This is a genomic window from Acidimangrovimonas pyrenivorans (assembly GCF_042643245.1).
GTDB lineage: Bacteria > Pseudomonadota > Alphaproteobacteria > Rhodobacterales > Rhodobacteraceae > Acidimangrovimonas > Acidimangrovimonas pyrenivorans.
Map to the genome: position 1 here is coordinate 56,813 of NZ_JBHRSK010000014.1, position 56,244 is coordinate 113,056.

The 56,244-nt window shown below is 68.3% G+C and carries 53 protein-coding genes (2 of these 53 only partly in view); 19 read left to right on the forward strand and 34 right to left on the reverse strand.

All coding sequences use genetic code 11. From position 1 onward, the window contains the following. The 6 genes in view from mmsA to ACFOES_RS16005 are tightly spaced (at most 25 nt apart) and all read left to right on the forward strand, a layout consistent with a single transcriptional unit that may run on beyond the window. Positions 1–524: the 3' portion of a multiple monosaccharide ABC transporter ATP-binding protein gene (gene mmsA / locus ACFOES_RS15980; RefSeq protein WP_377834341.1), read on the forward strand. Its footprint begins 1,015 nt before the window's first position; only the last 524 of its 1,539 coding nucleotides appear in the window; its start codon lies off the left edge, out of view; it ends in the stop codon at positions 522–524. Positions 525–526: 2 nt separating this feature from the next. After that, a complete protein-coding gene (gene mmsB / locus ACFOES_RS15985) occupies positions 527–1,768 on the forward strand; it encodes a multiple monosaccharide ABC transporter permease (protein ID WP_377834343.1) in 1,242 nt (413 codons plus the stop codon). Positions 1,769–1,776: 8 nt separating this feature from the next. Beyond that, positions 1,777–2,739, forward strand: coding sequence for an AraD1 family protein (araD1, locus tag ACFOES_RS15990; RefSeq protein WP_377834345.1), 963 nt, complete (start codon positions 1,777–1,779; stop codon positions 2,737–2,739). An 11-nt stretch (positions 2,740–2,750) separates the two neighbouring features. Then, complete coding sequence (araD, locus tag ACFOES_RS15995; protein ID WP_377834347.1) at positions 2,751–4,493, forward strand: L-arabinonate dehydratase; 1,743 nt, start codon at positions 2,751–2,753, stop codon at positions 4,491–4,493. A gap of 7 nt (positions 4,494–4,500) precedes the next feature. Beyond that, positions 4,501–5,421: a Gfo/Idh/MocA family protein gene (locus ACFOES_RS16000; RefSeq protein WP_377834349.1), complete on the forward strand. Its 921-nt coding sequence runs from the start codon at positions 4,501–4,503 to the stop codon at positions 5,419–5,421. A 25-nt stretch (positions 5,422–5,446) separates the two neighbouring features. Further along, a complete protein-coding gene (locus ACFOES_RS16005; protein ID WP_377834351.1) occupies positions 5,447–6,967 on the forward strand; it encodes an aldehyde dehydrogenase (NADP(+)) in 1,521 nt (506 codons plus the stop codon). 48 nt (positions 6,968–7,015) lie between these two features. Here the strand turns inward: ACFOES_RS16005 and yghU are convergent, their stop codons facing one another. Continuing rightward, entirely contained in the window at positions 7,016–7,885 is an 870-nt protein-coding gene (yghU, locus tag ACFOES_RS16010; protein WP_377834353.1) for a glutathione-dependent disulfide-bond oxidoreductase, read from the reverse strand. Between the two features lie 550 nt (positions 7,886–8,435). On the opposite strand from yghU, the gene ACFOES_RS16015 reads away from it, so the two are divergent. The 5 genes from ACFOES_RS16015 to ACFOES_RS16035 all read left to right on the forward strand — a co-directional run bounded on the left by ACFOES_RS16015 (position 8,436) and on the right by ACFOES_RS16035 (position 13,704). Further along, positions 8,436–9,782, forward strand: a complete 1,347-nt coding sequence (locus ACFOES_RS16015; RefSeq protein WP_377834355.1) for a substrate-binding protein — start codon at positions 8,436–8,438, stop codon at positions 9,780–9,782. A 99-nt stretch (positions 9,783–9,881) separates the two neighbouring features. After that, positions 9,882–10,913: a branched-chain amino acid ABC transporter permease gene (locus ACFOES_RS16020; RefSeq protein ID WP_377834357.1), complete on the forward strand. Its 1,032-nt coding sequence runs from the start codon at positions 9,882–9,884 to the stop codon at positions 10,911–10,913. Between the two features lies 1 nt (position 10,914). Further along, positions 10,915–12,129, forward strand: coding sequence for a branched-chain amino acid ABC transporter permease (locus ACFOES_RS16025; protein ID WP_377834359.1), 1,215 nt, complete (start codon positions 10,915–10,917; stop codon positions 12,127–12,129). A gap of 13 nt (positions 12,130–12,142) precedes the next feature. Next, positions 12,143–12,901 (forward strand): ABC transporter ATP-binding protein, encoded by a 759-nt coding sequence (locus tag ACFOES_RS16030; RefSeq protein ID WP_377834361.1) that lies wholly within the window; start codon positions 12,143–12,145, stop codon positions 12,899–12,901. Between the two features lie 11 nt (positions 12,902–12,912). Continuing rightward, positions 12,913–13,704, forward strand: coding sequence for an ABC transporter ATP-binding protein (locus tag ACFOES_RS16035; protein WP_377834363.1), 792 nt, complete (start codon positions 12,913–12,915; stop codon positions 13,702–13,704). Between the two features lie 130 nt (positions 13,705–13,834). Here ACFOES_RS16035 and ppsA read toward each other — a convergent pair whose 3' ends face one another. The 33 genes from ppsA to ACFOES_RS16200 all read right to left on the reverse strand — a co-directional run bounded on the left by ppsA (position 13,835) and on the right by ACFOES_RS16200 (position 48,164). Continuing rightward, the gene (gene ppsA, locus ACFOES_RS16040; RefSeq protein ID WP_377834365.1) at positions 13,835–16,210 is read right to left on the reverse strand and encodes a phosphoenolpyruvate synthase; all 2,376 of its coding nucleotides are present in this window, start codon (positions 16,208–16,210) and stop codon (positions 13,835–13,837) included. Positions 16,211–16,301: 91 nt separating this feature from the next. Further along, positions 16,302–18,164: a CAP domain-containing protein gene (locus tag ACFOES_RS16045; protein WP_377834367.1), complete on the reverse strand. Its 1,863-nt coding sequence runs from the start codon at positions 18,162–18,164 to the stop codon at positions 16,302–16,304. A 174-nt stretch (positions 18,165–18,338) separates the two neighbouring features. Next, the gene (locus ACFOES_RS16050) at positions 18,339–21,683 is read right to left on the reverse strand and encodes an error-prone DNA polymerase (RefSeq protein WP_377834369.1); all 3,345 of its coding nucleotides are present in this window, start codon (positions 21,681–21,683) and stop codon (positions 18,339–18,341) included. After that, positions 21,680–23,158, reverse strand: a complete 1,479-nt coding sequence (locus ACFOES_RS16055) for a Y-family DNA polymerase (RefSeq protein ID WP_377834371.1) — start codon at positions 23,156–23,158, stop codon at positions 21,680–21,682. Before ACFOES_RS16055 ends, ACFOES_RS16050 begins: the two co-directional genes overlap by 4 nt. Next, positions 23,094–23,699: an ImuA family protein gene (locus tag ACFOES_RS16060; protein WP_377834373.1), complete on the reverse strand. Its 606-nt coding sequence runs from the start codon at positions 23,697–23,699 to the stop codon at positions 23,094–23,096. The genes ACFOES_RS16055 and ACFOES_RS16060 overlap by 65 nt, the downstream gene beginning before the upstream one ends. A 308-nt stretch (positions 23,700–24,007) precedes the next feature. Beyond that, the gene (gene hypE, locus ACFOES_RS16065; RefSeq protein WP_377834375.1) at positions 24,008–25,042 is read right to left on the reverse strand and encodes a hydrogenase expression/formation protein HypE; all 1,035 of its coding nucleotides are present in this window, start codon (positions 25,040–25,042) and stop codon (positions 24,008–24,010) included. A 67-nt stretch (positions 25,043–25,109) separates the two neighbouring features. Continuing rightward, positions 25,110–26,246: a hydrogenase formation protein HypD gene (gene hypD / locus ACFOES_RS16070; RefSeq protein ID WP_377834377.1), complete on the reverse strand. Its 1,137-nt coding sequence runs from the start codon at positions 26,244–26,246 to the stop codon at positions 25,110–25,112. Beyond that, on the reverse strand, positions 26,243–26,542 hold the full coding sequence (locus tag ACFOES_RS16075; RefSeq protein ID WP_377834379.1) for a HypC/HybG/HupF family hydrogenase formation chaperone: 300 nt from the start codon (positions 26,540–26,542) through the stop codon (positions 26,243–26,245). Before ACFOES_RS16075 ends, hypD begins: the two co-directional genes overlap by 4 nt. A 3-nt stretch (positions 26,543–26,545) precedes the next feature. Continuing rightward, complete coding sequence (gene hypB, locus ACFOES_RS16080; RefSeq protein ID WP_377834381.1) at positions 26,546–27,418, reverse strand: hydrogenase nickel incorporation protein HypB; 873 nt, start codon at positions 27,416–27,418, stop codon at positions 26,546–26,548. Continuing rightward, a complete protein-coding gene (gene hypA, locus ACFOES_RS16085) occupies positions 27,418–27,759 on the reverse strand; it encodes a hydrogenase maturation nickel metallochaperone HypA (RefSeq protein WP_377834383.1) in 342 nt (113 codons plus the stop codon). The genes hypB and hypA overlap by 1 nt, the downstream gene beginning before the upstream one ends. Further along, positions 27,752–28,654 (reverse strand): hydrogenase expression/formation protein HupK, encoded by a 903-nt coding sequence (locus ACFOES_RS16090; protein WP_377834385.1) that lies wholly within the window; start codon positions 28,652–28,654, stop codon positions 27,752–27,754. Before ACFOES_RS16090 ends, hypA begins: the two co-directional genes overlap by 8 nt. A 77-nt stretch (positions 28,655–28,731) precedes the next feature. Further along, entirely contained in the window at positions 28,732–31,038 is a 2,307-nt protein-coding gene (gene hypF, locus ACFOES_RS16095; RefSeq protein ID WP_377834387.1) for a carbamoyltransferase HypF, read from the reverse strand. A 420-nt stretch (positions 31,039–31,458) separates the two neighbouring features. Then, positions 31,459–31,686, reverse strand: coding sequence for a sulfurtransferase TusA family protein (locus tag ACFOES_RS16100; protein ID WP_377834389.1), 228 nt, complete (start codon positions 31,684–31,686; stop codon positions 31,459–31,461). Between the two features lie 20 nt (positions 31,687–31,706). Continuing rightward, on the reverse strand, positions 31,707–32,201 hold the full coding sequence (dsrE2, locus tag ACFOES_RS16105; RefSeq protein WP_377834390.1) for a sulfur carrier protein DsrE2: 495 nt from the start codon (positions 32,199–32,201) through the stop codon (positions 31,707–31,709). Between the two features lie 80 nt (positions 32,202–32,281). Continuing rightward, positions 32,282–32,719, reverse strand: coding sequence for a glycine cleavage system protein H (locus ACFOES_RS16110; RefSeq protein WP_377834391.1), 438 nt, complete (start codon positions 32,717–32,719; stop codon positions 32,282–32,284). Positions 32,720–32,731: 12 nt separating this feature from the next. Then, on the reverse strand, positions 32,732–33,205 hold the full coding sequence (locus ACFOES_RS16115; protein WP_377834392.1) for a hypothetical protein: 474 nt from the start codon (positions 33,203–33,205) through the stop codon (positions 32,732–32,734). Then, entirely contained in the window at positions 33,202–34,125 is a 924-nt protein-coding gene (locus ACFOES_RS16120; RefSeq protein ID WP_377834393.1) for a CoB--CoM heterodisulfide reductase iron-sulfur subunit B family protein, read from the reverse strand. The genes ACFOES_RS16115 and ACFOES_RS16120 overlap by 4 nt, the downstream gene beginning before the upstream one ends. Then, positions 34,125–34,871, reverse strand: a complete 747-nt coding sequence (locus tag ACFOES_RS16125; RefSeq protein WP_377834394.1) for a 4Fe-4S dicluster domain-containing protein — start codon at positions 34,869–34,871, stop codon at positions 34,125–34,127. Before ACFOES_RS16125 ends, ACFOES_RS16120 begins: the two co-directional genes overlap by 1 nt. Continuing rightward, positions 34,871–35,746, reverse strand: coding sequence for a hypothetical protein (locus ACFOES_RS16130; RefSeq protein WP_377834395.1), 876 nt, complete (start codon positions 35,744–35,746; stop codon positions 34,871–34,873). The genes ACFOES_RS16125 and ACFOES_RS16130 overlap by 1 nt, the downstream gene beginning before the upstream one ends. Beyond that, entirely contained in the window at positions 35,746–36,798 is a 1,053-nt protein-coding gene (locus tag ACFOES_RS16135) for a CoB--CoM heterodisulfide reductase iron-sulfur subunit A family protein (RefSeq protein WP_377834396.1), read from the reverse strand. The genes ACFOES_RS16130 and ACFOES_RS16135 overlap by 1 nt, the downstream gene beginning before the upstream one ends. Next, complete coding sequence (locus ACFOES_RS16140; protein ID WP_377834397.1) at positions 36,795–38,165, reverse strand: heterodisulfide reductase-related iron-sulfur binding cluster; 1,371 nt, start codon at positions 38,163–38,165, stop codon at positions 36,795–36,797. Before ACFOES_RS16140 ends, ACFOES_RS16135 begins: the two co-directional genes overlap by 4 nt. Positions 38,166–38,230: 65 nt before the next feature. Beyond that, positions 38,231–38,989 carry a 4Fe-4S dicluster domain-containing protein gene (locus ACFOES_RS16145; RefSeq protein WP_377834398.1) on the reverse strand — a complete coding sequence of 253 codons (759 nt, stop codon included), beginning with the start codon at positions 38,987–38,989 and terminating at the stop codon, positions 38,231–38,233. Between the two features lie 37 nt (positions 38,990–39,026). Then, entirely contained in the window at positions 39,027–39,407 is a 381-nt protein-coding gene (locus tag ACFOES_RS16150; RefSeq protein WP_377834399.1) for a DsrE/DsrF/DrsH-like family protein, read from the reverse strand. 147 nt (positions 39,408–39,554) lie between these two features. Then, positions 39,555–40,244: a hypothetical protein gene (locus tag ACFOES_RS16155; RefSeq protein ID WP_377834400.1), complete on the reverse strand. Its 690-nt coding sequence runs from the start codon at positions 40,242–40,244 to the stop codon at positions 39,555–39,557. Positions 40,245–40,270: 26 nt separating this feature from the next. Next, complete coding sequence (locus ACFOES_RS16160; RefSeq protein ID WP_377834401.1) at positions 40,271–41,347, reverse strand: lipoate--protein ligase; 1,077 nt, start codon at positions 41,345–41,347, stop codon at positions 40,271–40,273. Positions 41,348–41,449: 102 nt separating this feature from the next. Beyond that, on the reverse strand, positions 41,450–41,671 hold the full coding sequence (locus ACFOES_RS16165; RefSeq protein WP_377834402.1) for a hypothetical protein: 222 nt from the start codon (positions 41,669–41,671) through the stop codon (positions 41,450–41,452). Positions 41,672–42,082: 411 nt separating this feature from the next. Further along, positions 42,083–42,463, reverse strand: a complete 381-nt coding sequence (locus tag ACFOES_RS16170) for a DsrE/DsrF/DrsH-like family protein (RefSeq protein ID WP_377834403.1) — start codon at positions 42,461–42,463, stop codon at positions 42,083–42,085. A gap of 6 nt (positions 42,464–42,469) precedes the next feature. Then, positions 42,470–43,726 (reverse strand): (Fe-S)-binding protein, encoded by a 1,257-nt coding sequence (locus ACFOES_RS16175; protein WP_377834404.1) that lies wholly within the window; start codon positions 43,724–43,726, stop codon positions 42,470–42,472. A gap of 9 nt (positions 43,727–43,735) precedes the next feature. Beyond that, complete coding sequence (locus ACFOES_RS16180; RefSeq protein ID WP_377834405.1) at positions 43,736–45,475, reverse strand: nickel-dependent hydrogenase large subunit; 1,740 nt, start codon at positions 45,473–45,475, stop codon at positions 43,736–43,738. A gap of 30 nt (positions 45,476–45,505) precedes the next feature. Then, entirely contained in the window at positions 45,506–46,165 is a 660-nt protein-coding gene (locus ACFOES_RS16185; protein ID WP_377834406.1) for a nitrate reductase, read from the reverse strand. Beyond that, positions 46,165–47,262, reverse strand: a complete 1,098-nt coding sequence (locus ACFOES_RS16190) for a hydrogenase small subunit (RefSeq protein WP_377834407.1) — start codon at positions 47,260–47,262, stop codon at positions 46,165–46,167. Before ACFOES_RS16190 ends, ACFOES_RS16185 begins: the two co-directional genes overlap by 1 nt. After that, positions 47,255–47,683 carry a hydrogenase expression/formation C-terminal domain-containing protein gene (locus ACFOES_RS16195; RefSeq protein WP_377834408.1) on the reverse strand — a complete coding sequence of 143 codons (429 nt, stop codon included), beginning with the start codon at positions 47,681–47,683 and terminating at the stop codon, positions 47,255–47,257. Before ACFOES_RS16195 ends, ACFOES_RS16190 begins: the two co-directional genes overlap by 8 nt. Further along, positions 47,673–48,164 carry a hydrogenase maturation protease gene (locus ACFOES_RS16200; RefSeq protein WP_377834409.1) on the reverse strand — a complete coding sequence of 164 codons (492 nt, stop codon included), beginning with the start codon at positions 48,162–48,164 and terminating at the stop codon, positions 47,673–47,675. The genes ACFOES_RS16195 and ACFOES_RS16200 overlap by 11 nt, the downstream gene beginning before the upstream one ends. 161 nt (positions 48,165–48,325) lie before the next feature. On the opposite strand from ACFOES_RS16200, the gene ACFOES_RS16205 reads away from it, so the two are divergent. The 8 genes from ACFOES_RS16205 to ACFOES_RS16240 form a co-directional block, all read left to right on the forward strand. After that, a complete protein-coding gene (locus tag ACFOES_RS16205) occupies positions 48,326–48,595 on the forward strand; it encodes a HypC/HybG/HupF family hydrogenase formation chaperone (protein ID WP_377834410.1) in 270 nt (89 codons plus the stop codon). A gap of 195 nt (positions 48,596–48,790) precedes the next feature. Next, positions 48,791–49,912: an acetoin utilization protein AcuC gene (locus ACFOES_RS16210; RefSeq protein WP_377834411.1), complete on the forward strand. Its 1,122-nt coding sequence runs from the start codon at positions 48,791–48,793 to the stop codon at positions 49,910–49,912. Positions 49,913–49,936: 24 nt separating this feature from the next. Next, positions 49,937–50,986 (forward strand): radical SAM protein, encoded by a 1,050-nt coding sequence (locus ACFOES_RS16215; RefSeq protein WP_377834412.1) that lies wholly within the window; start codon positions 49,937–49,939, stop codon positions 50,984–50,986. Further along, positions 50,983–52,125 carry a geranylgeranyl reductase family protein gene (locus ACFOES_RS16220; RefSeq protein ID WP_377834413.1) on the forward strand — a complete coding sequence of 381 codons (1,143 nt, stop codon included), beginning with the start codon at positions 50,983–50,985 and terminating at the stop codon, positions 52,123–52,125. The genes ACFOES_RS16215 and ACFOES_RS16220 overlap by 4 nt, the downstream gene beginning before the upstream one ends. Next, positions 52,122–53,411 (forward strand): radical SAM protein, encoded by a 1,290-nt coding sequence (locus ACFOES_RS16225; protein WP_377834414.1) that lies wholly within the window; start codon positions 52,122–52,124, stop codon positions 53,409–53,411. The genes ACFOES_RS16220 and ACFOES_RS16225 overlap by 4 nt, the downstream gene beginning before the upstream one ends. A gap of 85 nt (positions 53,412–53,496) precedes the next feature. Then, complete coding sequence (locus ACFOES_RS16230; RefSeq protein WP_377834415.1) at positions 53,497–54,585, forward strand: lipoate--protein ligase family protein; 1,089 nt, start codon at positions 53,497–53,499, stop codon at positions 54,583–54,585. A gap of 136 nt (positions 54,586–54,721) precedes the next feature. Continuing rightward, positions 54,722–55,414, forward strand: coding sequence for a CerR family C-terminal domain-containing protein (locus tag ACFOES_RS16235; RefSeq protein WP_377834416.1), 693 nt, complete (start codon positions 54,722–54,724; stop codon positions 55,412–55,414). Then, a protein-coding gene (locus ACFOES_RS16240; protein ID WP_377834417.1) for an HlyD family secretion protein crosses the window boundary here: on the forward strand, positions 55,411–56,244 show its 5' portion. It continues 123 nt past the right edge of the window; only the first 834 of its 957 coding nucleotides appear in the window; the start codon lies at positions 55,411–55,413; its stop codon lies off the right edge, out of view. The genes ACFOES_RS16235 and ACFOES_RS16240 overlap by 4 nt, the downstream gene beginning before the upstream one ends.

Here is a 56,244-nt window from a genome sequence, read left to right on the forward strand (position 1 = left end):
GGCTGGCCTATGTCACCGAGGACCGCAAGGAACTGGGGCTGGTGCTGGACGAGACCATCCTGCGCAACACCACGCTGGCCAACCTGCCCGCGGTCTCGACCCGCGGCGTGATCGACGCCAACCGCGAGCGCAAGGTGGCCGAGGACTATCGCAAGGCGCTGGGCACCCGGACGCCCTCGGTCTTCCAGAAGGTGGTCAACCTGTCGGGGGGCAACCAGCAGAAGGTGGTGCTGGCCAAGTGGCTGTTCACCGATCCGCAGGTGCTGATCCTCGACGAGCCGACGCGCGGCATCGATGTCGGCGCGAAATACGAAATCTACGCGATCATCAACCAGCTGGCCGAGCAGGGCCGCGGGGTGATCGTGATCTCGTCGGAGATGCCCGAGCTGCTGGGCATGTGCGACCGGATCTACGTGATGAACAAGGGAACCTTCGTCGGGGAACTGACGCGGGAGGAGGCCAGCCAGGAGCGGATCATGGAGAAGATCATGGCCGCCGAAGCTGCGATGACGGAGAGCGTGTGACAATGGACGAACAACCTGCGATCGCCGAAGCGGCGGGGCTGGCCGCGCCGGACCGGGGCCGGGGCACGGTCGGCGCCTATCTGAAGAACAACATGCGCCAATACGGCATGCTGCTGGCGCTGGTCGCGATCATGGTCTTCTTCCAGATCATGACCGACGGCACCCTGATGAAGCCGGTCAACCTGACCAACCTGTTCCTGCAGAACAGCTATATCGTCATCATGGCGCTGGGCATGCTGCTGGTCATCGTCTCGGGCCATATCGACCTGTCGGTCGGCTCGGTCGTCGGCTTCATCGGCGGTCTGGCGGCGGTGATGATCGTGCAATGGCACTGGCCGGTGATCCTGGCGCTGCCGGTCTGCCTGATCATCGGCACGCTGGTCGGCGCGGCCCAGGGCTACTGGATCGCCTATTGGCGCATCCCCTCCTTCATCGTCACCCTGGCCGGGATGTTGGTCTTCCGCGGCGCGACGCTGTGGCTGCTCAACGGCCAGTCGGTCGGGCCGTTCCCGCGCGGCTTCCAGGCGCTGTCGACCGGCTTCGTGCCCGACATCTTCCCCTGGGTCGCGCCGATGCTCGGCCTCGCCCGGCTCAACGCGCTCGCCTTCCTGCTGGGCCTGATCACCGCCGGGGCGATCCTGATGCTGGCCTGGCGCAACCGGGCGCGCGCCGCCGCCCATGGCATGGCCGACGAGCCCTTCGGCGTCTTCCTCGGCAAGAACGTCCTGATCGCCGTCGCCATCGCCTATATCGCCTGGCTGCTGGCCACCTATCGCGGCTTGCCCAATGTGCTGATAACCATGGCGGTGCTGATCGTCGCCTACATGTTCGTCACCAACTCGACCACCACCGGCCGCCGCATCTACGCCATCGGCGGCAACGAGAAGGCGGCCAAGCTGTCGGGCATCAATACCGAGCGGCTGGTCTTTCTCGGCTTCGCCAACATGGGCTTCCTCGCCGCGCTGGCCGGGCTGATCTTCGCCGCCCGGCTCAACACCGCGACGCCCAAGGCCGGGTTCTCGTTCGAGCTCGACGTCATCGCGGCGGTGTTCATAGGCGGCGCCTCGATGTCCGGCGGGGTCGGCACCATCGTCGGGGCGGTGGTCGGCGCCTTCATCATGGGGGTGATGAACAACGGCATGTCGATCCTCGGCATCGGCATCGACTACCAGCAGATGATCAAGGGGCTGGTGCTGCTCGCTGCCGTGATCTTCGACGTCTACAACAAATCCAAATCGCACTGAGGCCGCCCATGCATCTTTCCCAGCTCAAACAGGGCGGCGTCGTGCGCCGCATTGGCGAGGACGCCCGCATGGTGCCCGGAGCGACCACCATCCTCGCCCTGGCGCAGGAGGCGATTGCGCAGGGCAGGGGGCTGGCCGATCTGGTCGCGTCGAAGGGCGCGGGCGAAGCGGTCGACCTGCCGGCGCTGCTCGCCGCCGGCAAGCTCGACACGCCGGTCCGACATCCCGACCCGGCCCATCTGCACCTCACCGGCACCGGCCTGACCCATACCGGCTCGGCCTCGGCCCGCGACGCGATGCACGCGGTCGAGGGCGAGATGACCGACAGCATGAAGATGTTCCGCATGGGGATCGAGGGCGGCAAGCCGGAAAGCGGCGAGGGCGTCCAGCCCGAGTGGTTCTACAAGGGCAACGGCGACGCGCTGGTCGGGCCGGGCGCGGCGCTGCTGTCGCCCGCCTTCGCGCAGGACGCCGGCGAGGAGCCCGAGATCGCCGGCCTCTACCTGATCGGCCCGGACGGCACGCCCTGGCGGCTGGGCTTCGCGCTCGCCAACGAGTTCTCGGACCACGTCACCGAGAAGGGCAACTACCTCTGGCTCGCCCATTCCAAGCTGCGCCCGGCCGCCATCGGCCCGGAGCTGCTGGTCGGCGATCTGCCGACCGATATTCGCGGCACCGCCCGCATCCGGCGCGGTGGCGCGACGATCTGGGAAAGGCCCTTCCTCTCGGGCGAGGCGAACATGTCGCACTGGATCTCGAACCTGGAACATCACCACTTCAAATACGGGTTGTTCCGCCGCCCGGGCGACATCCACGTCCACATGTTCGGCACCGCGACGCTGTCCTTCAGCGACGGCATCCGCACCGAACCGGGCGACGTCTTCGAGATCGCGGCGCCGGAGTTCGGCCTGCCGCTGACCAATCCCCTGGCTGAAGAGCCCGCCCGCGACGTCGCGGTGCAGGCGCTCTGAAAGGACCCGAGATGAGCTTCACCCCCGCCCCCTGGCCGCGCCGCCTGCGTTCGCAGGAATGGTATGAAGGCACCTCGAAAGACGCGATCTACCACCGCAGCTGGATGAAGAACCAGGGCCTGCCGGCGGACCTGTTCGACGGCCGGCCGGTGATCGGCATCTGCAATACCTGGAGCCAGCTGACGCCCTGCAACGCCCATCTGCGCGACCTGGCTGACCGGGTGCGCCACGGCATCTACGAGGCCGGCGGCCTGCCGGTCGAGTTCCCGGTCTTCTCGCCCGGCGAAAGCTCCTTGCGGCCGACGGCGATGATGTATCGCAACCTCGCCGCGATGGATGTCGAGGAGGCGCTGCGGGCCAACCCGATCGACGGCGTCGTGCTGCTGGCGGGCTGCGACAAGACCACGCCGGCGCTTCTGATGGGGGCGGCCAGCGTCGACATCCCGGCGATCGTGGTCTCGGGCGGGCCGATGCTGAACGGCTGGTTCCGGGGCGAGCGCGTCGGCTCGGGCACCGCGCTGTGGCAGATGAGCGAGGCGATCAAGGCCGGCACCATGACCGAGGCCGATTTCCTCGAGGCCGAGCAGGCGATGAGCCGCTCGGCGGGCTCGTGCAACACGATGGGCACCGCCAGCAGCATGGCCAGCATGGCCGAGGCGCTGGGCATGGCGCTGTCGGGCAATGCCGCGATCCCGGCGGTCGACAGCCGCCGCCGGGTCATGGCCCATCTGACCGGCCGCCGCATCGTCGACATGGTCAAGGACGACCTCAAGCCCTCGGACATCCTCACCCGTCCGGCCTTCGAGAACGCGATCCGGGTCAACGGCGCCATCGGCGGCTCGACCAACGCCGTCATCCACCTGCTGGCCATCGCCGGCCGGGTCGGGCTCGACCTGACGCTTGACGACTGGGACAGGCAGGGCCGCGACATCCCGACCATCGTCAACCTGATGCCGTCGGGCAAATACCTGATGGAGGAGTTCTTCTATGCCGGCGGCCTGCCGGTGGTGATCAAGGCGCTGGGCGAGGCCGGGCGCCTGCATCGCGACGCGCTGACCGTCTCGGGCGGCGGCATCTGGGACGAGGTCAAGGACGTCCGCAACTGGAACGACGACGTCATCCGCCCCTTCGACAAGGCGCTGACCGCGCAGGGCGGCATCGCGGTGGTGCGCGGCAATCTCGCCCCCGGCGGCGCGGTGCTGAAACCCTCGGCCGCCAGCCCGCATCTGCTGACCCATCGCGGCCGCGCGGTCGTCTTCGAGAGCATCGAGGACTACAAGGCCAGGATCGCCGACGAGGACCTGGATATCGACGAGAGCTGCGTCATGGTGCTGAAGAATTGCGGCCCGCGCGGCTATCCCGGCATGGCCGAGGTCGGCAATATGGGCCTGCCGCCCAAGGTGCTGCGCAGGGGGATCACCGACATGGTGCGGATCTCGGACGCGCGGATGTCGGGCACCGCCTACGGCACCGTGGTGCTGCACACCAGCCCCGAGGCCGCGCGCGGCGGGCCGCTGGCGGTGGTGCGCGACGGCGACATGATCACGCTCGACGTGCCGAACCGCAAGCTCGAGCTGGAAATCTCGGACGCCGAACTGGCCGAGCGGCTCGAGGCCTGGCGCGCGCCGGTCGAGCGGCCCCCGGGCGGCTGGGCCCAGCTTTACCACGACCATGTCGAGGGCGCCGATACCGGGGCCGACATGGATTTCCTCAAGGGCTGCCGCGGCAACGCGGTCGGCCGCGAAAGTCACTGAGGCAGAGATGAGCATTCCCGTTACCGTCGTCGGCATCGGCAAGATCGCCCGCGACCAGCACCTGCCGGCCATCGCCGGCAACCCCGATTTCCACCTCGCCGCTGCCGTCTCGCGCCACGGCACGGTCGAGGGCGTGCCCAACTTCACCGATTTCGACCGCTTCCTCGCCGAGGGGCCGGCGGGGCCGGTGGCGCTCTGCACCCCGCCTTCGGTGCGGCTGGAGATGGCGCTGAAGACCATCGCGGCGGGGCGCGACCTGTTGATCGAGAAGCCGCCGGCGGCGACCCTGGGCGAGATCGAGACCATATCTGCGGCGGCGCGCGACGCAGGCGTCGTGCTCTTCGCCACCTGGCATTCGCGCTTCGCCCCCGCCGTCGCCCCGGCCCGGGCCTGGATCGCCGAGCGCAAGGTCGAGCGGGTGACGATCACCTGGAAGGAGGACGTCCGCCGCTGGCATCCGGGCCAGGCCTGGATCTGGCAGCCCGGCGGCTTCGGCGTCTTCGATCCCGGCATCAACGCGCTGTCGATCCTGACCGAGATCCTGCCCGGGGCGATCCATGTCGGCGCCGCGACGCTGGAAGTGCCGCAGAACTGCGCCACCCCGATTGCGGCGCAACTGGCGATGACGGCGCGCGGCACGGTTCCCGTGGCGGCCGCGTTCGACTGGCGCCACGAGGGAGTGCAGACCTGGGATATCGAGGTCGAGGCCTCGGGCCAGCGCCTGACCCTGGGCATGGGCGGGGCGCAGATGGCCATCGACGGCACGCCGGTGGACCTGCCGGCCGAGGCCGAGTATCCCGAGATCTATCGCCATTTCGCCCGGCTGGTCGCCGCGCGCGAGAGCGATGCCGATTTCGCGCCGCTGCGGCTCTGTGCCGACGCCTTCCTCGTCGGCCGCCAGGTTGCCGTGGCGCCCTTCACCGAGTGACGTCCGCACGAGAAAGGACACGGATATGACCAAGCAATTCCACGGCGATCACCTGATCGCCGGGCGCCGCGTTCCCGGCCCCGCCCGCTTCGCCTCCGCCCCGGTCAGCGGCGCGCCGCTGCAGGTCTCGGAAGGCACCGGGGCCGAGGTCGCGCAGGCGGTCGAGGCCGCCGAGGCCGCCTTCGCCAGCTTCGGCTGGACCAGCCGGGCCGAGCGCGCGGCGCTGCTCGAGGCCATCGCCGACGCCATCGAGGCGCGCGCGGCCGAGATCACCGCCATCGGCGTCGCCGAGACCGGCCTGCCCGAGGCCCGGCTGGAGGGCGAGCGCGGCCGCACCACCGGTCAGCTGCGCCTCTTCGCCAGCCATATCCGCGAGGGCACCTATCTCGACCGCCGGGTCGACGCCGCGCTGCCCGACCGCCAGCCGCTGCCGCGGCCCGAGATCCGGATGATCCAGCGCCCGCTCGGCCCGGTCGCCGTCTTCGGCGCCTCGAACTTCCCGCTCGCCTTCTCGACCGCCGGCGGCGATACCGCCTCGGCGCTGGCGGCCGGTTGCCCCGTCGTCGTCAAGGGCCACCCGGCCCATCCCGGCACCGGCGAGATCGTCGCCGAGGCCATCGCCGAGGCCATCGCGCGGCAGGGCATGGAGCCGGGCGTGTTCTCGCTCGTCCAGGGCAGCACCCGCGAGGTCGGCGCCGCGCTGGTCACCCATCCGCTGATCCGCGCCGTCGGCTTCACCGGCAGCCTCGGCGGCGGCAAGGCGCTGTTCGACCTCTGCGCCGGGCGGCCCGAGCCGATCCCGTTCTTCGGCGAGCTCGGCAGCGTCAACCCTATGTTCCTGCTGCCCGGCGCCCTTGCCGCGCGCGGGGATCAGATCGGCCAGGGCTGGGCCGGCTCGCTGACCATGGGCGCGGGCCAGTTCTGCACCAATCCGGGCGTCGTCGTCGTCACCGACAGCCCCGAGGCCGACGCCTTCGTCGCGGCCGCCAAGGCGGCGCTGGCGGCGGTGCCGGAACAGGTGATGCTGACCGAGGGCATCGCCAGCGCCTACCGCGCGGGCCGTGACCGGGTGGCGGCGACGGCGGGCGTGCAGCAGGTGCTGACCAGCACCTGCGACCTGCGCAACGCCACGCCCTATCTCTACGAGACCACCGGCTCCGAGTGGCTGGCCAATGCCGCGCTGGGCGAGGAGGTCTTCGGTCCGCTGGGCCTGATCGTCCGGGTCGCGGATGCCGCGGAGATGCGGCAGGTGGCCGAGAGCCTGCAGGGCCAGCTCACCTGTGCGCTCCACATGGAGCCGGGCGACACGGTGCAGGCGCGTGGCCTGATGCCGGTGCTGGAGCGCAAGGCGGGGCGGGTGCTGGCCAACGGTTTCCCGACCGGGGTCGAGGTCTGCGACGCCATGGTCCATGGCGGGCCCTATCCGGCCAGCACCAATTTCGGCGCCACCTCGGTCGGCACGCTGGCGATCCGGCGCTTCCTGCGCCCGGTCTGCTACCAGAACATCCCGGCCGAGCTGCTGCCCGAGGACCTGCGCGACCAGTGACCGGCGCGGCCCCGCCCGGCGTTCGGGCGGGGCGGCAGGGTGGGGCGGTTACTCCGCCGCCACCTTGTCCTGGGTCTTGGTGTCGAAATCGCTGGCGTCGTGGCGCTCGTGCAGCTGCATCTCGGGATCGCCGAAGGTGCGGTTGACCATCCGGCCGCGCTTCACCGCCGGCCGGGCGTCGATGGTCTCGGCCCATTTCACCACGTTGGTGTAGCTCTTGACGTCGAGGAACTCGGCCGCGCCATAGAGCCGGCCGAGCACGAGCTGGCCATACCAGGCCCAGATCGCGATGTCGGCGATGGTGTAGACGTCGCCGGCGATGAAGGGCCGCTCGGCCAGTTGCCGGTCGAGCACGTCGAGCTGGCGCTTGGCCTCCATCGCGAAGCGGTCTATCGGGTATTGCCATTTCTCGGGCGCATAGGCGTAGAAATGGCCGAAGCCGCCGCCGAGATAGGGGGCGCTGCCCATCTGCCAGAACAGCCAGGACAGGCATTCGGTCCGGGTGGCATGGTCCTCGGGCAGGAAGGCGCCGAACTTCTCGGCCAGGTAGAGCAGGATGGCGCCGGATTCGAACACCCGCTGGGGCGTCTCGCCGCTGCGATCCATCAGCGCCGGGATCTTCGAGTTCGGGTTGATCGCGACGAAGCCCGAGCCGAACTGGTCGCCGTCACCGATATTGATCAGCCAGGCGTCGTATTCGGCGCCTTCGATGCCCAGGGCCAGCAGCTCCTCGAGCATCACCGTCACCTTGACCCCGTTCGGCGTGGCCAGCGAGTAGAGCTGGAGCGGGTGACGGCCGACCGGCAATTCCTTGTCATGGGTCGGCCCGGCGATGGGGCGGTTGATACTGGCAAACTTGCCGCCGCTCTGGCTGTCCCAGGTCCAGACCCTGGGCGGGGTATAGGTCGTCTCGGTCATCTCGCATTCCTTCGGATGGCGGGGCCGGGCGGGCCGGTCCCGTGTCGCGCTATTCGTCCTGCAGGGCCAGACTTATCCCGCCGGGCGCCGAAGGCAACCGCCCGCGGATTGCGGCGGCCGAGTCGGAAGGCGCGCCCGTGCCGGCGCCGACAGGACAAGGCGCCGTAGCCCATTTCGCGCGCTCTCGTCGCGCCGGGGTCGGGACGGGCCCGGCCGGCGGGCCTGACGGAGGATTTTGTCACCCACCGGACAGGCGCCGTGGCGGTTGTGTCGAACTTGGCCTAATCGCTTGCCGCTAGGGAGGAATTTGCCGTTGAGCGCGGCGAGGCCGGGGTGCATTTTCTGCGTCTGCGAGCAAATCTTTTTACAGCTTGACACAAAATCTGTCGAGTTATTTACAGAAAAATCATTTTTTAATAAAGAGTTGTTGCGAAATTTTCCATCTGCCCCCAACATGTGATCACTTCGGTCCGTCGGCAGCCGCCGGGCTGAACAGGGGTACGCGCAATGAGGAGGTGCTTGCCCCGCTCGGATAAACGGGAGGAACATCATGTCCAAAACAGATCTGTCTCGCCGCCGCGTGCTGAAGACCGGCCTCGTTGCCGGCGCGGGCCTCGCCATGCCCACGATCTTCACCGCCTCGCAGGCGCGGGCCTTCACCAATGCCCCGGGCGCCAGCGCGGTGACGCTGGGCTTCAACGTGCCCCAGACCGGCCCCTATGCCGACGAGGGCGCCGACGAGCTCAAGGCGTTCCAGCTGGCGGTCAAGCACCTCAACGGCGAGGGCGACGGCGGCATGCTCAACACCTTCTCCTCGAAGGTGCTCGAGGGCAACGGCATCCTCGGCCGCAAGGTCGGCTACGTCACCGGCGACACCCAGACCAAGTCTGACGCCGCGCGCGCCTCGGCCAAGTCGATGATCGAGAAGGACGGTGCGATCATGATCTCGGGCGGTTCGTCCTCGGGCGTCGCCGTGGCCGTGCAGGGCCTGTGCCAGGAAGCCGGCATCATCTTCATGGCCGGCCTGACCCACTCGAACGACACCACCGGCAAGGACAAGAAGGCCAACGGCTTCCGCCACTTCTTCGATGCCTACATGTCGGCCGCCGCGCTGGCGCCGGTGCTCAAGGACATGTACGGCGCCGACCGCAAGTTCTACATGCTGACCGCCGACTACACCTGGGGCTGGACCCAGGCGGCCTCGATGAAGGAATTCATGGAGAATGCCGGCTGGTCGATGGTGCAGGACGTCAAGACGCCGCTGGCCTCGACCGATTTCTCGTCCTACCTCGCCCCGGTGCTGAACTCGGGCGCCGACGTGCTGATCCTGAACCACTACGGCGGCAACATGGTGAACTCGCTGACCCAGGCGGTGCAGTTCGGCATGCGCGACAAGATGGTCAACGGCAAGCAGTTCGAGATCGTCGTGCCGCTGATCTCGGAACTGATGGCCAAGGGCGCCGGCGAGAACATCAAGGGCATCCCGGGCTCGTCGAACTGGAACTGGAAGCTGCCGGACGAGGGCACCAAGGCCTTCGTGCAGTCCTACGGCAAGGAATACGGCGTCCCGCCGAGCCAGGCCGCGCAGACCTGCTACGTGCAGACCCTGCTCTATGCCGACGCCGTGGCTCGCGCCAAGAGCTTCGATCCCTGCGCGGTCGTCGAGGCGCTGGAAGGCTTCAAGTTCGACGGCCTCGGCAACGGCCCGACGCTGTATCGCGCCGCCGACCACCAGTGCTTCAAGGACGTGCTGGTCGTCACCGGCAACGAGAAGCCGGACAACGAGTATGACCTGCTGAACGTGGCCCAGGTCACGCCGGTCGACAAGGTCATGTACGAGCCGGACAACAAGTTCTTCGCCGGCGGCGACCTCGGCCAATGCAACTCGGGCGCCTGATCTAGAAGGCCCTGAACAGTGACAGCCGGGCCGCGTGCGGAATGTGCGCGGCCCGCGGACACATACCAACACCAGACATGCCAACACCTCGGTGGGGATATGGACGCGATCATCCTGCAAACACTCAACGGCCTGGACAAGGGCAGCGCCTATGCGCTGATCGCGCTCGGCCTGACGCTGATCTTCGGCACGCTCGGTGTCGTCAACTTCGCCCATGGCGCGATGTTCATGGTCGGCGCCTTCTGTGCCGTGACCATGCGGCGGATCCTCAATCTGTCCTACGAAACGGTCGATCCGACCAAGAAGGACTTCCTGGGCAATCCGCTGAAGGTCCAGACGCCCTATGTCGAGCACTGGTTCGGCCATGATCTCGGCGGCGCGATCATCAACTGGTCGGTGCCGATCGCCATCCTGCTGGCGATCCCGGTGATGATCGGGCTGGGCTTCCTGATGGAACGCGGGCTGATCAAGCATTTCTACAAGCGCCCCCATGCCGACCAGATCCTGGTGACCTTCGGCCTGGCGATCGTGCTGCAGGAGATCATCAAGCAATTCTACGGTGCCAACCCGATCCCGACGCCGGCGCCGTCGCAATTCGCCGGCGCGATCGACTTCGGCACCCTGATCGGCTTCCCGGCCGGGGCGATCATCTATCCCTACTGGCGCCTGATCTATTTCCTGTTCTCGGCCGTGATCATCGGTGGCGTGTTCAGCTTCCTGCAGTTCACCACCTTCGGCATGGTGGTCCGCGCCGGCATGGCCGACCGCGAGACGGTGGGCCTCTTGGGCATCAACATCGACCGCCGCTTCACCATCATGTTCGGCATCGCCGCCGCCGTGGCCGGCCTGGCGGGGGTGATGTATACCCCGATCAACTCGCCCAACTACCACATGGGCATGGATTTCCTCGTCCTCAGCTTCGTCGTCGTCGTGGTCGGCGGCATGGGCAGCCTGCCCGGCGCCGTCGCCGCGGGCTTCCTGCTCGGGGTGCTGGAATCCTACGCGTCGCTGAACTGGGTCAAGGAGTTCCTGCCCGGCATCGACCAGATCATCATCTACCTAATTGCCATCATCGTTCTTCTGACCCGTCCGCGTGGTCTGATGGGACGCAAGGGCGTGATGGAGGACTGACATGCTCGGACTCTCGAAGAAAGACTTCATCTTCCTGGTCGTCGTCTTCCTGCTGACGATCTCGGCCCCGATCCTGCTCAACCCGTTCCCGGAAGGCTCGGCCATGGCCCAGTTCAACGCGGGCTACCCGGACCTGATGCAGCGGATCGCGATCTACGCGATCTTCGCCGTCGGCTTCAACATCCTGTTCGGCCTGACCGGCTACCTGTCCTTCGGCCATGCCGCCTTCCTCGGGGTCGGCAGCTATTCGGCGATGTGGATGTTCAAGCTGCTGAGCATGAACATCATTCCGGGCATCCTGCTCAGCGTCGCCATCTCGGGCCTGTTCGCGCTGCTGATCGGCTTCATCTCGCTGCGCCGCTCGGGGATCTACTTCTCGATCCTGACGCTGGCCTTCGCCCAGATGTCTTTCAACCTGGCCTATTCTGTGCTGACCCCGCTGACCAATGGCGAAACCGGGCTGCAGCTGACCCTGCAGGACCCGCGCATCTTTGACGCGGCCAACACCACCGGCTCGCTGCCCGACACCAACCTGTTCGGCCTGGCGATGAACTCGACCGCCAAGGTCGAATTCATGGGGCGGCTGTTCCAGTTCAACATCGGCTACTACGTCTGCGGCCTGATCTCGGTGCTGATGTTCTACATCGCCCTGCGCATCTTCCGCTCGCCCTTCGGCATGATGCTGCGCGCGGTGAAGTCGAACCAGCAGCGGCTGAACTATACCGGCCTCAACGCGCGGCCCTACACCCTGGCGGCCTTCGTCATCTCGGGCATGTATGCCGGCCTGGCCGGCGGGCTGATGGCCAGCATGGACCCGCTGGTCGGCGCCGAGCGGATGCAGTGGACCGCCTCGGGCGAGGTGGTGCTGATGACCATCCTCGGCGGCGCGGGCACCATGCTCGGCCCGGTGCTGGGGGCCGGCTTCATCAAGTATTTCGAGAACATCTTCTCGAAGATCAACGAGGGCGTGCTGCACAGCTGGTTCTCGGCCCTGCCGCACGCGATCCAGGACCCGCTGGTCTGGATCGTCGCCCGCTTCACCGGCGAGGGCTGGCACCTGACGCTGGGCCTGCTGTTCATGCTGGTGGTGATCTTCCTGCCCGGCGGCCTGATCGAAGGCGGCCAGCGCATCGGCCGGCTGCTGTCGCGGCGCAAGCGCCCGGGCGGCGACGATCCCGAGCATCATCCGAAACCCGCCCCCCACGTGGCCGAATAAGGAGCGCCGACAGATGGGTATCCTTGAAGTCAAGAACGTCAACAAGCGGTTCGGCGGGCTGCAGGCGCTGGGCGACGTCAACCTGTCGATCGCCGAGAACACGGTGCACGCGATCATCGGGCCGAACGGGGCGGGCAAGTCGACCCTGCTCAACTGCCTCGTCGGCAAGCTGATCCCCGATACCGGCTCGGTGCTGTTCGACGGCATCTCGGTGCTGGGGCGCAAGCCGCACGAGATCAACCAGCTGGGCATCTCCCGCGTCTTCCAGACGCCCGAGATCTTCGGCGATCTGAGCGTGCTGGAGAACGTGATGATCCCCTGTTTCGCCAAGCGCGACGGGTCGTTCCGGATGCATGCCTTCGAGTCGGTCGCGGCCGAGGAGGAGATCGTCGCCAAGGCCGAGCAGATGCTCAAGGACGTGCGCATGTACGAAAAGCGCGGGCTGCATGCCGGCTCGCTCTCGCGCGGGGACAAGCGGCGGCTCGAGATGGCGATGTGCCTGGTGCAGGGGCCGAAGCTGCTGCTCTTGGACGAGCCCACCGCCGGCATGGCCCGGGCCGACACCAACAACACCATCGACCTGCTGAAAGAGATCAAGGCCAGCCGCGACATCACCATGGCGATCATCGAGCACGACATGCATGTCGTGTTCTCGCTGGCCGACCGGATCACCGTTCTGGCCCAGGGCACGCCGCTGGTCGAGGACACGCCCGCGAACATCAAGGGCAATCCGAAGGTCCGCGAGGCCTATCTCGGCGAAGCGGCGGATTAAGGGAGGGCGCAATGCCGACGACACTGATCGAAGACACCAAGACCGGCAAGGTCGAGCGCCGCGACTTCTCGAAGAACGCCAACCATGCCGAGACGGCGCCCGCCTTCCTCTCGGTCTGGGACCTGCATGCCTATTACGGCGAGAGCTACATCGTCCAGGGCGTCAGCTTCAACGTCCACGAGGGCGAGATCCTCGCCCTGCTGGGCCGCAACGGCGCCGGCAAGACCTCGACCCTGCGCGCCATCGCCCGGCTCGACAATCCGCGGCTGACCCATGGCGAGGTCTGGCTCGACCACCAGCCGCTGCATTCGATGGCTTCCTATCAGGCCTCGGCCGCCGGCATGGCGCTGGTGCCCGAGGACCGGCGGATCATCCCCGGCCTGACGGTCGAGGAGAACCTGCAGCTGGCCCAGATCGCGCCGCCGATCGGCTGGTCGCTCGACCGGATCTACACGCTGTTCCCGCGCCTGGGCGAGCGCCGCAAGCAGGAGGGCGTGACCCTGTCGGGCGGCGAGCAGCAGATGCTGGCCATCGCCCGGGCGCTGGCGCGCGACATCAAGGTGCTGCTGCTGGACGAACCCTACGAGGGTCTGGCGCCGGTCATCGTCGACGAGATCGAGAAGACGCTGAACATCATCAAGGAGCAGGGCATCACCACGGTGATCGTCGAGCAGAACGCGGTCCGCGCGCTCAAGCTCGCCGACCGGGCGGTGATCCTCGATACCGGCTCGGTGGTGTTCGACGGCACCGCCAAGGAAGTGCTCGACAATGCAGAGCTGCGGGCCGAGTACCTGGCGATCTGATCGGCGTTCAGTTGAGAGAGTAGGGTCCGCCGGTTGGCGGGCCTGTTTCGTTGGGGTGTCGCGCAGGAGATCTCCGTGCTCCGCGTCACTCCGCCCTGCGCTCGTGTCAGACTGCCCCGGGGCCGCCCCGCTACCCCTTCTCGGCCGCCGCGACGTTGGTCTTCACGGCAAGGAAGCTGTCCGGCGTCACCGAGATCGTGTCGATGCCGTATTCGACCAGCAGCCGGGCGAATTCGGGGTCGTTCGACGGCGCCTGGCCGCAGAGCCCGACCTTGGCGCCGACCTTGTGCGCCTTCTCGATCACCGTCTTGATCATCCACTGCACCGCCGGGTCGCGTTCCTGGAACAGCCCGGCCAGCGCCTCGCTGTCGCGGTCGACGCCCAGGGTCAGCTGGGTCAGGTCGTTCGAGCCGATCGAGAAGCCGTCGAAGCGACGCGCGAATTCCTCGGCCAGGATCACGTTCGACGGGATCTCGCACATGACATAGACCTGCAGCCCGTTCTCGCCGCGCTTCAGCCCGGCCTCCTCCATCACCGCCAGCACCTTGTCGGCCTCGTCCGGGCTGCGGCAGAAGGGGATCATGACGATGGTGTTGGTGAAGCCCATCTCCTCGCGCATGCGCTTGATCGCCTTGCATTCCAGCGCGAAGCCGTCCTTGTAGGCGTCGGAATAGTAGCGCGAGGCGCCGCGGAAGCCGATCATCGGGTTTTCCTCGCTGGGCTCGAACTGGCGCCCGCCCAGAAGCTCGGCATATTCGTTGGTCTTGAAGTCGCTCATCCGCACGATCACCGGGTTCGGGTAATGCACGGCGGCGATCCGGCCCAGGCCGCGGGCCAGGGTGTCGACGAAATACTCCGGCTTGTCGGCATAGCCGGCGGTCAGCGCCTCGATCTCGGCCCGGGCGCCGGCGTCGGTGAGCTGGTCGAAGCGGGTCAGGGCCAGCGGGTGGACCTTGATCGCGTTGTTGACGACGAATTCCATCCGCGCCAGCCCGACGCCGTCGGTCGGCAGCCGCCACCAGCGGTCGGCCGCCGCCGGGTTGGCCATGTTGAGCATGACCCGGGTTCTGGTCGCGGGCACCTGGTCGAGCGAGATCTCCTCGACCTCGAAGTCGCCGATGCCTTCCTGCACCTGGCCCTCGTCGCCCTCGGCGCAGTTGACCGTCACCTCCTGCTCGTCATGCAGCACATGGGTGGCGTTGCCGGTGCCGACGATGGCGGGCAGGCCGAGCTCGCGGCTGACGATGGCGGCGTGGCTGGTGCGGCCGCCATGGTCGGTGATCACCGCCTTGGCGCGCTTCATGATCGGCACCCAGTCCGGGTCGGTGGTCGAGGTGACGAGGATCGAGCCGTCGACGAACCGCTCGATGTCGCGGGCGTTCTCGATCAGGCAGACCCGGCCGGTGGCGATGGCGTTGCCGACGCTGAGCCCCGACAGGATCACCGGCCCGCCCTTGTTGAGACGGTAGCTCTTCATCGCGCCGGTCTCGGCACGCGACTGCACCGTCTCGGGCCGGGCCTGGACGATGTAGAGCTCGCCGGTGAGGCCGTCGCGGGCCCATTCCATGTCCATCGGCTGGCCGTAATGGTCCTCGATCGTCACCGCCATCCGGGCCAGCGCGAGGATCTCGTCATTGTTCAGAACGAAGGCGGCGCGCTCGGCCTTCGAGGTCGGCACGTTGCGGGTCTCGGCCTCGCCTTCGCCGCCGTAGATCATCTTCTTCTCCTTGGCGCCGAGGCTCTTCTCGACGATCGGCACAAGGTCGGGACTGTCGAGGAACGGCTTGTAGACCTCGTATTCGTCCGGCGTCACCGCGCCCTGGACGACGTTCTCGCCCAGTCCCCAGGCGGCGTTGATCAGCACCACCTTGTCGAAGCCCGATTCGGTGTCGATCGAGAACATCACCCCCGAACCGCCGATGTCGGACCGCACCATCTGCTGGACGCCGACCGACAGCGCCACCTTCTGGTGGTCGAAACCCTTGAGCTTGCGGTAGGTGATCGCGCGGTCGGTGTAGAGCGAGGCGAAGCAGCGTTTGCAGGCCTCGATCACGGCATCGGCGCCCTGGACGTTGAGGAAGGTCTCCTGCTGGCCGGCGAAGCTGGCATCGGGCAGGTCCTCGGCGGTGGCCGAGGAGCGCACGGCGACCGAGGGCGCCTCGCTGCCCGCACGGCGGCCGAGCTCGTCATAGGCGGCGCGGATGTCGGCCTCGATCTCGGCCGGCCAGTCGCCGGCGACGATCATCGCCCGGATCGTCCGCCCGGCCTCCTGCAGCGTGATCTTGCCCGCGTCGAGCCGGTCGAGCACCTCGCCCATGCGGTTGAACAGGGCGTTTTCGGCGATGAAGGCGCGGAAGGCGTCGGCGGTGGTGGCAAAGCCGGCCGGCACCTTGATGCCCCTGGCGTCCAGCGTCGCCACCATCTCGCCCAGCGAGGCGTTCTTGCCGCCGACGATGCTGACATCGCCGCGTTTCAGATTCTCGAACCAGATCACGTTGTCCGACATGGGGAACTCTCCTGTACCGCGTATCTCGTGCGGCGCAGGCTAGCGGGGCGCCGGGCCCCCCGCCTTGATCGGTGTCATGCCGGGGACGGGCTCAGCCGATCAGCAGATGCCCGGCCAGCCCCGTCGTGTCGGTCAGCCCGTCGAGGGTGATCACCGTGCCGTCGGCAAGATCGAAGACCACGCCATCGGCGGTGACCGAGGCATAGGTTCCGATCACCGTTGCCGCGTCGGTCTCGCCGCCGGTGAGCACGGTGTCGAACTCGAGCATGTCGGCACTGGTGTCGAAATCGGTGATATGGTCGCTGCCGGCGCCGCCGGCGAAGACGAAATGGTCGATCCCGGCACCGCCGGTCAGCATGTCGTTCCCCGCGCCGCCGTTCAGGCGGTCGTTGCCGGCGCCGCCGTCCAGCGTGTCGGCCCCGGCCTGGCCGAACAGCCGGTCATAGCCGTTGCGGCCGTAGATCAGGTCGTCATTGGCCTGGCCGTAGAAGGCATCCGCGCCGGCGCCGCCCTGGATGGTGTCGTTGCCGCCGCCGGCCCAGACCGTGTCCTGCCCGAGCACGCCGCCCTGGGCGTTGTCCTGATAGATGTCGTCGCCAAGGCCCATATGGGCCAGGTCGCGGCCGCGGCCGCCATTGACCTCGTCGTTGCCGGCGCCGGAATCGAGCGTGTCGGCGCCGTTCTCGCCGAACAGCCGGTCAAAGCCGTTGCGGCCGTAGATCAGGTCGTTGCCGAGCTGGCCGTGGAAGGTGTCGGCACCGGCGCCGCCCTGGATGGTGTCGTTGCCGGAACCGGCCTGGACCGTGTCCTGTCCCGGGACGCCGCCCTGGCCGTTGTCCTGGAACAGGTCGTTGCCGTCCCCCAGGAAGACCCGGTCGCGGCCGTCGCCGCCGATGACCGTGTCGTTGCCGGCGCCGGCGCTGAGGACGTCGGCCCCGGCGCCGCCGAACAGGTGGTTGGCGCCGGCATTGCCGGTCAGGTGGTTGACTGCCCCGTTGCCGGTCAGGTCGGCGTCGACGACTCCCAGCAGGCCGGCATCGGCGATGCCGTCGATCAGCGTCAGATTGCCCGAGCTCAACAGGTGGTCGCCGTCGACGAGGTCGAGCTTGACGTTGCCGGCGCTCAGGTCGACCTCGACGCTGGCCGAGAGCCCGCCGGCGGTGATGTCGACCGTCACCGCCGCGCCGGCGGTCAGTCCCAGCGCGTAGCCACCCGCGGCAAGCGTGCCGGCGCCGTGGCCCTGGGCGCTGAACTGCACGCCCGAGACGGCCTCTCCGACCGAGTAGAAAGCGTTGTGGTCGGTATCGTTATAGGCGACGCCGGTGAGGAAGTGATCCGAGCCGGAGAGGCCGAAATCCTCGGTCAGCATCGAGGCGTTCCAGGTGGTGCCCTGATCGGTGAATTCGCCGAAGGCCTGGCCGACGCCGACCTCGCGGAAATCGGCGTTGAGAATGTTCTCGCGGTGGTGGGAGNAGGTGGTGCCCTGATCGGTGAATTCGCCGAAGGCCTGGCCGACGCCGACCTCGCGGAAATCGGCGTTGAGAATGTTCTCGCGGTGGTGGGAGCTGAGGAACAGGCCCTCGTGATGGGTCAGGATCGCGGCGGTCGGGTCGACCGTGCCGCTGGTGCCGGAAAAGGCGATGTTCTCGCCATAGGCCCAGCTGCCGGTGAAGGTGTAACCGGCGGCGATCATCCGGTCCTGCGGGGTGCTGCCGCCATCGCCGGTATGGCTGAAGGTGTCGGCGGCCAGCATCCACTCCGAATGGGCATCGGCCGCGGCGTTGATCAGCGCGTTCGGCGCCAGCGCCTGCATCGGCTTGCCGTCCAGCGTGCCGGCCGGAAGATCCTGGTTGAGGTCGATATTGTAGCGCGCGGCTTCGCCCAGCGGGTCGAGACGGGCCCGGTTGAGCAATTCGATGAGAAGCTGTTCCTGTGCGGTGATCGCGGCGGGCATGGTTTACCTGCTGAGTGGTTTCCGGCTTGGAACCCGATTAAACACGAAACTGTGACCGGGGTGGGGCGGCCGATCGTCATCATTTTGCCGCGCGCGGATCCTTGCCGATTGCGGGGCGGCGACTCGGTGGCTGTTCGCTCAATCCTGCCCGAAGTCGCCCCGGCCGGCGCGGTTTCAGTGAAAGTCCCGGCTGGGGAAAAGCTTCTTCGCCTGCTCGCGCGGGTGGCGTGCCCGCGCGGCAGTCCGGGCGGTGGCGGGGACGCCGTCGGCGGCCGGGACGGTCTGGCCGACGGCGTCGTCATCGGGATGGCCGAGCAGGGCAAGGCGGGGCGAGAGGTCCTCGACCCGGTCGGCGATCAGGTGGATCACCGCGCCCTCGCGTTCCAGCCGGCCGGTGACGCGCAGCAGCCGGCCGCCGATCACGGCGCGGCGGAAGCGTTCGTAGACCCGGGGCCAGACGACGACGTTGCTGACCCCGGTCTCGTCCTCGAGGGTGAGGAAGATGACACCCGAGGCGGTGCCGGGGCGCTGGCGGGTGATGACCAGGCCGCAGACCGACACGTGACGTGCGAGCCGGGGCGGCGCGGCGGCCAGCCCGGCATGGGGCGTCAGGCCGGGGATATGCGGCCGCAGCAGCTCCATCGGGTGGGCCCGCAGGCTGAGCCGCAGGGCGAGGTAATCCTCGACCACCTCCTGGCCGAGATGCATCGCCGGCAGGGTGACGGCGGGCTCGTCGATGCGCTCGCCCTCGATCGGGTCGGAGAACAGCGGCAGCGGCCGCGGCGCCCGCAGCGCCCGCACCCGCCACAGCGCGTTGCGCCGGCCCAGCCCCATATCGGCGAAGGCATCGGCCTCGGCCAGCTTTTCCAGCGCCGAGGGCGCGAGGCCGGCGCGGTGCCACAGGCTTTCGGGATCGGGATAGCCGTTGCCGCGCGCCGCCACGATCCAGTCGGCATCCTCCGCGCGGAAGCCCTTGATCTGGCGGAAGCCGAGCCGCAGCGCCAGCGCCCCGTCGGCGCGGCGCTCCAGCCTGTTGTCCCAGGCGCTGGCATTGACGCAGACGGCCCGCACCTCGACCCCGTGCTCGCGCAGGTCGCGGACGATCTGGGCCGGGGCGTAGAAGCCCATCGGCTGGGAATTGAGCAGGGCGCAGGCGAAGATCGCCGGGTGGTGGCGTTTCAGGTAGGCCGAGACATAGGCCAGCATGGCGAAGGCGGCGGCGTGGCTTTCGGGAAAGCCGTAATCGGCGAAGCCCTCGATCTGGGAAAAGCAGCGTTCGGCGAAGTCCGGTTCGTAACCGTTCTTCAGCATTCCGGCGATGAAGCGGTCGCGGAACGTCCCGATCGTGCCCATGCGCCGGAACGAGGCGAGCGAGCGGCGCAGCCGGTCGGCCTCTTCGGCCGAGAACCCGGCGGCGACCACGGCGATCTGCATCGCCTGCTCCTGGAACAGCGGCACGCCCAGCGTCTTGCCCAGTACCCCCTCGAGTTCCGGCGAGGGGAAGCTGACCGCCTCCTTGCCCTGGCGGCGCTTGACGTAAGGCTGCACCATGCCGCCCTGGATCGGGCCGGGGCGGACGATGGCGACCTCGATGACGAGGTCGTAGAAGGTGCGCGGCCGCATCCGCGGCAGGAAGTTCATCTGCGCCCGGCTCTCGACCTGGAAGACCCCGACCGCGTCGGCGGCGCAGAGCATGTCGTAGGTGGGGCCGTCCTCCTGCTCGATGCTGGCGAGGCTCGGGCGCTGGCCCTCGAGCCGCTCCATCAGGTCGAAGGCCTTGCGCAGGCAGGTCAGCATGCCGAGGCCGAGGATGTCGACCTTGAGGATGCCCAGCGTGTCGATATCGTCCTTGTCCCATTCGATGACGGTGCGGTCCTCCATCGCCGCGTTCTCGATCGGGCAGAGCTCGTCCAGCCGGCCATGGGTGATGACGAAGCCGCCGACATGCTGCGACAGGTGGCGGGGGAAGCCGATGATCTCGCCGATCAGGCGGATGGTCTGGGCCAGCCGCCGGTCGCCGGGATCGAGCCCCAGCTCGCGCACCCGCTCGGGCTCGGCGCCGCCGTTGGAATAGCCCCAGATCTGGCCCGAGAGGCCGGCGGTGACATCCTGGCTCAGCCCCATCACCTTGCCGACCTCGCGGATCGCCGCACGAGAGCGGAAATGGATCACCGTGGCGCAGAGCCCGGCCCGTTCGCGGCCGTATTTGGCATAGATGTGCTGGATCACCTCCTCGCGCCGCTCATGCTCGAAATCGACGTCGATATCGGGCGGCTCGCCACGGTGTTTCGAGACGAAGCGTTCGAAGACCATGGTGATCTGGTCGGGGCTGACATCGGTGATGCCGAGCGCCCAGCACAGGATCGAGTTGGCCGCCGAGCCGCGGCCCTGGCACAGGATGCCCTGCGCCCGGGCGTATTGGACGATGTCGTGGACGGTGAGGAAATAGGCGGCGAAGCCGAGCTCGCTCACCAGCCGCAGTTCCTTGTCGGCCAGCGCCCGGTAGCGTTCGGGGATGCCGCTCGGGCAGCGCCGCGCCAGCCCGGCGCGGGCCAGCCGCTCCAGCCGGGCCTGCGGCGGCTCTCCATCGGCGACCTCGTCGGGATATTCGTAGCTCAGTTCCGACAGGCAGAAGCCGCAGCGGGCGGCGATGTCCAGCGTCCGGCGCAGGGCGGCGGGATGGGCGCGGAACAGCCGCGCCATGTCCGCCGCCCCTTTCAGCCGGCGCTCGGCATTGGGCAGGGCGCGGGTGCCGATCTCGTCGATGGTGCAGCCCTCGCGCAGGCAGGTCAGCACGTCGGCCAGCTGGCGCCGGCTGGCGCGGTGCATCAGCACGTCGCCCACCGCCACCATTGGCGTCGCCAGCCGGTGGGCCAGCCGCGCCAGCCGGTCGATCCGCGCCGCGTCGCGCCCGTCATAGCGCGGCGCGGCGCCGAGGAAGACCCGGCCGGGAAACTGGGCGGCGGCGCGGCGGATCGCGGCTTGGCTGGCGGCGCTCTCGTCGCCGTCCGGCGGCAGGGCGATCAGGATCAGCCCGGCGCCGCCGGCCAGCAGGTCGGCAAGCTCGAGATGGCAGTCACCCTTGCCGGCCCGGCGCTTGCCCAGCGTCAGCAGCCGCGACAGCCGGTGATAGGCGGCGCGATCGGTGGGCAGGGCAGCGAACGCGACCGCGGTGTCGCGCAGCACCAGCCTTGCGCCGACGATCAGGCGCGGCAGCCGGGGCGCCCGGGGGCGGGCGATCGGCTGCGGCTGGCCGACTTCGCGCCGGGCACTGGGATCGGTGCGGTGCTGCGAGCGGATCTCGATGTCTTCCTCGGCCGCGCGTTTCAGCTCGTTGAGCGCGGCATAGGCCCGGACGACGCCGGCCAGCGAGTTGCGGTCGGTGATGGCGATGGCGGCGAGGCCGAGCTCGGCGGCGCGGGCGACCAGCTCCTCGGGATGCGAGGCACCGGTGAGGAAGGTGAAGTTCGAGGTCACGCAGAGCTCGGCGTAATCCGGCGGCAGGTCGGGGGCGCTCATGCGAATTCCCCCTGCACGAACCAGCCCGGCTGCTGCGGCGTGTAGAACAGCCATAGCCGCCGGCCCTGCCGCGTCTCGACCCGCCAGTAATCGCGCAGGCCGGAACGCCAGCCGTCATCCTCGAGCCACCATTCCGGCGCGATCCGTTCCGGCCCGGTCGCCCGCGCCGTGGTCAGCGCCATCCGGCGCCAGCGGAACCGTTCCGGCGGGCGCGGGCCTTGGGCCAGGATCGGCTCGGGCGCGAACAGCCGCAAGGGGCGCGGGCGCGGCACCGTCCAGGGGCCGGCGGGGGTGCTGTAGGCGGCGGGGGCGACGGTGAAGCCGCGCTCGGGGATATGGCTGTCGGCGGGCAGGAAGCGGGTGATGTTCTCCAGCCCGACCCGGTTGCCCAGCCGGGTGATCAGATCGTCGAGCCGGTCGTCGCGTGCCCCGTCGCGGGCTGCGGTCCACTGGCCGGTCTGGCGCGGGGCGAGGGTCTCCACCTGCACCGCTTCGAGCCGCAGCCGGTCGAGGCCGAAGCCGGCGTCGAGCTCCTCGACGCCGCGGGCGAAGAGCGGCAGCAGCCGGGCCGGATCGCGCATCGGCCGGGCGAGGCGCAGCTCGACCTGCCGCTCGCCGCGGTCGACCCGGCGCAGGGTCAGCCGCAGCACCCGGGCGCCCAGCCCGCGCTCCTCCAACCCGCGGCAGAGCGGCGGCAGCAGCCGCTCGATCCCGGCCATGACGTCGCGGCTCAGCCCGATCGGCTCGGCCAGCGTCATCTGGGCGGCGTGGCGCGGCGGCTCGGGCAGGGGCGAAATTTGTTCGGCGACGGTCCCCAGCGCCTGGTCGAGACGCAGCAGCACCGCCGGGCCGAAGCGCCGGGTGACGGTGGCGCGGGGCAGGGCGGCAAGCTCGGCGATACTGGCGATGCCCAGCCGCTCCAGCACGCCGCAGGTATTGGCGTCGAGCCGCAGCGCCGAGACCGGCAGCGGCCCGAGCGCCCGCGCCGTCTCGCCCGGCGGGGCGATGCCGCCGCCCGTATGCGCCAGCGCCCAGGCCGCGCCGCGGCTATCGGCCAGCCCGGCCCGCACCGCCAGCCCGGCCCGGCCCAGCCGGGCGCGGAGATCGGCCAGCAGCGCCGCCTCGCCGCCGACCAGGTGCGCCGAGCCGGTGATATCGAGCACCAGCCCGTCGCCGCCGTCGAGCCCGACCCAGGGGCAGTAGCGCCCGGCCCAGCGGGCCAGCAGGCGCAGGAAGCGGGCCTCGGCCGGCGGATCGGCGGGGGCCGAGCGCAGCCCGGGACAGAGGGTGCGGGCATCGGCCAGCCCCATGCCGCGGCCCAGCCCGGCGGCCTCGGCCGCGGCGTTGAGGCAATGGATGCGCTCGGTGTTGCCCACCCGCAGGCTCAGTGCGAAGGGGCCCGGCGGCGGCTTACGGCGCAGCGCCCGGTCGCTCGCCAGGCTTGGAAACCACAATGACACGACCCGCTTCGCCATCCCAGCGCACCCTCCACGCGCCCAGTGTTCCTGATTTGTTCTTTTTAAGCGTCCAGTCCTGCAGAGTCGAGTCCGCCCCCTCCGGCTCGGCAGTGGGATCGGCGGCGGGATCGAAGACGGGATCGAAGACGGGGGCGCAGTGCCAGCGGGTCTCGGCGGCATTGCTGCCGGCGCCCTCGGCGATCAGGCACAGCCCCAGGCTGCGCCCGGCCTCGGCGGCCAGTTGCAGCCGCCTTCCCTCGGTCAGGCCGAGGGGACGGGAAAGCTCGGCCACCACGGTGTCCACGGCGCCCGAGCGCAGCGCCTCCTCCATCGCCGCCAGCATCTCGGTCTGATCGGCGGCATGGACGACGATCAGCCGGTCGGGATCGCAGAACGGCGCCAGCCCCTGCGGGTTCAGCGCCTCGCCGCGCCAGTCCTCGACCAGCCACAGCGCCGCCTGGCCCATGCCGCAGAGGATGGCGGCGAAGGCCGGGGCGCCGGGCCCGGTGGCTTCATGGCTGCGGCCGCGGCGCGGCGGGAAGACGGACGAGAAGGACATGCCTTATGTTTTCGCGAGCCGGGGAAGGGTGCAAGGGGGCAGAAGGGGAAGCGGTGTCGCCCCGAACTCCTCATGCGACAATCGAACGAAGCACCGGGCCCGGAAACAAGGCGCTTTGCGCCGCCGGGCCAGCGCCCGTCCGCCCCCCCCCGGGCGGGCGCTTTCTTGCGGTTGGATACCCGCTCGGAACGCCGCCGTGGCGGAGCTATGAAGTGACGACCTAAGCCGTTGCAGCGCCCACCCGCGGACGGGCGCAGGCCCTCCGTTGCGTCGGGTGTTCGGGAGGGGCCCTGTTCCGAACGCTTTTCTCAGCAGATCCTCGGCAGTTGCTCGCCCACCAGCATGTCGACGATCCGGCTGCCGCCGAACAGGGTCCGCATCGTCACCATGCCGGGATGGGCGGCGACCGCCCGGCCGACCGCCACCGCGCCGCGGCCGGCTTCCGTCGCCCGCATCGCCGCCAGCGCCGCCTCGGCCTGATCCGCGGGCACGAACAGCACCAAGGTGCCCTCGTTGGCCAGGTAGAGCGGGTCGAGCCCGAGGATCTCGCACATCCCCTTGACCTCGTCGCGCAGCGGCAGCGCCTCCTCGTCGATCTCGATGCCGACCCCGGCCGCCTCGGCCATCTCGTTCAAGGCCGAGGCCAGCCCGCCGCGGGTCGCATCGCGCGCCGCCCGCACCCCCGGCGCGGCGGCGATCACCGCCTCCATCAGCGCCGACAGCGACTGGCAGTCCGATTCGAGGTCGGCCGACAGGGCCAGGTCGCCGCGCGCCGCCAGGATCGCCGCGCCATGGTCGCCCAGCACGCCGTTGACGATGGCCACGTCGCCGGGCCGGATATGCACGGCGCCCAGTTCGCGCCCGGGCGGGATCACGCCGACGCCCGAGGTGGTGACGAAGACCTTGTCGGCCGAGCCGCGCCCGACCACCTTGGTGTCGCCGGTGACGATCCGGACCCCGGCCACCGCCGCCTCGGCCGCCATCGAGGCGACGATGCGGCGCAGCAGCGCCAGCTCGCAGCCCTCCTCGATGATGAAGGCGGCCGACAGCCACAGTGGCCGCGCCCCGCCCACCGCGAGGTCGTTGACCGTGCCGCAAACCGCGATCTTGCCGATATCGCCGCCCGGGAACTCCACCGGCGTGACGACGAAACTGTCGGTGGTGAAGGCCAGTTTCGCCCCCGGCTCGGCCAGCGCCGCCGCCTGCAGCCGGGCCTGATCCTCCATGCCGGGCGGCTCGAAGACTTCGGTGAACACGCTCTCGATCAGATCGCGCATCGCCTTGCCGCCGCCGCCATGGGCCAGCGTCACGTGACTGTCGCGCAAGCCCTTCCGCCCACTCATCCCTGCCTCTTCTTCTTTGTCAAAAATACTCCGGGGGAGTCGCCTCTGGCGACGGGGGCAGCGCCCCCTATTCCGCCGCCGTCCGCGCCCCGCCGTATTGCCAATAGGCGGCGCAGGCCCCTTCCGACGACACCATCAGCGCCCCAAGCGGCGTCTCCGGCGTGCAGCCGCTGCCGAATTGCGGGCATTGGGTCGGCTTGATCTTGCCGGTCATCACCGCGCCGCAGGCGCAGCCCTCGGGCTCCTCGACATGACGCGGCCCGGCAGCGTAGCCGATGCCGAATTTCTCCTCGGCGTCATAGGCGGCGTATTTCGCCCGGATCCGCAGCCCCGAGGCGTCGATCTCGCCCAGCCCGCGCCACTCGAAAGAGGGCCGCCGCTCGTAGACATCGGCGATGGCGGCGAGGCTGACCGGATTGCCATGTTCGGGCACGACGCGGGCGTACTGGTTCTCGACCTCGGCCCGGCCCTCGGCGATCTGGCGCAGCACCATCAGAACCGATTGCAGCAGGTCGAGCGGCTCGAACCCGGCCACCGCGATCGGCTTGTGATAGTCGCGGGCGATGAAGTCGTAGGGATGCGTGCCGATCACCATCGAGACATGGCCCGGCCCGATGAAGCCGTCGAGCCGCATGTCGGGATCGTCGAGCAGCGCCTTGATCGGCTCGGGCACGGTGATGTGGTTGCAGAAGACGCTGAAATTCCCCAGCCCCTCGCGCGCCGCCTGCTGGATCGACAGCGCGGTCGAGGGCGTCGTGGTCTCGAAGCCGAGGCCGAAGAACACCACCTCGCGCGCGGGATTGCGGCGCGCCAGTTCGAGCGCGTCGAGCGGCGAATAGACCATGCGGATATCGGCGCCTTCGGCCTTGGCCTGCAGCAGCGACTTCCGCGTCCCCGGCACCCGCATCGCGTCGCCGAAGGTGGTGAAGATCACTTCCGGCCGCTCGGCCAGCGCGACGCATTCGTCGACCCGGCTCATCGGTAGCACGCAGACCGGGCAGCCGGGGCCGTGGATGAACTCGACCCCCTCGTGGACCAGCTTGTCGAGCCCGTAGCGGAAGATCGCATGGGTGTGGCCGCCGCAGATCTCCATGATATGCAGCGGTTTTTCCCCGGTCGCGCCGATCTCGTCGGCGGCGCGGGCAATGGCCGCCAGCACCGCCTTGGCCGCCTTCGGGTCACGGAATTCCGAGGCGTATTTCATGCCGGCCTCCCGGGGGCGTCGAGCGCCTTCTGGCCCTCGGCCATCGCTTCCAGCGCCTCCTGCGCCTCGCCCAGTTCGCGCAGGGCGTCGAGCGTCTTGGCGGCCTCGTCGGCGTCGATCCGGCTCATGGCGAAGCCGACATGGATCAGCGCCCATTCCCCGATCAGCCCCTCGAGCGGCCCCTCGGCGATGCAGGCGACATTGACCTCGCGGCGGACGCCGGACACCTCGGCCAGCGCCAGCAGCCGCGTCTCGTCGGTGATCGCGACGATCTGGCCGGGAATGCCCAGACACATGGCTCAGCCTGCCTTGGCCAGCGACTTCGCCGCGTGCGCGCGCCGCAGCCAGTCGAGCCAGGCCTCCATGCCCTCGCCGGTGCGGGCCGAGACCTGCAGGATCTCGATCTCCGGGTTGACCCGATGCAGGTTGGCCTCGTAGGCGTCGAGATCGGCATCGGTATAGGGGGCAAGGTCGACCTTGTTCAGGATCGCCAGCCTGGCGGCGGTGAACATGTCAGGGTATTTCAACGGCTTGTCCTCGCCCTCGGTGACCGAGAGGATCGCCACCTTGGCATCCTCGCCAAGGTCGAAGGCAGCCGGGCAGACCAGGTTGCCGACATTCTCGATGAACAGGAACGCGCCCGGCTGCAGCCCGAGATCGTCCATCGCGTGGCCGACCATGTGGCCGTCGAGATGGCAGCCCTTGCCGGTGTTGATCTGGATCGCCCGCGCTCCGGTGGCGCGGATGCGGTCGGCGTCGTTGGTGGTCTGCTGGTCGCCCTCGATCACCGCCAGCGGCGCGTCGCCCAGCATCTCGATGGTCTTGACCAAGAGCGTCGTCTTGCCCGAGCCGGGCGAGGAGACGAGGTTGACCGCGTAGCCGCCGAGCGCCCGCAGCACCCGGCGGTTGCCCTGGGCGTAGAGGTCGTTCTTGGCGAGGATGTCGGTTTCCACCTCGACCAGCCGGGCCTGGCTCATGCCCGGAACCGAGACCCCGGCGGCGCCGGCGCCGAAATGGATGTGGCCGTGGTCATGGTCATGGCTGTGGGAATGGTCGTGGTGGTGGTGATGCTCATGACCGTGATGATGGTGATGGCCGTGCTCGTGCCCATGGCCGTGCTCATGGCTGTGGCCCTCGACCGTCCCCTGTCCGCATCCGCAAACCGTACACATCAGATCACCTCCATATCCTTGATCCGCATCTCGTCGCCCGAGACCGGCATCAGCCGGCCGCCGCCGCAGAGCGGGCAGGGGGCGAGTCGTTCCTCGATCTCGACCTCCTTGCCGCAGTCGTAGCACATCGCGCGGCCGGGCAGGTCGATCATTTCCAGTTCCGCCCCCTCGGCGGGGCCGCCGCGCATCACGGCGTCGAAGCAGAAGGCCAGCGCCGGTTTCTCGACCCCGGCGAAGCGGCCGATCTCGAGCCGCAGCTTGCGCACCGCGGTGAAGCCGTGGGCGCGGGCGTGGTCGTCGATGATGCCGCGAATGCTCTCGGCCAGCGCCATCTCATGCATCGGCCACCTCGCGCAGTTCGTAGGGCAGGCAGGGGTCGAGGATGTCGACCACCAGCGGCGCCAGATGGGCCTTGGCGGCGGGCAGGCTGGCCAGCGACGCCTGCAGCGCGCCGCCGGGGGCGAGCAGGTGGTCGGTCGGCGTGACCCGTTGGAAATGGGTGACCCGGCCGTTCTCGGCCTGCGCCCGGATGGCATAGAGGCCGCGGGCGGCGGGGGTGACGGCGGTGCCGTCGGCCAGCCGCCGCGGCGCCGGCAGGGGGCCGGTGAGACAGGCCTCGGCATCGACCAGCCGGGCGGCGGCGCGCCAGAGCGGGCCCTTGCCATGGCTTGCCGCCAGCGCGGTGAGCAGCGGCTGGCCGGGATGGCGGCCGGCGGTGGCGTTTTCCTGCGGGCTGCCGGCGAAGGCGGTTTCGGGCGTGGTTGCGGGCAGGTCGGTCCCGGCCTCGCCCGGGGCGAAGGCCTCGGCGATGGCTGAGAGCAGCGGGGCGGTGCCCTGGCCCTCGGCCCGCCATGCCGCGAAATCGTCCGGCGTGGCGGGGCAGCGGCCGGAGGGGCCGAACAGCGCCACGGCCTCGTCGCCCTTGCGCGGCAGCGGCCGGGCCGGAAGGTCCAGCCGGCGCGGCCAGGCGAAAAGCAGCCGCCGCAGGTGCTCGCGCAGGATTTCGCCGCGCAGGGTCTCGGGCGTCGTCTCCAGCGGCGGCAGCTCCAGCGCCAGCCGCGCCGCCGCCTCCTGCGCCGCGCGGCAGAGGTTGAAGAGCCGGGGCAGGGTTTCCGCCGCTTCCGCCACCGGGCGGCCGAGGATCAGCCGCTCGACCGGCAGCGCCGACCGGCCCGTCACGGTGGCGGCCAGGTGGCCGTCCCGCTGCGCCAGCGCGATGATCACGCCCTGCTCCAACTCGAACTCCCGTTCCTTGCCGGCCCGGCCGGCATCGGTTCGCGCCCGGTCAGCATAGATCCGGCGTCGGCCGCCCGCTACCCGTGCTGGCGCAAGCGTGACGGCCGGCCTGTCGCGGCTCGGCCGGGATGCCGCGCCGCCGCCACCAGCGCCTGCCCCAGCGCCAGCCCGCCATCGTTGGCCGGGGTGGCGTGGTGGAGCAGCACCTCGATCCCCTCCAGCTCCTGCAGGCACAGCGCCAGCAGCGTCGCGTTCTGGAAGCAGCCGCCGGAGAGGGCGACGGCCCGGGCCTCGCCCTCCTCGACCAGCCGCCGCGCCGGGGCGCAGACCGCACGGGCGAGCCCGGCATGGAAGGCGGCGGCGATTTCCGGCACCGGGCGGCCGGCGGCAAGGTCGGCGATCAGCGCCCGCCACATCGGCGCCGGGTCGATCTGTGCGCCGGTTCGCGCGAACGGGTAGGGCGCGGCGGCAATGCCGGTTGCGATCCCCTCCAGCGCCATCCCCTCCAGCGCGATCGCCGCCTCGCCCTCGTAGCTCTGCGCCCCGCCGGCCAGCCCGAGCGCCGCCGCCACCGCGTCGAACAGCCGCCCGGCCGAGGAGGAGAGCGGTGCGTTGATGCCGGAGGCGGCCGCCTGCCGCAGCAGCGGCAGTGGGCGGCCGGAGAGCAGGCGGTCGGCCTCGGCGCCCAGCCCGGCGGCGTCGAGCTGGGCCAGCAGGTTGCGCCACGGCTCCCGGTTGGCCGCGTCGCCGCCGATCAGCGGCACGGGTTTCAGATGGGCGATGCGCGTCGCCGCCCGGTAGTCGCCCAGCAGCAGCTCGCCGCCCCAGATCGTGCCATCCGTCCCCAGCCCGAGCCCGTCGAGCACGATCCCGGCCACCGGCCCACCGTCGCGCGGCCAGAGCGCGTCGCCCATCGCGGCGGCGAGATGGGCGTGGTGGTGCTGGACCTCGACCAGCGGCACCCCGGCGGCCCCGGCCCGTGCCGCGGCATGGGCCGAGGCGCGATAGCCGGGGTGAAGATCGCAGGCCATCAGTGTCGGGCGGTGATCGAAGAGTTCGGCGTAGTCGGCATCGGCCCTGATGAATTCCTCCCAGGTCAGCGCGTCGTCGAGATCGCCGAGGTGATGCGACAGCAGCGCCTGGCCATTCCTGATCAGGCAGAGGGCGGATTTCATCTGGCCGCCAAAGGCGGTCACTTCGGCCGCGTCCTCGAAACCCGGCGGCAGCGGCAAGGTCCCCGGCACCCGGCCCCGCGCCCGGCGCAGGATCATCGGGCCGGAAGGCAGCAGCCGCTCGACCGGATCGTCGAGGCGGCGGACGATGTCGCGGTCATGCATCAGGAAGGCATCGGCGAAGGGGCCCAGTTTCGCCCGCGCCTCGTCGTTGCCGATCGCCTGCGGCTCGCCCGTGAGATTGCCCGAGGTCATCACCAGCGGCCCGCCGAAAGCGTCGAGCAGCAGGTGGTGCAGCGGGGTGTAGGGCAGCATCCAGCCCAGCGTCGGCAGGCCCGGGGCGATTGCCTCGGGCAAGGGCGCACCGGCACGGGGCAGCAGCACGATCGGCGCAGCCGGGTCGGCCAGCAGGGTGGCCTCGGCGTCGCTGACGTTGGCATGGGCGCGGATCGTCTCCAGCGGCGCCATCAGGGCGAAGGGCTTGGCCGGACGCCGCTTGCGGGCGCGCAGCGTGGCGAGGGCCGCCGGGTTGCGGGCGTCGCAGGCGAGGTGGAAGCCGCCCAGCCCCTTGAGGGCGAGGATTTGCCCGGCCTGCAGGCGCCGGGCGGCCTCGGCGACGGGATCGCCGGGGAATTCGGCGGCGTCGATCTCCAGCCACAGCCGCGGGCCGCAGGCAGGGCAGGCGACGGGCTGGGCGTGGAAGCGGCGGTCGGCCGGGTCCTCGTATTCGGCGCGGCAGGCGGGGCAGATTCCGAACGGCGCCATCGAGGTTTGCGCCCGGTCATAAGGCAGGGCGCGCAGGATGGTGAAGCGCGGGCCGCAATGGGTGCAGTTGGTGAAGGCATAGCCGTGGCGGCGCTGCGCGGGATCGCGGATCTCGGCCAGGCAGGCGGGGCAGGTGGCGGCATCGGGCGTCACCCGCGTCTCGGCCCCGGTCCCGCACGAAGGGGCGATGGTGAAACCGTCGGGCGGGCTGTCGAACCGGTGCGGGGCGGTTTCGACGGCGTCGACGCGGGCCAGCGGCGGGGCCTCGGCGGCCAGGGCGGTTGCGAAAGCGTCGAGGTCATCGCCGAAGGCGCGGATGAGGACGCCCTCGGGATCGTTGAGCACTTCGCCGCGCAGGCCGAAGCGGCGGGCGAGTTGCCAGACGAAGGGGCGGAAGCCGACGCCCTGCACCTGTCCCCGCACCCGGATCGCGCGTCCCTGTGGCAATGCTGACCTCCGTTTTGGCGGCAGCGTAGCGGGGGAGGCGCGAGGCGGGAAGGGGGCAGGCGCCAAGGCTCGGTCTGCCGGGAAGTGGACGGCGGGGCGGCTAGCCGCATGTACCCTCTGCAGACCTCCGGCAAGGGGGACACCGGCCCGGAATCAAGGGCGTAGCCCGCCGGGCCGCGCCCTCCCTCCCCCTTGGGAGGGCGCCTTGGCGATGTCGCCTGCCGTGCAGATGTCGTTCGGGGTTTTGGGGATAAACCGCAGACGGCGAGCGACGGTGGCGCCCACCCGAGGGAGGGCGCGGCCCTTTGTCGTGCGACAGCCACGATCTGTCCGGTACTCCACCGGGGGCGCTTCCAAACGAAAACGCGGCCCCGGGGGGCCGCGCGTCTCTGCCGTCGGGCCGGGGCCCCGCACCACCGCTCAGGCGGTGTTCTTGATGACGAAGGTATAGACCCCGCCCGACTCGCCCTGCTCCACCAGCTCGTTGCCGGTGGTGCGGCAGAAGGCTTCGAAATCCTTCACCGCGCCCGGATCGGTCGCCTGGATTTCCAGCGTCTGTCCGGTTTCCATCGTCTTGAGCGCCTTCTTGGTGCGCAGGATCGGCAGCGGGCAGTTCAGCCCCTTCGCGTCGAGAACCTGATCGGCCATGTCTTTCGTCCTTCTCTTCGTCAGATATACAGGTTGATGTCGCTCTTGGCGGCGACGTCGACCCAGCTGGCGGCGCCACCCAGGGTCGGGCCTTCGATCATGTCCTCTTTCTTGTATTCGAAGAGGTCCATCGTCATCTGGCAGGCGATCATGTTGACGTCCGCTTCGACCGCCAGCTCGCGCAGTTCCTCGATCGAGGCGACGCCTTTCTTCTTGATCATGTTCTTCATCATGTTGGTGGTCAGCGCGGTGGCGCCGGGCAGGGCGGCCAGGATGTTCGGCATCGCCATGTGGCCGCCGCCCATCGGCATCTCCATCGCCGCGTTGCCCAGCGGGTTGACCTTGAGGTTGAGGTCCTTCTTCAGCAGGCTCAGCCCGTAGAAGGTGAAGAACATCGTCGTCTCGATCCCCATCGCGGCCGCGGTGGTGGCCAGAATGAAGGGCGGGTAGGCCCAGTCGAGCGTGCCCTTGGTCACGATGATGGTCATCGACTTGGCGTTGGTTTCGTCGCTCATCTTGTCCTCCTGCCGGCCGTGCCGGCTGATATCATGTCACACGGCCGGGTCCGCCGCCGTTATGCCTTGGGCGTTCAGCCTCAGGCGCAGCCGGCGAAGGAGTCGGCCTCCATCTTGGCCTCGTAGGGGCCGGCCACGTCGGCGCCCTTGGTCAGATCGTTGATCGCGGCCGGGTCGACGGGCTTGACCTTCACCATCCAGCCGTCGCCATAGGTGTCGGAATTGGCCAGGCCGGGGGTCGCGGTCAGATTGTCGTTCACCGCCACGATCTCGGCCTCGAAGGCGACCTTGGCGGGGCCGACCCACTTGCCGGATTCGACGGTCGCGCAGGACTTGCCGGCCTTGATCGTCTTGCCCGCCTTCTTGGCGGTGAAGGCGACCAGCTGACCGGCCATGCCGGTGGCGATCATGGTCATGCCGACGGTGTAGGTGCCGTCGCCCTCGTCGCGGTACCACAGGTTGTTGTCGACGTCGTAAAGCAGGTCATCGGGAAGGTCGCAGCCACGCACCACAGGCATCCTGGGTCTCCATCATACGGTTTCAGTGTCGATATCGGGGGTCTCGCCCTGGCGGATCGGCCGGGACGAGCAGCAGAATTCGCCCAGCCCGTCGGCCTGCAGCTTGCCGCCGACGAAAAGGGCGAGATGGCGCACCACCATGGCACCCACCCGGATGGTGTGGGCGACATCGGCGGCGGCCGGGTCATGCAGGATCAGGTTGTGGTGATAGACGATCTCGCGGCAGGTCTCGCGGCAGGCATTGAAGCTGGGATTGCCGCGCGCGCCCTGGCGGTGCAGGGCGAGCAGCCGGAACCCTTCATGCTTGTCCGAAGTCGGGGTGTTGCCCTTGGCCTCGTGCCAGGCTTCGAGCACCGCCTCGCCCATCGTCAGGAGTTCGGCGGCGATTTCCGTGGCATCGCGGACAAGAGCCTCGTTCGGCGTCGCGATCAGCGCGTCGACCCGGGCCTCGATCTCCTCGATGGACAGGCGCGTCTCCGCCGTCATCCCAAACCCTTTTCCTTGAGCAGCGGGCGTGCGTCCGAGAAGTTCTCCTGCACGCCGACCTTCTTGGCCGACAGCCCGAGGGCCATGCCGAGAAGCTGCGTGAAATAGAGTATCTTGACGTTGGTCTTTCTGCCAAGAACCTTTTCCGCACGCACCTGGTGCATTTCCAGCCCGGTATGGCAGGTCGGGCATTCGGTGGCGACGACATCGGCGCCGCAGGCCTCGGCCGCGGTGAGGATGTTCAGCACCAGCTTGGTCGAGGTGTCGCTGTCCGACAGGGTATGGGCGCCGCCGCAGCAGGCGGTTTTCAGCGGGAAATCGACGTTCTCGGCGCCGGCGGCGGCGAGGATGTCGTCCATGTAATGCGGTTTCGAGGTGCTCTCGCTGTCGCCGCCCTGGTCCTTCTCGGGGAAGATATGGCGCGGGCGGGTATACATGCAGCCGTAGTAGTTGGCGACCTTGAGGCCCTTGAGCGAGTTCTTCACCCTTTCGCGAATGCCGTCCTCGCCGATCGATTTCTTGATCCAGTCGAGCGCGTGGATGGTCTCGACCTTGCCCGACTCGTAGGTCTTGTGGCCCGCCTTCTGGCTCAGCCGGCCGTTGACCTCTTTCGACTTGGCGTCATGCTCGAGGTCGTATTCGGCCTTCTTGAGGTTGTGGTAGCAGCCGTTGCAGGGCGCCATCACCGTGTCGAAGCCCATGTCCTCGGTGATCGAGAGGTTGCGCGCCGACAGGTAGGTCTGGATCTTCGGGTCGATGTTCTTGACTTCCATCGCGCCGCAGCAGTTCCAGTTCTTCAGCTCGACCAGCTCGAGCCCCAGCGCCTTGCCGACCGCCTTGGTCGAGCGGTTGTAGGCGTGGCCCGAACCTTCCAGGGCGCAGCCGGGGTAGTAAGCGACTTTCTTGTAATCACCGGCCATCACTTCGCTCCCTTCACATCGAGACCCAGCGCCTTGCGGTTGGCGGTCTCACATTCCTCGACATATTCGTTGATCGCGTCGCGCGCCCGGCCCCAGCCGCTGGTCTTGGGGCGGAACACCGTCGCCAGGCCCAGCTTCATCAGGTAGCCGACCGGCATGCGCTTCACGAGGCCCATCACCAGCGCCACCAGCCAGGGCTGGTTGATCGGCTGGTTGGTCTTCTTGAAGAAGTCGCGCAGCACCAGCCCGTCCTCGATCTTGCCGGTGTTGATGACCTGGTCCGAGAAGCCCTCGTCGAAGATCGTCGACGGGCTCTTCTCGGTATGGCCCTTCAGCTCGAGCCAATGGGCGGTGGCCTTCATCACCCCTTCCGGCACCACGTCGCGCGGGCAGGCATAGGTGCATTTGTTGCACGACACGCATTGCCAGATGATGTCCTTGTCGCGCAGCAGCTCGTCTTCCATGCCCATCCGGATCAGGTAGATCCAGTAGCGCGGGTTGAACTCGGGATTGACCGCGTTGACGGTGCAGGCGTTGGTGCAGGAGCCGCATTGCCAGCAGCGGTGGATGTTCTCGCCGCCCGGCAGGGCCGCGATCTCTTCCTGCAGGTTCTCGTTGTAATCGGTGACCGAACGGCCTTCGATGAAGGTCGACCAGTGGCCCGAGACATCCATCCCCTCAAGCACCAGTTCTTCGTGTTCAACCAGCTTCTCGGGCCGGATCAGCGATTTCTCGTGGATGGGCATTAAGAGCTCTCCTGGTGGGTGATCCCTTTCGGGGTGCCGAGCACATGGGCGCTGCCGTCGATCAGCTTGAGCCGGGTGCGCCCGGTCTCGGTATCGACGGCGTCGAGGCCCAGCATGCGCCGGGTATGCAGCATCGGGTCGGACGAGGTGGCGAATTCGGCCCGCATCAGGCTGCCGCCCCGGTCGTTGATGTAATCGGCGTAGACATGCGCCATCAGCAGATCGACATAGAAGGGCAGGTCGCGGAACACGCCCTGCTCGCCGAGAAACTGGCTCAGCTCGTCGTTGAGCACCCGGAAGGTGGCGTAGTCGTCCGGGATGTCGAGTTTCAGGGTCGAGACATCGTCGGCGAACCAAATTTCCCGCAGCACGCCCGAGCCGACCTTGGCGTCCCAGACCCAGCGGGTCATCAGCGGGTAACGCTCGGGGTCGATGAAATGCAGCACCTCGGCGCCCAGATCGCGGACCCAGCGATGGGCCTTGTCGTCGGGGAATTTCGAGGTGAAGCGGGCCAGCCGCTCGTCGGCGCTGGTGGTGTCGGTCCAGCCCGCCAGAAGCTCCTCGAGCCGCACGCGCAGCAGCTCGAAGCCGTTTTCCGCCAGCCAGGCGCCGACCCGGCGCCGAACGGGGGTGATGAAGGCGGCGAGATCGAGGAACTCGGTCTCGCTGAGCTCATGCACCTTGCCCTTGCCCAGCATCTCCTCGAACAGCGAGGACTTCAGCGACAGCGCGGTGACGTAGCGCTCGACACCGCCGGTCGGTTCGGCCGAGGTGACGAGATGTTCGAATGCCTTGCGCAGTGTCGGACCCGAGAGGTCCAGCACCGGCCCCGTGGGAGCCGGGGCGACATCGGGTTTGCGCTTGAGGCCGAACATTATTCCGCTGCCGTCTCCACCGCGTTGGCGGAGAAGTTCATCGCCGCCATCGCCGCCGCGTGGCCCTGGGCGATCGAGTCGTCGATCGTCTCGGGCCCGGTGGCCGAACCGGCCACGAAGACGCCGGGGCGCGAGGTCTCGGCCAGGGTCATGTAGGTGTTGGCGCGGTCGATATAGCCATACTTGTTCAGCTTGACGCCGAAGACCGACGACAGGGTCATGTTGTCGACATTCGGGTCCATGCCGACGGCGTGCACCACCATGTCGAACGGGATCGAGATCGGCCGCTTGACCAGCGTGTCCTCGCCCTTGACCAGCAGCCGCTTGCCGTCCGAGGTGACCTCGGCGATGCGGGCCTTGATGTACTTGACCTTGTACTCTTCCTGGCTGCCCCAGTAGTACTCGCCCTCGTAGAGGCCGAAGGTCCGGATATCCATGTAGTAGATGTAGACGTTGGTGTCCGGCAGTTCCTCGCGGATCTCCATCGCCAGGTTGGCCGAGACGGTGCAGCAGATCTTCGAGCACCATTCGCGGCCGATCTGCCGGTCGCGCGAGCCGACGCAGAGCAGGATGGCGACGCGGTCGGGCTTGCGCCCGTCGGAGGGGCAGCGCACGCCCTTGCCGGACGAGATCATCTGCTCGACCTGGGTGGTCGTGACGACGTCCGGATAGGTGCCGAAGCCCCATTCCGGCTTGTTGACGCTGTCGAAATGGGTGAAGCCCGTGGTCAGGATCGTCGACCCCGCCTCGATCTTGGTGCCGTCCTTCAGCGTGGCGACGAACGCGCCGGGCTCACCGTCGAAGCTCTGGACGATGGCGCCCTTGTGAATCTCGACATTCGGGTTCTGCTCGACCCGGGTGACCATGCCGCCGATGGCGTCCTTGGCCCATTCGTGGGACGGCACCAGCTTGGCGTAGCCCGACAGGATCGGGGCGCCGCCAAGGATGTCCTCCTTCTCGACGAGGATGGCTTTGCGGCCCGAGGAGGCCACGGCGTGGGCGGCCGAGAGGCCCGCGGGCCCCCCGCCGACGATCAGAACAGGCTGGCTCACTTATCCGCTCCTGCAAGTGCCTTGGGTTTCACGTAGCCGGGCCCGGAAGTGATGGCCCGCTTGGGGTCGTAGAGGGTTTCGATCTTGCCCTGCTTGACCTCTTCCAGATAGGCCTCGAACTCGGCCTTCTTCTTCTCCCAGTCGATGCCCATCTTCTCGAGCAGGTTCTCGAAGGGCGAGGCGTGCCAGTGCAACTGCGCCAGCTTGTAGGGGTGGGCCCCCAGCGCCAGGGCGGCGAACTGGCAATCGGCCATCACCGGCAGCTCGTAGACCTTGTCGACGGCGCGGCCGATCCACTGGTTCTTGTCGAGCGTGGTGATGCAGCCGGTGTCGTGGCCGATCATCACGTCCGACTTGGCCTCTTCCACCGCGACCTTGATCTTGCGGTCGATGGCGAAGGAGCGGGTGAACTCGCGCTCGCCGATGATGTGGCGGAAGCCGAAGCCGCAGCAGTCGTACCAGGTCGAATAGTCGATCACCTGGGTGCCGAGCGTCTGCAGCAGTCCGGTGGTCACCGCGACGCGGTTCCCTTCCATGACGGTCTCGTCATAGATCACGTCCTCCGGCACCATCTTGTAGACGTGGCAGGCCGGGTGAACCGTGGTCCGGAGGTTGGAGACGTCGATCTCCTGGTAGTTCTTCAGCCGATGGCGCATCACGTGCAGCCATTCGGAATAGTGAACCAGTTCTTCCGGGATCAGCAGCTTGCCGTCGACCAGGCGGCCCAGCTTGCCGAGGATCTTGGTCACTTCCTCGCGCAGTTCGGCCGAATGGATCAGGAAATGCCGCATTTCCTTGTAGTTGCCGAAGGAAGTGCCGCAATGGATCAGCGGGTAATAGGTGCCTTCCGGCAGGCCCTGCGCCTTGGCCGAGACATAGGCCTGGTGATAGTTGCGCAGGAACACCGCGGCGAGCGAAACGACGTTGCCGATGCCCGAGCCGTGGTAGTTCCACGCCGTGCACGAGGTCTGGTCGGTCTCGTCGAGGTAGTTCAGCTCCATCTTGTTCATCAGCCAGAGCACCGAGCTGGGATAGCCCGGGATGTTGCCGCACTGGCCGCAGGACTTGTGGTGCCACAGGTTGTTGGTCGGGATCTTCTTGTCCCAGCCATAGAGCGTCTTGGCCATGATCGGATCGTTGTGGTCGCCGATCCGGTGAACCTTGATCTGGCCCTCTTTCTCGAGCTGCCACATCGCGTCGCGGACGTCTTCCTTGCGCTCCTTGCTGGTCAGCATGGCGCGCTTGTCGATCCTGGCCTCGACCCAGTCGGTGGCGCGCCGGGCCTCGTCGGCCGTCAGGTTGCTGGGCTTCCAATCAGCGCCGAAACCGCTGAAGGCGCCGCTCTTGCCGTCCTGTTCGTTTGCCATCGCACGTCTCCTATAATGGCTGCCGGCCGCGGGGCCCGCCCGCCCCGTGCGTCGGCATCATGAAATCAATCGTCGTCGTCCTCGTCTTCTTCCTGCTCTTCGAGCCACTCTTCCCATTCCTCGCGCTTCTCATCCATCACGTCCGAGACCACGTCGAAGAGATTTTCGTCAACGATTTCAAGTTGATCCAGGACGCCCGTGGCCTCCCAGATGGTGTAGAGCTCGACCGAGGTCTTGAGGTTGACCTCCCAGGCCGTGTCCAGCGTGTGCATGGTCGGCATCGGGATCGCCTTGCGCAGGATCATCAGCGGCGCGTCGACCTTGGCGACGTTCGGGCCCCAGTCGGGGAACGCCTCCTTGGTGATCATGTTCGGCGCCAGCTGGTTGCCGGTCGAGACCACCTTGAGCAGCACGCGGCTGAACGGCCGCAGCACCTCCTTGGCGCTTTCCATGCCGTGCTTGATCGCCACTTCGCGCAGGATCATCACCAACCCGCCGGGCGAGTTCTCGAACGGGCAGCGGGCGGCGCAGGTGTAGCACTGGGCGCAGGCCCAGATCTTTTCCTGCATCGCGTCGTAGATGCCCTCGAGGTTCTCGGTCCACAGCAGCTGGACGATCTCGCGCGGGGAATAGTCGTAGTAATGCGCCGACGGACAGGTCGCGGTGCAGATGCCGCAGTTGAGGCAGCCGTGGATCTCGTGATCGTATACCGCGTGGTTGCGGATATCGTCGAAGATCTCCTCCAGCTTCTCGTAAGGAACGACCGGTGCTTCCGAAACCGGGTCGCTGATCTGCGGATCAGGTATCTTAGCGTGTGCCGTCAAACGCGCCTCCCACGGTTTGCGGTTCTGCCTTTATATGTCAGTAGGTCAGAACCTTCGCGTCATCATCATCCATGATGTCTTCGATCACTTTCGCGCCGCCGACGATGCCCTCGCATTCGGGGATCAGGTCGTCCTCGGTCATGTCGAACAGATCGAGGTTGGGCGAACAGCAGTAGAACTTGGCGCCCGCTTCATGGGCGTCCTTGATGAAATCGTAGACCGTCTTGGGCGAGCCTTCCTTGACGACCAGTTTCTCGGCCACGCCCTTTTTCATGAGCTGTCCGGCGGTCGCGGTGCACACCACGTCGACGTCGTAATCCATCGCCGCGGCCACGGTGGCCTGAAAGAACGGTGCCCCCAGCTCCTCGCCGTTACGGGGATCGGTGTTCACCATGACGATGATCAGTTTGCTAGCCAAATTTTCCTCCCAAGGATCACTGGCAGCAGGCGTGGCCTTTCCGGCTCTTCGTCGCCTCCTGCATCCTAGTCCGAAAACGTTAGATGCACAAATTCGAATAAGCAATACAATCTTTGCGGGACCCTCGGTCAGGTGGTCGTGATCCGCTCACAGCCAGCCGGTGCGGCTGCTGAGCCCGACCATGATCCGTGTCAGGGCTTCGGCGATCTCGCCCTGATGGGCTGCAAGCGCCTGAAGCGGGGTCACCGTGTCCTCGGGCGTATCGGCAAATTCCATGATCAGGTCTTCAACCATGCCGCGTTTCATGCCGGGATGTCCAAGGAATCCCAAAGAGTTATCGCCGATGCCGAAAACCAGCGGATCGCCGGTCGGGCCGCTGGCCAGCACCTCGGCGCCGTCGGGCAGCAACGGCGTGTCGCGCAGGTAGAGCGCCATCGGAAACTGCTCGGGCAGCATGCCGTTGAGATGGTCCGGCGCGGTCGCCGTGGCCTGCTGGAGCTCGAAGCGCAGCGGCGCCTCCCGGGCCCCGCCGCCGGCCGCGACCGAGAGAATCACCGCCCCCAATTCAAGACCCACAACCGGCAGACCGGCCTCGAGGAAGGCCTTGGTCAGGCGCAGCTCGTGGCTGATCGAGGGCAGGATATGGCCCGAGACCAGGCCGTAGGGCCCGCCGCCCAGCAGCATCAGCCCGTCGAAGCCGTCGGTCGAGGTCGGCAGGGTGCCGCCCGAGGTGAAGGGCCGCTTGTATTGGAAACGGATGTTGCGGCCTTCGAAATGGTCCTCCATCAGTCCGAGATATTCGGCCTCGGTATGCTGGATCACGCAGATGGTCTTCATGTCGGCTCCTTGCGGGGGGCTGGCGGTCAGTCGGAGGTCTCGGTGGCGGCGAGGATGGCGGTGGCCAGGTCGGCCGGCTCGACGCCCGGCAGCTCGATGCCCAGACGGTCGATCGCGGTCGCGGCGGCGGCCTCGAGCGCGTCCCGGTTCAGGGCGGTGCCGCGCAGCTGGGCGGCCAGCCGGTCGATGCCGTCCGGCGGCAGGCAGGTGAAATCGCCCGAGATCATCAGGTCGGCGATGGCCCCTTCGCGGCCCAGCAGGTGGACCCGGATCAACCCGCCCGGCGCCTTGTGGGCGCTTTCGGTCAGGTGGGTGGCGGCCGAGATCTTCACCCCCAGTTCGACCAGCTTGCGACCCTGGACCCCGGTCCAGTCGGGATCGGCCAGCCGCGTCTCGGCGGCGGCGATGGCGGCCTGCTCGGCCGCGGTCGGGCTGTCGAATTCCGGGGTGACGTCCAGCACCTCGGCGCAATGGCGCAGGAAGGTCGCGATCAGCTCCGACCGCTCGGGCAGGGCGGGCAGTTCCCTGGTCATCGTCGTCATGTAGTCGTTCAGCGTCTGGCGCAGCTTGTCGCGGAATTTCTCGGACGGCACCCGCAGGCAGCGGGCCATCTCCTCGGTGTCGAAATCGAGCATGAAGCTGCCGACCATCACCGTCGCCTCGCCGATGCTGGCCGCGCCGGTGCCGCCGATCTTGCGGCCGTCGACCTGGATGTCGTTGATCGGGCGGTAGACGGCGTTGACGCCCAGCTCCTGGTAGGTCCGCACCACCGGCTCGATGAAGCGCGGATAAAGGTTCTGGGCGAATTCCGGCGCCTTGCGGCGCGGATAGATGAAATGGGTGAACAGCTGGCCGCGGTCGAGATAGACCGCCCCGCCGCCGACATGGCGGCGGATGATCGGCAGGCCCTTGGCATGGCAATACTCGGTATCGACCTCGCGCGCGATCTCCTGGTGCATGCCGACGCAGACGTAAGGGTCTTGGGGCGAGACCAGCGACAGGATCGGGTCGCTGTCGGCGGTGATCGTCTCGGCCAGGCCGTGATAGACCGCCTGGCTGGTCAGGGCCGGAACCAGCCCGAAATCGAGAACCCGCAAGCGCATTTCCGTCTCCTCCCGGTCATGGCCATGAAACAGGATTTCGCGCGGCGGCGGCAAAGTCAAACACACATTCGGAAAATCGCATGGATTTGCGGGGCGCCGCGGTCAGGTGAAGCCTTCGCCGCCGCAATGTGAGCAGCGCGTTGTCTTGAGGCCGAAACAGGCGCTGCAGCGGCCGAACTGGGGATTGCCGAAGATATCGCTGCCGGTGCGGACCTGGCCCGAGCCACCGCAGAACTGGCACGGCACGCGGCCCGAGCCGCGGCAGCGGTGGCAACGCTGCTTGACATGCTGGGGCTTCTTCTTGCCCGGGCTGTGTTTCTCCATGCCGTGGCGGTCCGGTTTAACTGGTTAACACAGCAAAGCACAGGGCGCCGAGCCTGTCACCGCGGCGGGCCGGCGGTGATGCGAAACGGGCAACAATCCGCCGGCAAACGAAAAACGCCCGGCCGGGGCGGGAACCCCGGTTTGCCGCAGGGGATGAAATTGATCTTCATGATGCGTGCCATTCCGCCCGGTGCGCGCGTGAAACGCGCAGGGCGAGCGCCATCCCACGGGCAGGCGCTCGCCCCGCTCATGTCATGTGGGGGGTAAGGTCGGGAACGGCGCAGAGCAGGCAGTCCGGCCGTCAATCGGAAACTCCCAAAATGAAGCAGGTGGCGATGGCCATCGCCGCCTATCTTCTACATCCCGGTAGGCCTCGCCTGGCATGCGCCAACGGCCACCGTTAGCACGGCCTCAGTAGGTCAGCACCTTGTAGTCGTCGTCTTCCATCACCTTCTCGATCACCGCGGCGCCGCCGACGATGCCCTCGCATTCGGGGATCAGGTCGTCCTCGGTCATGTCGAACAGGTCGAGATTGGGCGAGCAGCAATAGAACTTGGCGCCGGCCTCGTGGGCGTCCTTGATGAAATCGTAGACCGTCTTGGGCGAGCCTTCCTTGACCACCAGCTTCTCGGCCACGCCCTTTTTCATCAGCTTGCCCGAGGTCGCGGTGCAGACCACCTCAACCTCGTAATCCATCGCCGCGGCGACAGTCGCCTGGAAGAAGGGCGCGCCCAGTTCCTCGCCATTGCGGCTGTCGGTATTGACCATGATGATCAGCAGCTTGTCTGCCATGTTGTCTCAGTCCTCATCCAGATGATCGGCGATGAGTTCGACGATGCTTTCCAGCCCGCCGCCCCATTTCCAGTATTCCTTGCTCTCGTCCATGGTCAGCCGGCAATTGGCGCAGGCCGAAACCAGCGTGTCGGTGCCGGTGGCCTCGACCTGGTCGATCTTGATCTTGAATGCCTTGTGGCGCAAGTCCGCCGCCCGGCCGATCGCCTGCACCCCGCCGCCGCCGCCGCAACACCAGTTCAGCTCGGCCGTCGGCACCATTTCCTTGAAGTTGGTGGCGAAGCCTTCCAGCAGGTAGCGCGCGTCGGCCGCCGCGCCGCCGCGGCGCGAGACCTGGCAGGGATCGTGATAGGTCATCGGGGTGTCGTAGGGCTTGAGCTTGATCTTCCCCGCGCGCTTCAGCTTGGCCATGTATTCGGTGATGTGCAGCACCTCGAAGGGCAGGGGCCGGCCGAGCAGGTTCGCCCCGCTCCAGCGCAGCACGCCGTAGGCATGGCCGCATTCGGGGATCACCACCGTCTTGGCGCCGATGGCCTCGGCCGCCTCGACGATGCGGGCAAGCGAAAGCTTGGCGATGTCGCCCTTGCCGGAAAGGTAGCCGAAATTCGTGGCCTCGTAGCCGCGGGTGCTGATGGTCCAGTCGATGCCGGCGTGGTTCATGATCTTGGCCATGGCCGACAGCGAATGGGGGTATTTCATCCCCTCGATCGACGAGACCGTCAGCATGACATCGGCCTTGGGCTTGTCGATGTGGAACTCGACCTCGTCGTCGTCTTCCAGCCATTCGAGCCGCTCCTTCAGCACCGCGCCGGTCAGCCCCAGCGGGCTGCCGAGGTCGCGGGTGTTGTTGGCGGCGTCCATCAGGTCGGCCGGGCCCAGCCCGGCCGCGACCCAGGCCTTGCGCGCCTGGGCCACGATCGAGGCGATGTCGATCCCCATCGGGCAGACCTCGGTGCAGCGGCCGCACATGGTGCAGGTGTCGAAGATCAGTTCCTCCCACTCGCGCAGGTCGGTCTCGGTGATCTTCGGCGCCAGGCCGAGCCATTTCAGCGGGAATCGCTGGGCCTTGTAGGCCTTGGCGATGGGGTGGAGCTTGTAGGCCGGCGTGTGCCGCGGATCGCCCGAGCTGCGGTAGAACAGGCAGGCATCGGCGCATTGGCCGCAATGCAGGCAGGCCTCGGCATAGCTGACCACGTGCTCCTCGGTCTGGGCGAGGAAGGTGCGGGTGGCGGCCTCGACGTCGATCTTGGATTGCGCGGTCATGACATCCTCCTAGCGTACCTGGATTTTGGTCATCTCTTCGCCGTCGGGATCGACGACATGGACGGCGCAGGCGATACAGGGATCGAAGCTGTGGATCGTGCGCTGGATCTCGAGCGGCTGCTTGGGGTCGGCCAGCGTGTGCCGGTCCATCAGCGCCGCCTCGTAGGGCCCGGGCTTGCCGCCGGCATCGCGCGGGCCGGCGTTCCAGGTCGAGGGCACGACCGCCTGGTAGTTGTCGATCTTGCCGTCCTTGATAACGATCCAATGCGCCAGCGCGCCGCGCGGCGCTTCCATGAAGCCGACCCCCTTGGCCTCCTTCGGCCAGGTCGAGGGGTCCCATTTCGCCTCGTTATGCACCGACAGGTCGCCGGCGCGGATATTGGCGATCAGGTTGTCGTACCAGGTCGCCATCTGATCGACGATGATCTTGCTCTCCAGCGTCCGGGCGGCGGTGCGGCCCATGGTCGAGAACATCGCCTCGAGCGGCAGGTCGAGCTGGCTCAGCGCCTTGGTCGCCAGTTCCCTGGTCGGCGCGTGCCCCTTGGCGTAGAGCATCAGCACCCGGGCCAGCGGCCCGACCTCCATCACGTTGCCCTTCCAGCGCGGGCTTTTCAGCCAGGAATAGCTCTGCTCGACATCGAGCTGGTCATAGGGCGGCTTGGGGCCGGAGTATTTCAGGTTGGTCTGGCCGTCATAGGGATGCAGCCCGGCCTCCTTGCCGGCCGAGTAGTCGTAATAGGAATGGGCGACGAATTCCTGGATCTCGTCGGCGTTGTTCATGTCGATCGGGTGGATCGTGCTCAGATCGCGGTTGAGGATCGCGCCCGAGGGGATCAGCCAGCTTGCCGGGTCGTCCATCCCCTTCTCGGGGAAGTCGCCATAGGTCATGAAGTTGCCGACGCCCTCGCCGCGGGCGAACCAGTCCTTGTAGAAGCCGGCGATGGCCAGGGTGTCGGGCAGGTAGACCTGATCGACGAAGGCCTGCATCTTGTCGATCACCGCCTTGATCTGGCTCAGCCCGGCCATGTTCAGCGCCGTGCCCGAGACGCCTTCGCTGGAATCGACGCTGATCGGCGACGGCGCGCCGCCGACGAGGAAATTGGGATGCGGGTTCTTGCCGCCGAAGATGGTGTGGATCTGCACCACCTCGCGCTGCCAGGCCAGCGCCTCGAGGTAATGGGCGACGGCCATCAGGTTGGCCTCGGCCGGCAGCTTGTAAAGCGGGCTGCCCCAGTAGCCGTTGGCGAAGATGCCCAGCTGACCCTGCTCGACGAAGGTCTTCACCTTCTTCTGGACATCGGCGAAATAGCCCGGGCTCGATTTCGGCCAGGACGAGATCGACTGCGCCAGTTCCGAGGTCGCCCTGGGATCGGCCGACAGCGCCGAGACGACGTCGACCCAGTCCAGCGCGTGCAGGTGATAGAAGTGCATCACGTGATCGTGGACGTATTGCGCCGCGATCATCAGGTTGCGGATCAGCTGGGCGTTGGGCGGGATCGGGTAGTTCAGCGCGTTCTCGACCGCGCGCACCGAGGCGATGCCGTGGACCAGGGTGCAGACGCCGCAGATGCGCTGGGCGAAGGCCCAGGCGTCGCGCGGGTCGCGGCCCTGCAGGATCAGCTCGATGCCGCGCACCATGGTGCCCGAGCTATAGGCGCCGGTGATGTCTCCGCTGGCCGATGTCTCGGCCTCGATGCGCAGGTGGCCCTCGATGCGGGTGATCGGATCGACGACGACACGTTCCGTCATGGTAACAACTCTCCCTGGCGTCGCGCGCCGTTAAATCTTCACTCCGCGGCGGCTGTAGAAGGCGCCGCTCTCGCCCCGGGTCAGGAAGACCAGGAAGGCATGCATCAGCTTGCCGAAGGGGAACCAGATCAACAGCGCCGCCACCGACAGCATGTGGATCGCCAGCAGCGTCTCGTAGCGGGCGCCGAGATGGGCGACGGCCAACAGGCCGGTCAGCACCGGCAGGAAGGTGATCGCCCAGGTGAACCAGTCGTTGAAGGTCGAGATCAGGCGCAGCACCGGGCTGGTCATCCGCCGCACCAGCGCCGCGATCAGCGAGGCCAGTGTGACGACGCCGGCGACGGTGATGACGCCGGTCGGCAGGCCGGGCCAGGACAGGCCGAAGACGCCGTCGATGAACAGGATATGCTGGGTGAAGCCGAAGACGATCACCGCCAGGCCGATATGGAAGACATAGCCGTTGATCAGGGTGAAGCGCGAGGTCAGGCCGAAATCCTTGGGCACCCAGAGGTGGCGGATCAGCGTGCCCAGGGCGCCGGCGGCGGCCGAGGGCGCGCCGGCGCGCTTGACCGTGCGGTCCTTGGCCCAGGGCAGCAGCACGATCGCGAACAGGCGCCAGAACACGCCGAGCAGGAACACCGCCATGGCGAAATCCAGCGCCGGGCCGCGGGCGAAATCGAGCAGGCTCATCACTGGGTCTCCTTCTCGCTGGCCTGTTTCGCTGCCGCTTCGGCGGCCTCGAGTGCGGCGACCCGCTTGCGCCGGGCGAGCCAGGCGCTGGCGCCGCCGGCGGCGACCCCGGCGACGGCGGCGCCGCCGAGGATGGCGCGGTTGCCCATCACCGAGGCCGAGAGCGGCTTGTAGAAGCTGCCGCGATCCCAGAAATTCGGCTCCGAGCAGCCCAGGCAGCCATGGCCCGACTGGATCGGGAAGGACACGCCGCCGTTCCATTTCAGCGTCGCGCAGGCGTTGTAGGTCACCGGGCCCTTGCAGCCGACCTCGTAAAGGCACCAGCCGTTGCGCGCGCCCTCGTCGTCGAAGCTCTTGGCGAACAGGCCCTTGTCGTAGAACGGCCGCCGGTAGCAGCGGTCGTGGATCGAGTCGCCGAAGAAGGCCTTGGGCCGGTTCAGGTGGTCGAGCTCGGGCAGTTTGCCGAAGGTGACGAAATAGGCCACCGTGCCGGCGATCGCTTCGGGGATCGGCGGGCAGCCCGAGACGTTGACCACCGGCTTGTCGGTGACGATGTCGGCCACCGGCACCGCGCCGGTCGGGTTCGGATTGGCGCCGGGGATGCCGCCGAAGGCCGCGCAGGAGCCGACCGAGATCACGGCGGCGGCGTTGGCGGTGACGTCCTTGAGCGTCTGCAGGTTGGTCTTGCCGGCATTGGTCGAGTAGACGCCGCCGTCCAGCGTCGAGACCGAGCCGTCGACGACGACGACATACTTGCCCTTGTTGGCCTCCATCGCCGCCGCCATCGCCTCTTCCGCCGGTGTGCCGGAGGCCGCCATCAAGGTCTCGTGATAGTCGAGCGAGATCAGGTCGAAGATCATGTCCTCGATCGTCGGGCTGAAGGAGCGGGTCAGCGATTCGGTGCAGCCGGTGCATTCCTGGAAGGACAGCCAGATCACCGACTGGCGCGGGCTGTTGGCCAGCGCCTCTGCCATCGCGCGCGAGGCCATCGGCGGCAGCGCCAGCGCGCTGGCCAGGTAGCCCGCGTATTTCAGAAGCGCGCGGCGCGAGATGCCCCGCGCCGCCAGCAGATCGCCGATCCGTTCCTGTTCAGCCATTCCCCGTCTCCTCTGTCGCCGGCGGCTCTTCGGCCGCTGCCAGGTCCTCGTTGAGGCGTTTCAGCGATGCCCGCATGTCATCGGGATGGGCCGACAGGATATCGGGCACCCGCGCGATCTCGATCACTTCCGAGGCGATGTGGTCGCCGTCGCCGAAATGGCGCAGCCACCAGACCCCGGCGAAGCGCGTCTCCCAGACCTCGCTGCGGCCGGCGACATCCAGCGTCGCGGCGACGTCGCCGCTGCCCAGGGCCTCTTTCAGTTCCTTGCGGTCGCCCGCCGTCATCGGCAGGCTGCGCAGGTCGATGGCCGAGGCCTCTCCGGTTCTGGCCAGCGCCTCCAGCCGCTCGGCGATCTCGCGCAGCAAGCTGCGCGCCATGCCGGTGCGCAGGGGCGGGCGGTGCGGTGTCTCAGCGCTCATTGCGCCACTCCTCGAGCAGGTCCCGGACCGCCTGAACCGCCTGCGGGATCGCGGCGGCGACGGCCGGGGTGGGGGTCAGACCCCAGGTGGTGGTTTCGGGCTGGATCGCGACCAGGGCGCGGCGGCGCGGGCCGCAGCCGGCCAGGTCGGCGGCCTGCATCAGGTCGGCCAGCGCCACCTCGTGGGCGCTGCGCTTGGTGCCGGTCAGCTGGCGGTCCATATCCGCCCCCTTGAACACCCGCAGGGTGCCGGGGGCGGCATGCAGCTCCATCGCGTCGACGGCGATCAGCTCCGCCTCGGGGTCGATCTCGGCCAGCAGCGACAGGCCGATGGTGCCGCCGTCGCGGATGTTGAGCGGAAGCTCGGGCGCGTCGCGCGACAGCGCCTCGGTGACATGGATGCCGATGCCGTCATCGCTCAGCAGCAGGTTGCCGATGCCGAGCACGACCGTGAGCCTGACCTCCGGGGCAGAACCGTCCACGCCATCCCCCCTGTCTGCCGGAGCCTCTCCGGCCGTTTGTTGCCGCCGCATGCGCAGGCAGCCTCACGCTGCCGGTCCGCGAGGGCCGTTGTCATTGACCTGTGTCAACGATTAGCATGACGATTGTCTGGCAATTTTCAACCTTTGCGTGAGTGGCGCCCATGTGTCTTGCCGTGCCGATGCGGGTGATCGAGAGCGACGGCCTCACCGCGCGCTGCGAGGCGCGGGGCCAGGAGCGGCAGGTCAGCCTGTTCCTGATGCAGCACGAGGAGATCGCGCCGGGCGACCACGTCATGGTCCAGTTCGGCGAGGCGGTGGGCAAGATGAGCGCCGCGGAGGCCGAGGCCGCCTGGGCGCTCTACGACGAGATGCTGGCGGCCGAAGCGGAACGCTCGGCGGCGGCCGCGGCGGCCGGGCCGGCTAGGCGGTGAGCCACCCCTTCCGGGGGCCATTCTGCGCGGCGGCACACGGAAAAGTTTGCCATCGCATCAAAAAATTGGAATATTTGCGATTGACCCGCGACGGATCGGCTTATTTCCTTGCGTGTCATCGGGTGACCGGTGCCGGAGGAGGGCATTGGCCGACACGGGGAGGAGGCGCGGCGTGACCAGGACGAAAGGGCCCGGATGCCAGTGAGTTTCATCAGTTCCGAGATCTACCGGGCCACCGGCTACAGTCGCAATCATCCGCTGGCGATCCAGCGCATCGGCTCCGTGCTGACGCTTTCCGAACAGCTGGGCTGGCTTCCCGGCGGCTATGTCGACAGTTACCGCGCCACGCTCGACGACCTGCTGAAATTCCACAGCCCCGACTATGTCGCCGCCATCCGCGAGGCCGAGCAGAACCGCCGCGTCACCGAGGAGATGCGCGAGAAATACAAGATCGGCACGCTGGAGAACCCCGTCTTCCAGGGGTTGTACGAGCGCGCCAGCATGTCGGTCGGCGGCTCGATCCAGGCCGCCCGGCTGGCGGCCCGGGGCGGCATCGCCTACCATCCCTCGGGCGGCACCCATCACGGCATGCGCGACCATGCCTCGGGCTTCTGCTTCTTCAACGATCCGGTCTTTGCCATCCTGACCCTGCTCGAAGAGGGGATGGAGCGCGTCCTCTATGTCGATCTCGACGCCCATCACGGCGACGGGGTCGAATTCGCCTTCAAGGGCGAAGACCGGGTGATGACGATCTCGGTGCACGAGGAGAACCGCTGGCCCTGGACCGGCACGCTCGACGACCGCAGCACGGGCAATGCCCGCAATCTGCCGGTCCCGCGCGAGATGAACGATTCCGAGATGGATTTCCTGATGGCCTCGGCGGTGCTGCCGCTGGCCCGCCGCTTCGCGCCGCAGGCCGTCGTCGTCACTTGCGGCGCCGATCCGCTCGACGGCGATCCGCTGTCCTCGCTGGCGCTGTCGAACAGCTGCCTGTGGGACGCGGTGATGGCGCTGACCGAGCTGGCGCCGGCCACCGTGGTGCTGGGCGGCGGCGGCTACAACCCGTGGACCGTGGCGCGCTGCTGGACCGGGCTCTGGGGTCGGATCGCGGGCTACGACATGCCCGGGGAATTGCCGCCGGAAAGCCGGGCACTGCTGGAGGCGCTCGACTGCGACCTGGTGGATGACGAGGACGAAATGCGCCCGGAATGGACCGCCACGCTTGCCGATCCGCGCAACGATGGCATGATACGGGAACGCTTCCACGAGATTGCGGAGGCGGTTCTGGCGCCGGGCGGAAATGAACTGGTCGCGTGACGCGCGCCTGGAGGGAGGATTGAGATGTCGGATTGGCTGAGCCGGATCGAGGCGATCGAAGAGCTTGAGGACGCGGATTTCGACGCCGGGCTCGTCGCCGAGATGGAGCGCGCCCAGGCCCAGATCATGGGCCGCGAGCTGCGCTTCTCGACCCCGACCTTCAAGGAATACGACTCGACCGAGGTCAAGGGCTGCGGCAAGAACTCCTTCCCCGCCTTCTCGATCACCGCCGGCGGCTGTGCTCTCGACTGCGATCACTGCCAGGCGAAAATCCTCGAGCCGATGATCCCGGCGACCAAGCCCGAGATGCTCGACCAGAAGGTGCGCGACCTGATCATGCTGCAGGACCTGCAGGGCTTCCTGCTGTCCGGCGGCTCGAACCGGCGCAACGAGATCCGCTACGAGCGGTTCTACCCGGTGATCGAGGGGTTGAAGCGCGATTTCCCCCATCTCAAGGTCGCGATCCACACCGCGCTGACCGACGAGGCCGGGGCCAAGCGGATGGAATCGGCCGGCGTCGACACCGCGATGATGGACGTGATCGGCTCGGACGAGACGATCAAGCAGGTCTATCACCTCGACCGCCCGGTCGAGGATTTCGAGGCGACGCTGGCGGCGCTGACCGCGACCAGGATGGAGGTCTCGCCCCATATCGTCGTCGGCCTGCATTACGGCGAGATCAAGGGCGAGGCGCGGGCGCTGGACATGGTGGCGCGCTACCCGGTCAACGCGCTGGTGCTGGTCGTCATCATGCCGTTCTACGCCAAGCCCGGCACCTTCAAGACGCCGAGCACCGGCGATGTCGGCCGCATCTTCCTCGAGGCCCGGACCCGGCTGGCCGACAAGCAGGTGCTGCTGGGCTGCGCCCGGCCGGCGGGGATGCACAAGCGGATCACCGACGCCTATGCGGTGATGGCGGGCCTCGACGGCATCGCCTTCCCGGCCGAGGGCGCGGTGGCGGTGTCGGACGCGATCGGCCGGCCCTGGCATCAGGAGCACGCCTGCTGCTCGATCAAGATCGGCGCCGATATCGGCAAGGGGGCGGGGCTCAAGGTCCCGTCCTGCGCGGCATGAGCGCGCCCGAACGGGTCGACGTGCTCGTCTCGGGGCTGGGGCCCGCCGGGGCGGCGGCCGCGGCGGCTGCGGCCAGGGCAGGGTGGAAGGTGCTGGCGGTCGAGCGCAACGCCCATCCCGGCCTGCCGGTGCAATGCGCCGAATTCGTGCCGATGATGATCGGCACCGACGTGCCCGACGTGACCGCGGCGCGGATCCAGGACATCGCGGCGATGGAGACCTTCGTCGGCGCCGAGCCGGCCGACGTCACCCCCGACTTCCGCGGCTACATGATCGACCGCGCCCGCTTCGATCGGGCGCTGATCGAAAAGGCGATGGCGGCCGGGGTGCAATGCTGCTTCGGCACGCCGGTGCGGGCGATCTCGGCCGAGGGCGTGGTGACGGTCGGGGCCGGGGCCGAGGCCCGGACCATCGCCGCCAAGGTGATCATCGGCGCCGACGGGCCGCGCTCGCCGGTCGGCCGTGCCGCCGGCTGCCCGAATGTCGACTTGGTCGAGACCCGGCAAGTTACGGTCGACCTGCTGCAGCCGCATGACGGCACAGATATTTTCCTGCGCCCCGAGATCGTCGGCGGTTACGCCTGGCTGTTCCCGAAGGGGGAACTGGCCAATCTCGGCCTCGGCGTGATCCCCGAGCACAAGGCGCGGCTCAAGCCGCTGCTCGACGGGCTGCAGGCCCAGCTCGTCGCCGAGGGGCGCGTCGGCCCCGCGATCCACCGCACCACCGGCGGGCTGATCCCGGTCGGCGGCATCACAGGGCTGGCCGAGAAGATCGGCGATGTGCCGGTTTTCCTGGCCGGCGATGCAGCCGGGCTGACCAACCCGGTGACCGGGGCGGGGATCAATTCGGCGGTGATTTCGGGCAAGCTGGCGGGCGAGGCCGCGGCGGCGCTGCTGGGCGGCGACCCGGAAGCCGGCGAGGATTACGCGGAAGAGATCGAGGATACGTTCGGCACCTCGCTGGCGCTGGCGGTGCGGCGGCGCCGGCAGGTGTTGGACGTATACCGGGAGGCGGAGCCGGGCCCCGACGCCCTGCGCGGCGGCTGGATCGCCTATCCGCAATATTGGAACAGGACTGAGGACGGGGCGGCCTGGCCCGCCTCGCATGGAACGACAGTGGAGGCGAGAGAAACAGCATGACCTGCCTGAAGCCGGAAAACGCGATGCCGGGCGCTGCGGGCGCCGGAGGCCTCGACTACAACGCCTATGACCGGATGGAGCCGCGCGCCCCGGGCAAGATCGAGGCGCCGTTCAGGAACGGCAAGCCGGTCAAGGATGCCAATATCGCGCCGCAGGGGCTTTATCGCCCGGATTACCGGGTGATGACGCCGCATATGCGCTCGCCCGAGTATGTCCAGATGTCGACCGCCGCGGCGATCACGCTGGGCCTGGTCGAAGGCCAGATGCACCGCTGCTCCTGCACCCGTTGCCTCAACCTGCTGCTGACCTACCCGGAAGGCTGTCGCGCCAACTGCGCCTATTGCGGCCTGGCCCGTCACCGCGAGGCCGAGCGCAACTATGCCGACCGCAACTTCATCCGCGTCGACTGGCCGGCGGTGTCGATGGACGAGATCGTCGACCGGGTGGCTGCGGATGTCGAGGGCTCGCCGTTCCACCGCATGTGCATCAGCATGATCACCCATCCGAACTCGGACGAGGACACGGTCACGGTGCTGAAGAAATGGGTGAACAAGATCGACCCGGACGCGATCCCGATCTCGATCCTGTCGAACCCGACGACGATGACCCGCGACGACGTCCAGACCTTGCGCGACCTGGGCTCGGACATCTTCACCGTGGCCCTCGACGCCGCCACGCCCGAGCTGTTCGACCGGACCCGGGGCAAGGGGGTGCAGTCGCCGCATACCTGGAAGAAATACTGGGAAATCATGCTCGAGGCCCGCGACATCTTCGGGCCGCAGAAATTCGGCGCCCATATCATCGTCGGCATGGGCGAGACCGAATACGAGGTGATGAAGGTGGTGCAGGACCTCGTCGATCTCGGCGGCCATAGCCACATGTTCTGCTTCTTCCCCGAGAAGGGCAGCCTGATGGACCACCTGCCGGCGACCCCGCGCGACCAGTGGCGCCGGGTCCAGCTGGCCCGCTACCTCGTCGATTATTGCGGCGTCAACATCAGCCAGATGAAATTCGACGAGGAGGGGCGGATCTCCGATTTCGGCCTGCCGGAATCCGAACTGGCGCCGATCATCGACGCCGGCATCGCCTTCCGGACCTCGGGCTGCCCGGGCAAGTTCGCCGACGACATCTCGGCCTGCGACCGGCCCTATGGCGACAGCCCGCCCTCGAACATCGCCTCCTACCCGTTCCCGCTGCAGGATGTCGACATCCGCAAGGTGCGCAGCCAGCTGAACATGCTGCGCGAGGGCGAGAGCTACGAGGACGGCGAGGAATTCGATCTGTAACGAAGAGGGGGGCGCTGCCCCCCGCCTTCGGCTCCCCCCGGAGTATTTCTGCAAAGAAGAAACGGGGATTTGATTGGAGACTAGGATGACCAGACCCTTTCGCGTGATCGATACCGGCGTGCGGCCCTGCCGCGACCAGATGGCCTTCGACCAGGCCCTGATCGAGTGTCACAAGGCGGGCGAGATCCCCGACACGGTGCGCTTCCTCACCTTCCCGCCCTCGGTGCTGGTCGGCCGTCACCAGGCGATCAGCCAGGAGCTCAACCTGCCCGCCTGCCGCGAGGCCGGCGTCGGCATCGGAAGGCGGATCACCGGCGGCGGCGCGCTCTATCTCGACGAGGGGCAATTCGGCTGGGAGCTGATCTTCTCCAAGCAGAGCCTCGGGCTGACCAACCTGGGCGATGTCGCGCGCGAGATCTGCGAGGCGGCGGCGGCCGGGCTGTCGAAGCTGGGCGTGGCGGTGAAGTACCGGCCGCGCAACGATCTCGAGGTCGAGGGGCGCAAGATCTCGGGCACCGGCGGCTTCTTCGACGGCGATACGATCTTCTACCAGGGCACGACGCTGGTCGACATGGACGGGGCCAGGATGGCCTCGCTGCTCAACATCCCCGTCGCCAAGCTGGCCAAGCGCGGCCAGACCAGCGGGGCGCAGCGCGTCGTCACCTTCACCGAGCTGTTCGACGGCACCCCGCCGCCGGTCGCCGAGATCAAGCAGGCGCTGCTGGACGGCTTTGCCGAGCGGCTGGGGATCGCCCCGCAATGGGGCGAGATCACCGAGCGCGAGGAAGAGGTGGCGCGCGAGATCTTCGACGAGGAGATCGGCCAGGACGAGTTCACCTATTCGATCGACAACCCGTCGCAGCCGGCGGACGTGCGCTCGGGCAGCTTCACCGGCCGGGGCGGGACCATCGCCGCCCATGTCCGGCTGGAAGGGCCGGCGCAGAACCGGATCCGCGAGATCGTGGTCACCGGCGATTTCTTCGTCACCCCGCCGAGCACGATCCTGAACCTGGAAGCGGCGCTGCGCGGGGTCATGGTCGACGAGATCGAGGCCGAGGTGGCGCGCTTCTTCGAGGAGGCGCAGGTCGGGCTCTTGACCGCGGCGCCGGCCGATTTCGCCCAGGCGATCCGCAACGCCATCGAGGGCGCCGAGGTCGTCGAGCCGGTGGGCTGAGGGCCCCCGTTCCCGCGCGCGCGGGCCGCCCTCCTCTTCCCGGTTGCGGTCCCGCGCCCGGATTTCGGCTTGGCTTCAGATCGGGGCTCGACAGGATCAATCGTTTGATTTAATCATTCGATTGAAAGGATGTGCCATGGCCGCGCCCACCGATGAGCCCGCCGGCGAGTCCACCGACGAGTCCGGGGACGAACCCGCCGTCGAGAGCACCCGCGACGCGCTGATCGCGGCGGGGCTGCATTGCTTCGGCCACAAGGGCTTTGCCGCCGCCTCGACGCGCGAGATCGCGGCCCGGGCGGGGGCGAATGTCGCCGCCATCGCCTATCACTTCGGTGGCAAGGAGGGGCTGCGTGCGGCCTGCGCCGAGACCGTCGCAGCGCGCATGGGCGGCATCCTCGACCCGCTCGACCCGCCGGGGGCGGACACGCCCGCCGCCGCCCGTGCCGTGCTCGATCAGGCGATCCGCGCCGTCACCCTGTTCCTCGCCTCGGCCCCCGGCGTCGCCGATATCGCCGCCTTCCTGCTGCGCGAGATCACCGATCCGGGCCCGGCCTTCGATCGCATCTATGCCGAGACCATCGGCCCGCGCCATGCCGCGCTGTGCCGGCTCTGGGGGCTGGCCGCCGGCACCGATCCCGAGGCCGAGGCCACCCGCCTCGCCGTTTTCGCGATGATGGGCCAGGTGCTCTATTTCCGCATCGGCCGGCCGGTGATCCTGCGCCGGATGGACTGGGAAGACATCACCCCCGACCGCGCCGCCGCCATCGCCGACCTGCTTGCCGCCAATCTCCACGCCGCTCTGGACGCCACCGAAAGGACCGCGCCATGACCGCCTTCGTCTGCTCCATCCCGCTGATCAGCATGCTGTTCCCGTCCTGCATCGCGCCGGCGCCGCTGGCCACGGGCTATGTCGAGGGCGATTACGTCCTCGTCGCCCCGGTCGCCGTGGCCCAGGTCGACGCGTTGAAGGTCCGGCGTGGCGACCATGTCGAGGCGGGCGCGGTGCTGGCGGTGACCGAGCATCGCGACGCCGAGATCGCGCTGGCCAAGGCGAAGGCGGCGCTGGCCCAGGCGGAAAGCCAGCTCGACAACCTGCGCGAGGGGCGGCGGCCGGAGGAGATCGCGGTGATCGAGGCGACGCTGGCCTCGAGCCAGGCCCAGGCGGCCGAGGTCGCCAAGGAGGTCACCCGGCTGAGAAGCCTCAACGACCGCGGCGTGACCTCGCAGGCCCAGCTCGACGACGCCACCACGCGGCTCGACGTCGCCCGGGCGCAGGTGGCGCAGGCGCGGGCCAACCTCGCCGTCGCCAAGCTGCCGGCGCGGCCGAAGGAGATCGAGGCCGCCGAGGCCGCCGTCGCCCAGGCCCGCGCCGGCCGCGCCGCCGCCGCCTGGCAACTGTCGCAGCGCACGCTGACGGCGCCTTCGGCCGGCACCGTCTACGACATCGTCCGCACCGTGGGCGAGATCGCCGGGCCGCAGGCGCCGGTGCTGTCCTTCCTGCCCGACGGGGCGGTGAAGCTGCGGCTCTACTTCCCGGAAACGGCGGTGTCGCAGATCAAGCCGGGCACCAAGCTGACGGTCCATTGCGACGGCTGCGGCGCCGGCCAGACGGCGACAATCACCTATGTCTCGGACTCGCCCGAATTCACCCCGCCGGTG

Excerpts from the sequence above, each read along its gene's own strand:
- mmsB (WP_377834343.1), top strand. The coding sequence starts at position 527 with ATGGACGAACAACCTGCGATCGCCGAAGCGGCGGGGCTGGCCGCGCCG.
- araD1 (WP_377834345.1), top strand. The coding sequence starts at position 1,777 with ATGCATCTTTCCCAGCTCAAACAGGGCGGCGTCGTGCGCCGCATTGGC.
- araD (WP_377834347.1), top strand. The coding sequence starts at position 2,751 with ATGAGCTTCACCCCCGCCCCCTGGCCGCGCCGCCTGCGTTCGCAGGAA.
- ACFOES_RS16000 (WP_377834349.1), top strand. The coding sequence starts at position 4,501 with ATGAGCATTCCCGTTACCGTCGTCGGCATCGGCAAGATCGCCCGCGAC.
- ACFOES_RS16005 (WP_377834351.1), top strand. The coding sequence starts at position 5,447 with ATGACCAAGCAATTCCACGGCGATCACCTGATCGCCGGGCGCCGCGTT.
- yghU (WP_377834353.1), bottom strand. The coding sequence starts at position 7,885 with ATGACCGAGACGACCTATACCCCGCCCAGGGTCTGGACCTGGGACAGC.
- ACFOES_RS16015 (WP_377834355.1), top strand. The coding sequence starts at position 8,436 with ATGTCCAAAACAGATCTGTCTCGCCGCCGCGTGCTGAAGACCGGCCTC.
- ACFOES_RS16020 (WP_377834357.1), top strand. The coding sequence starts at position 9,882 with ATGGACGCGATCATCCTGCAAACACTCAACGGCCTGGACAAGGGCAGC.
- ACFOES_RS16025 (WP_377834359.1), top strand. The coding sequence starts at position 10,915 with ATGCTCGGACTCTCGAAGAAAGACTTCATCTTCCTGGTCGTCGTCTTC.
- ACFOES_RS16030 (WP_377834361.1), top strand. The coding sequence starts at position 12,143 with ATGGGTATCCTTGAAGTCAAGAACGTCAACAAGCGGTTCGGCGGGCTG.
- ACFOES_RS16035 (WP_377834363.1), top strand. The coding sequence starts at position 12,913 with ATGCCGACGACACTGATCGAAGACACCAAGACCGGCAAGGTCGAGCGC.
- ppsA (WP_377834365.1), bottom strand. The coding sequence starts at position 16,210 with ATGTCGGACAACGTGATCTGGTTCGAGAATCTGAAACGCGGCGATGTC.
- ACFOES_RS16050 (WP_377834369.1), bottom strand. The coding sequence starts at position 21,683 with ATGAGCGCCCCCGACCTGCCGCCGGATTACGCCGAGCTCTGCGTGACC.
- ACFOES_RS16055 (WP_377834371.1), bottom strand. The coding sequence starts at position 23,158 with ATGGCGAAGCGGGTCGTGTCATTGTGGTTTCCAAGCCTGGCGAGCGAC.
- ACFOES_RS16060 (WP_377834373.1), bottom strand. The coding sequence starts at position 23,699 with ATGTCCTTCTCGTCCGTCTTCCCGCCGCGCCGCGGCCGCAGCCATGAA.
- hypE (WP_377834375.1), bottom strand. The coding sequence starts at position 25,042 with ATGAGTGGGCGGAAGGGCTTGCGCGACAGTCACGTGACGCTGGCCCAT.
- hypD (WP_377834377.1), bottom strand. The coding sequence starts at position 26,246 with ATGAAATACGCCTCGGAATTCCGTGACCCGAAGGCGGCCAAGGCGGTG.
- ACFOES_RS16075 (WP_377834379.1), bottom strand. The coding sequence starts at position 26,542 with ATGTGTCTGGGCATTCCCGGCCAGATCGTCGCGATCACCGACGAGACG.
- hypB (WP_377834381.1), bottom strand. The coding sequence starts at position 27,418 with ATGTGTACGGTTTGCGGATGCGGACAGGGGACGGTCGAGGGCCACAGC.
- hypA (WP_377834383.1), bottom strand. The coding sequence starts at position 27,759 with ATGCATGAGATGGCGCTGGCCGAGAGCATTCGCGGCATCATCGACGAC.
- ACFOES_RS16100 (WP_377834389.1), bottom strand. The coding sequence starts at position 31,686 with ATGGCCGATCAGGTTCTCGACGCGAAGGGGCTGAACTGCCCGCTGCCG.
- dsrE2 (WP_377834390.1), bottom strand. The coding sequence starts at position 32,201 with ATGAGCGACGAAACCAACGCCAAGTCGATGACCATCATCGTGACCAAG.
- ACFOES_RS16110 (WP_377834391.1), bottom strand. The coding sequence starts at position 32,719 with ATGCCTGTGGTGCGTGGCTGCGACCTTCCCGATGACCTGCTTTACGAC.
- ACFOES_RS16115 (WP_377834392.1), bottom strand. The coding sequence starts at position 33,205 with ATGACGGCGGAGACGCGCCTGTCCATCGAGGAGATCGAGGCCCGGGTC.
- ACFOES_RS16120 (WP_377834393.1), bottom strand. The coding sequence starts at position 34,125 with ATGGCCGGTGATTACAAGAAAGTCGCTTACTACCCCGGCTGCGCCCTG.
- ACFOES_RS16125 (WP_377834394.1), bottom strand. The coding sequence starts at position 34,871 with ATGCCCATCCACGAGAAATCGCTGATCCGGCCCGAGAAGCTGGTTGAA.
- ACFOES_RS16130 (WP_377834395.1), bottom strand. The coding sequence starts at position 35,746 with ATGTTCGGCCTCAAGCGCAAACCCGATGTCGCCCCGGCTCCCACGGGG.
- ACFOES_RS16140 (WP_377834397.1), bottom strand. The coding sequence starts at position 38,165 with ATGGCAAACGAACAGGACGGCAAGAGCGGCGCCTTCAGCGGTTTCGGC.
- ACFOES_RS16155 (WP_377834400.1), bottom strand. The coding sequence starts at position 40,244 with ATGAAGACCATCTGCGTGATCCAGCATACCGAGGCCGAATATCTCGGA.
- ACFOES_RS16160 (WP_377834401.1), bottom strand. The coding sequence starts at position 41,347 with ATGCGCTTGCGGGTTCTCGATTTCGGGCTGGTTCCGGCCCTGACCAGC.
- ACFOES_RS16165 (WP_377834402.1), bottom strand. The coding sequence starts at position 41,671 with ATGGAGAAACACAGCCCGGGCAAGAAGAAGCCCCAGCATGTCAAGCAG.
- ACFOES_RS16170 (WP_377834403.1), bottom strand. The coding sequence starts at position 42,463 with ATGGCAGACAAGCTGCTGATCATCATGGTCAATACCGACAGCCGCAAT.
- ACFOES_RS16175 (WP_377834404.1), bottom strand. The coding sequence starts at position 43,726 with ATGACCGCGCAATCCAAGATCGACGTCGAGGCCGCCACCCGCACCTTC.
- ACFOES_RS16180 (WP_377834405.1), bottom strand. The coding sequence starts at position 45,475 with ATGACGGAACGTGTCGTCGTCGATCCGATCACCCGCATCGAGGGCCAC.
- ACFOES_RS16185 (WP_377834406.1), bottom strand. The coding sequence starts at position 46,165 with ATGAGCCTGCTCGATTTCGCCCGCGGCCCGGCGCTGGATTTCGCCATG.
- ACFOES_RS16190 (WP_377834407.1), bottom strand. The coding sequence starts at position 47,262 with ATGGCTGAACAGGAACGGATCGGCGATCTGCTGGCGGCGCGGGGCATC.
- ACFOES_RS16195 (WP_377834408.1), bottom strand. The coding sequence starts at position 47,683 with ATGAGCGCTGAGACACCGCACCGCCCGCCCCTGCGCACCGGCATGGCG.
- ACFOES_RS16205 (WP_377834410.1), top strand. The coding sequence starts at position 48,326 with ATGTGTCTTGCCGTGCCGATGCGGGTGATCGAGAGCGACGGCCTCACC.
- ACFOES_RS16210 (WP_377834411.1), top strand. The coding sequence starts at position 48,791 with ATGCCAGTGAGTTTCATCAGTTCCGAGATCTACCGGGCCACCGGCTAC.
- ACFOES_RS16215 (WP_377834412.1), top strand. The coding sequence starts at position 49,937 with ATGTCGGATTGGCTGAGCCGGATCGAGGCGATCGAAGAGCTTGAGGAC.
- ACFOES_RS16220 (WP_377834413.1), top strand. The coding sequence starts at position 50,983 with ATGAGCGCGCCCGAACGGGTCGACGTGCTCGTCTCGGGGCTGGGGCCC.
- ACFOES_RS16225 (WP_377834414.1), top strand. The coding sequence starts at position 52,122 with ATGACCTGCCTGAAGCCGGAAAACGCGATGCCGGGCGCTGCGGGCGCC.
- ACFOES_RS16230 (WP_377834415.1), top strand. The coding sequence starts at position 53,497 with ATGACCAGACCCTTTCGCGTGATCGATACCGGCGTGCGGCCCTGCCGC.
- ACFOES_RS16235 (WP_377834416.1), top strand. The coding sequence starts at position 54,722 with ATGGCCGCGCCCACCGATGAGCCCGCCGGCGAGTCCACCGACGAGTCC.